40 protein-coding genes and 4 pseudogenes (1 of these 44 running past the window's edge) are annotated in these 45,333 nt (G+C 71.2%); 21 read left to right on the top strand and 23 right to left on the bottom strand.

Going from position 1 to position 45,333, the window contains the following annotated elements; genetic code table 11:
• Positions 1-122: helix-turn-helix domain-containing protein (locus AB0L56_RS12400; RefSeq protein ID WP_365422109.1), on the bottom strand; the 122-nt coding region annotated here is incomplete at its 3' end.
• 624 nt (positions 123-746) lie between these two features.
• Between AB0L56_RS12400 and AB0L56_RS12395 the strand changes: the two genes are divergently transcribed.
• Both AB0L56_RS12395 and AB0L56_RS12390 read left to right on the top strand, forming a co-directional pair.
• Positions 747-1,955: a DUF2235 domain-containing protein gene (locus AB0L56_RS12395; RefSeq protein WP_365422071.1), complete on the top strand. Its 1,209-nt coding sequence runs from the start codon at positions 747-749 to the stop codon at positions 1,953-1,955.
• Between the two features lie 54 nt (positions 1,956-2,009).
• A complete protein-coding gene (locus AB0L56_RS12390; RefSeq protein WP_365422069.1) occupies positions 2,010-2,510 on the top strand; it encodes an N-acetyltransferase in 501 nt (166 codons plus the stop codon).
• A 251-nt stretch (positions 2,511-2,761) separates the two neighbouring features.
• Here the strand turns inward: AB0L56_RS12390 and AB0L56_RS12385 are convergent, their stop codons facing one another.
• Both AB0L56_RS12385 and AB0L56_RS12380 read right to left on the bottom strand, forming a co-directional pair.
• Positions 2,762-3,649, bottom strand: coding sequence for an endonuclease/exonuclease/phosphatase family protein (locus AB0L56_RS12385; protein WP_365422066.1), 888 nt, complete (start codon positions 3,647-3,649; stop codon positions 2,762-2,764).
• 172 nt (positions 3,650-3,821) lie between these two features.
• Complete coding sequence (locus AB0L56_RS12380; protein WP_365422063.1) at positions 3,822-4,439, bottom strand: NUDIX domain-containing protein; 618 nt, start codon at positions 4,437-4,439, stop codon at positions 3,822-3,824.
• Positions 4,440-4,701: 262 nt separating this feature from the next.
• Here AB0L56_RS12380 and AB0L56_RS12375 point away from each other — a divergent pair, with 262 nt between their 5' ends.
• The 4 genes and pseudogenes from AB0L56_RS12375 (at position 4,702) to AB0L56_RS12360 (ending at position 7,565) form a co-directional block, all read left to right on the top strand.
• Entirely contained in the window at positions 4,702-5,220 is a 519-nt protein-coding gene (locus tag AB0L56_RS12375) for a lytic polysaccharide monooxygenase auxiliary activity family 9 protein (RefSeq protein ID WP_365422060.1), read from the top strand.
• Positions 5,221-5,315: 95 nt separating this feature from the next.
• A complete protein-coding gene (locus AB0L56_RS12370) occupies positions 5,316-6,215 on the top strand; it encodes an NAD-dependent protein deacetylase (protein ID WP_365422057.1) in 900 nt (299 codons plus the stop codon).
• 578 nt (positions 6,216-6,793) lie between these two features.
• Positions 6,794-7,111 (top strand): annotated as a pseudogene (locus tag AB0L56_RS12365) (hypothetical protein); the annotation flags it as partial.
• 151 nt (positions 7,112-7,262) lie between these two features.
• Positions 7,263-7,565, top strand: a complete 303-nt coding sequence (locus tag AB0L56_RS12360; protein WP_365422112.1) for a hypothetical protein — start codon at positions 7,263-7,265, stop codon at positions 7,563-7,565.
• A 46-nt stretch (positions 7,566-7,611) separates the two neighbouring features.
• Here AB0L56_RS12360 and AB0L56_RS12355 read toward each other — a convergent pair whose 3' ends face one another.
• Positions 7,612-7,983, bottom strand: a complete 372-nt coding sequence (locus AB0L56_RS12355) for a helix-turn-helix domain-containing protein (RefSeq protein ID WP_365422054.1) — start codon at positions 7,981-7,983, stop codon at positions 7,612-7,614.
• A 79-nt stretch (positions 7,984-8,062) separates the two neighbouring features.
• Between AB0L56_RS12355 and AB0L56_RS12350 the strand changes: the two genes are divergently transcribed.
• From AB0L56_RS12350 to AB0L56_RS12335, 4 genes are all read left to right on the top strand, one after another.
• Positions 8,063-8,473: a RidA family protein gene (locus AB0L56_RS12350; protein WP_365422051.1), complete on the top strand. Its 411-nt coding sequence runs from the start codon at positions 8,063-8,065 to the stop codon at positions 8,471-8,473.
• A gap of 295 nt (positions 8,474-8,768) precedes the next feature.
• Positions 8,769-9,101: a hypothetical protein gene (locus AB0L56_RS12345; RefSeq protein WP_365422048.1), complete on the top strand. Its 333-nt coding sequence runs from the start codon at positions 8,769-8,771 to the stop codon at positions 9,099-9,101.
• 74 nt (positions 9,102-9,175) lie between these two features.
• Positions 9,176-10,393, top strand: coding sequence for a SpoIIE family protein phosphatase (locus tag AB0L56_RS12340; protein ID WP_365422045.1), 1,218 nt, complete (start codon positions 9,176-9,178; stop codon positions 10,391-10,393).
• Between the two features lie 245 nt (positions 10,394-10,638).
• Positions 10,639-11,361 (top strand): trypsin-like serine protease, encoded by a 723-nt coding sequence (locus AB0L56_RS12335; protein WP_361025524.1) that lies wholly within the window; start codon positions 10,639-10,641, stop codon positions 11,359-11,361.
• Positions 11,362-11,451: 90 nt separating this feature from the next.
• Here AB0L56_RS12335 and AB0L56_RS12330 read toward each other — a convergent pair.
• A pseudogene (locus AB0L56_RS12330) lies at positions 11,452-11,862 on the bottom strand (RICIN domain-containing protein); the annotation flags it as partial.
• A 101-nt stretch (positions 11,863-11,963) separates the two neighbouring features.
• Here AB0L56_RS12330 and AB0L56_RS12325 point away from each other — a divergent pair.
• Positions 11,964-13,880, top strand: a complete 1,917-nt coding sequence (locus AB0L56_RS12325; RefSeq protein WP_365422041.1) for an AMP-binding protein — start codon at positions 11,964-11,966, stop codon at positions 13,878-13,880.
• A 23-nt stretch (positions 13,881-13,903) separates the two neighbouring features.
• On the opposite strand, the gene AB0L56_RS12320 is transcribed toward AB0L56_RS12325, so the two are convergent.
• The 5 genes from AB0L56_RS12320 to ppk2 all read right to left on the bottom strand — a co-directional run bounded on the left by AB0L56_RS12320 (position 13,904) and on the right by ppk2 (position 19,419).
• Complete coding sequence (locus AB0L56_RS12320) at positions 13,904-14,476, bottom strand: GNAT family N-acetyltransferase (RefSeq protein WP_361025518.1); 573 nt, start codon at positions 14,474-14,476, stop codon at positions 13,904-13,906.
• A 43-nt stretch (positions 14,477-14,519) separates the two neighbouring features.
• Complete coding sequence (locus AB0L56_RS12315; RefSeq protein ID WP_365422038.1) at positions 14,520-15,773, bottom strand: cysteine desulfurase-like protein; 1,254 nt, start codon at positions 15,771-15,773, stop codon at positions 14,520-14,522.
• 43 nt (positions 15,774-15,816) lie between these two features.
• Entirely contained in the window at positions 15,817-16,914 is a 1,098-nt protein-coding gene (locus tag AB0L56_RS12310) for an AI-2E family transporter (RefSeq protein WP_361025512.1), read from the bottom strand.
• A gap of 121 nt (positions 16,915-17,035) precedes the next feature.
• Positions 17,036-18,241 carry a glycoside hydrolase family 64 protein gene (locus AB0L56_RS12305; RefSeq protein WP_365422035.1) on the bottom strand — a complete coding sequence of 402 codons (1,206 nt, stop codon included), beginning with the start codon at positions 18,239-18,241 and terminating at the stop codon, positions 17,036-17,038.
• 206 nt (positions 18,242-18,447) lie between these two features.
• Entirely contained in the window at positions 18,448-19,419 is a 972-nt protein-coding gene (ppk2, locus tag AB0L56_RS12300; protein WP_365422107.1) for a polyphosphate kinase 2, read from the bottom strand.
• Between the two features lie 251 nt (positions 19,420-19,670).
• Here ppk2 and AB0L56_RS12295 point away from each other — a divergent pair, with 251 nt between their 5' ends.
• Positions 19,671-20,465, top strand: coding sequence for an SDR family oxidoreductase (locus AB0L56_RS12295; protein ID WP_365422032.1), 795 nt, complete (start codon positions 19,671-19,673; stop codon positions 20,463-20,465).
• Between the two features lie 49 nt (positions 20,466-20,514).
• Here the strand turns inward: AB0L56_RS12295 and AB0L56_RS12290 are convergent, their stop codons facing one another.
• The 5 genes from AB0L56_RS12290 to AB0L56_RS12270 form a co-directional block, all read right to left on the bottom strand.
• Positions 20,515-21,978, bottom strand: coding sequence for a cellulase family glycosylhydrolase (locus AB0L56_RS12290; protein ID WP_365422029.1), 1,464 nt, complete (start codon positions 21,976-21,978; stop codon positions 20,515-20,517).
• Positions 21,979-22,096: 118 nt separating this feature from the next.
• A complete protein-coding gene (locus AB0L56_RS12285) occupies positions 22,097-22,864 on the bottom strand; it encodes a sulfite exporter TauE/SafE family protein (protein ID WP_365422026.1) in 768 nt (255 codons plus the stop codon).
• 183 nt (positions 22,865-23,047) lie between these two features.
• Positions 23,048-24,667 carry a DEAD/DEAH box helicase gene (locus AB0L56_RS12280; protein WP_365422023.1) on the bottom strand — a complete coding sequence of 540 codons (1,620 nt, stop codon included), beginning with the start codon at positions 24,665-24,667 and terminating at the stop codon, positions 23,048-23,050.
• 416 nt (positions 24,668-25,083) lie between these two features.
• Complete coding sequence (locus AB0L56_RS12275) at positions 25,084-25,872, bottom strand: SAM-dependent methyltransferase (protein ID WP_365422020.1); 789 nt, start codon at positions 25,870-25,872, stop codon at positions 25,084-25,086.
• A 163-nt stretch (positions 25,873-26,035) separates the two neighbouring features.
• Positions 26,036-27,655 carry a fucose isomerase gene (locus AB0L56_RS12270; RefSeq protein WP_365422017.1) on the bottom strand — a complete coding sequence of 540 codons (1,620 nt, stop codon included), beginning with the start codon at positions 27,653-27,655 and terminating at the stop codon, positions 26,036-26,038.
• A gap of 53 nt (positions 27,656-27,708) precedes the next feature.
• On the opposite strand from AB0L56_RS12270, the gene AB0L56_RS12265 reads away from it, so the two are divergent.
• Entirely contained in the window at positions 27,709-28,572 is an 864-nt protein-coding gene (locus AB0L56_RS12265) for a carbohydrate ABC transporter permease (RefSeq protein WP_365422014.1), read from the top strand.
• Positions 28,573-28,635: 63 nt separating this feature from the next.
• Here the strand turns inward: AB0L56_RS12265 and AB0L56_RS12260 are convergent, their stop codons facing one another.
• Positions 28,636-29,649 carry a LacI family DNA-binding transcriptional regulator gene (locus tag AB0L56_RS12260; protein WP_365422011.1) on the bottom strand — a complete coding sequence of 338 codons (1,014 nt, stop codon included), beginning with the start codon at positions 29,647-29,649 and terminating at the stop codon, positions 28,636-28,638.
• Between the two features lie 190 nt (positions 29,650-29,839).
• Between AB0L56_RS12260 and AB0L56_RS12255 the strand changes: the two genes are divergently transcribed.
• On the top strand, positions 29,840-30,292 hold the full coding sequence (locus AB0L56_RS12255; RefSeq protein ID WP_365422009.1) for a phospholipase: 453 nt from the start codon (positions 29,840-29,842) through the stop codon (positions 30,290-30,292).
• A gap of 93 nt (positions 30,293-30,385) precedes the next feature.
• On the opposite strand, the gene AB0L56_RS12250 is transcribed toward AB0L56_RS12255, so the two are convergent.
• Positions 30,386-30,610 carry a hypothetical protein gene (locus AB0L56_RS12250; RefSeq protein WP_365422006.1) on the bottom strand — a complete coding sequence of 75 codons (225 nt, stop codon included), beginning with the start codon at positions 30,608-30,610 and terminating at the stop codon, positions 30,386-30,388.
• A gap of 47 nt (positions 30,611-30,657) precedes the next feature.
• The gene (gene msrA, locus AB0L56_RS12245) at positions 30,658-31,170 is read right to left on the bottom strand and encodes a peptide-methionine (S)-S-oxide reductase MsrA (RefSeq protein ID WP_361025486.1); all 513 of its coding nucleotides are present in this window, start codon (positions 31,168-31,170) and stop codon (positions 30,658-30,660) included.
• 117 nt (positions 31,171-31,287) lie between these two features.
• On the opposite strand from msrA, the gene AB0L56_RS12240 reads away from it, so the two are divergent.
• A complete protein-coding gene (locus AB0L56_RS12240; RefSeq protein ID WP_365422003.1) occupies positions 31,288-32,232 on the top strand; it encodes a phosphotransferase in 945 nt (314 codons plus the stop codon).
• A gap of 131 nt (positions 32,233-32,363) precedes the next feature.
• Here AB0L56_RS12240 and AB0L56_RS12235 read toward each other — a convergent pair whose 3' ends face one another.
• From AB0L56_RS12235 to AB0L56_RS12220, 4 genes and pseudogenes are all read right to left on the bottom strand, one after another.
• Positions 32,364-32,807: an ATP-binding protein gene (locus AB0L56_RS12235; protein WP_361025480.1), complete on the bottom strand. Its 444-nt coding sequence runs from the start codon at positions 32,805-32,807 to the stop codon at positions 32,364-32,366.
• A gap of 90 nt (positions 32,808-32,897) precedes the next feature.
• Positions 32,898-33,833 (bottom strand): annotated as a pseudogene (locus tag AB0L56_RS12230) (prolyl oligopeptidase family serine peptidase); the annotation flags it as partial.
• Between the two features lie 111 nt (positions 33,834-33,944).
• Positions 33,945-34,283, bottom strand: a pseudogene (locus tag AB0L56_RS12225) (asparagine synthase-related protein); the annotation flags it as partial.
• 7 nt (positions 34,284-34,290) lie between these two features.
• A complete protein-coding gene (locus AB0L56_RS12220) occupies positions 34,291-35,493 on the bottom strand; it encodes a glutamate--cysteine ligase (RefSeq protein ID WP_365421999.1) in 1,203 nt (400 codons plus the stop codon).
• Positions 35,494-35,956: 463 nt separating this feature from the next.
• Here AB0L56_RS12220 and htpG point away from each other — a divergent pair, with 463 nt between their 5' ends.
• Positions 35,957-37,855, top strand: a complete 1,899-nt coding sequence (htpG, locus tag AB0L56_RS12215; protein ID WP_365421996.1) for a molecular chaperone HtpG — start codon at positions 35,957-35,959, stop codon at positions 37,853-37,855.
• 23 nt (positions 37,856-37,878) lie between these two features.
• Here the strand turns inward: htpG and AB0L56_RS12210 are convergent, their stop codons facing one another.
• Positions 37,879-38,409: a DUF2269 domain-containing protein gene (locus AB0L56_RS12210; RefSeq protein WP_361025469.1), complete on the bottom strand. Its 531-nt coding sequence runs from the start codon at positions 38,407-38,409 to the stop codon at positions 37,879-37,881.
• Between the two features lie 379 nt (positions 38,410-38,788).
• On the opposite strand from AB0L56_RS12210, the gene AB0L56_RS12205 reads away from it, so the two are divergent.
• From AB0L56_RS12205 to mgrA, 5 genes are all read left to right on the top strand, one after another.
• A complete protein-coding gene (locus tag AB0L56_RS12205) occupies positions 38,789-40,099 on the top strand; it encodes a cation:proton antiporter (RefSeq protein WP_365421993.1) in 1,311 nt (436 codons plus the stop codon).
• A gap of 1,001 nt (positions 40,100-41,100) precedes the next feature.
• Entirely contained in the window at positions 41,101-42,027 is a 927-nt protein-coding gene (locus AB0L56_RS12200; protein WP_365421990.1) for a hypothetical protein, read from the top strand.
• Between the two features lie 171 nt (positions 42,028-42,198).
• Positions 42,199-43,374 carry a S1 family peptidase gene (locus AB0L56_RS12195; protein ID WP_365421987.1) on the top strand — a complete coding sequence of 392 codons (1,176 nt, stop codon included), beginning with the start codon at positions 42,199-42,201 and terminating at the stop codon, positions 43,372-43,374.
• 164 nt (positions 43,375-43,538) lie between these two features.
• Positions 43,539-44,861, top strand: a complete 1,323-nt coding sequence (locus AB0L56_RS12190; RefSeq protein WP_361025458.1) for a lipase family protein — start codon at positions 43,539-43,541, stop codon at positions 44,859-44,861.
• A gap of 341 nt (positions 44,862-45,202) precedes the next feature.
• Positions 45,203-45,333: the 5' portion of an L-glyceraldehyde 3-phosphate reductase gene (gene mgrA / locus AB0L56_RS12185; RefSeq protein ID WP_365421984.1), read on the top strand. The gene runs 913 nt beyond the window's last position; 131 of the gene's 1,044 nt are visible here — the first part of the coding sequence; the start codon lies at positions 45,203-45,205; its stop codon lies beyond the right edge, outside the window.

Below are 45,333 nucleotides of genomic sequence, written 5' to 3'. Positions count from 1 at the left end.
CGCTCCTCCAGCGCCTTGTTGTAGACGAGGCGGACGCAGCCGAACGTGCGGGACAGCTCGGCTGCCTGCTCGTCCGTGGGGTAGAAGCGGTACTTGAAAGCCCGCTTGACCTGCTGCGTCACGCCTCACACAGTATCAGATTCCGTGTGAGCGCCGGGTGTCGGCCGGTGGCCGCAGATGCCGAGTCGCCCTGGCGGCGATTCGCCTTTCCCTGCCCCGCTCCGCGGGAGCTTCGTTTCTCCCCCGCAAGCGGGAGGTACCCCCACCCCGGCCTGAAGGCCGGGGTATCCACGAAGGAGGCCCGATGATGTCCTCGGCCGTCGACCAGTCACCGGTCAGCCGCAGGCCGTGGTTGTACACGGAGCCGGCGAAATCCTCGTACAGCTGGGCGAACGCCTCGCGGTCGCCTTCGCGCACACGGCGCCGTAGCTCGTTGTCTGAGTCCCTCACACTTCGTTCTCTCCGTGACACCGGAGGCGTTCCGGTGATCCACGTCACGCGGTGCGGGTTACCGGAGGGCCGCGCGCCCCGGACGCCAGGCCCCCCTGCCGGGTCCGTCCGGAGGCGTTCCGGCACCCTCTCACGCGGTCGTGGATCGGACGCACACGGCCGACCTCGTCAGGACGAGCACCGCCGCGATGGTGAACAGGAAGATCGTCGACACCCCGTTGGCGCGGCGTGCCGGCGGGTGCGACGCTGGAAGTGGTGCTGTGAGCCGACTCCGTTCTCGCCAGGAGGGATGGGTCATGGCCAAGCGTCTGGTCGTCTGCTGCGACGGTACCTGGAACTTCGCGGACCAGCCGAGCAAGACCAACGTCGCGAAGATCGCCCTGTCCGTGCGTCCGGGAACCGTCGCCGGGAAGGAACAGCGCGTCTACTACCACAGCGGTGTCGGTACCCACCGGTGGGAACGTCTGCGCGGCGGGGCGTTCGGGGTGGGGCTGTCCCGGAACGTCCTGGACGCCTACCGGTTCCTCGTCGAGACGTACGAGCCCGACGACGACCTGTTCCTCTTCGGTTTCAGCCGCGGTGCGTACACCGCCCGAAGCCTGGCCGGGCTGGTGCGCAACAGCGGCATTCTGCGCAGGGACCACGCCGACCGGATCCCGGAGGCGTGGGCTCTCTACCGTGACCGGATGGAGCAGCCGAACGGCGCGGCCGCCACGTTGTTCCGCCGCTCCTACGCACGCGAATCGGAGATCGGGTTCATCGGGGTGTGGGACACCGTCGGTGCCCTGGGCATCCCCGTTCCGGGCGCGGTCCGGCTGCAGCCGGCGGCGCGGCGGTTCAACCGCCGCTGGGCGTTCCACGACACCGAGCTGAGCAGTTGGGTGAGCGCGGCCTTCCACGCCCTGGCCGTGGACGAGCAGCGTTCGGCGTTCCGACCGGCGCTGTGGCACCAGCAGCCGGGCGCCGACACGCAGGGCCAGGAGCTGAAGCAGGTGTGGTTCGCCGGGGTGCACTGCGATGTGGGGGGTGGCTATGCGCAGACGGGGCTGTCCGACATCACGCTGCTGTGGATGGTCGACCAGGCCCGCCGGCACGGGCTGAAGTTCGACGCCGGTGTGCTCGGCCCGGAGGGGCCCCGGGTGATGATGCCTCAGGAACGTGTCGACTTCCGCGTGCGGCCGGACGGTTCGGGCCCGGTCCATGCCTCGCGGAAGGGCATGTACCGGCTGTCCCCGCCGCTGCACCGGCCTCTCGGGGAGGCGGTGAACGACAAGGGTGAACCCGACGGGAACGAGTATTTGGCCGTGCCCGCCAAGGAACGCCGTGACCGGGACACCGGTTACCGGCCGCCGGGGCTGGAGCGCTACCTGGGCAGGCAGGACCGGGTCCGGCTGGAGCCCGTGCTGCTGCCGGGCATCTCCGCGAGCCTGCCGCCCCTGCCCCCGGCCGCGTCCGGCCCGGAAGCGGCGGCCGATGAGCACGACCGGCTCCACCGGGCCCGATGAGGCCGCGGCAAATGCCTTTGCGCAGCGTTCTGCCGCCATGGTTGGCTCGCGCTCATGACCTGGCTGCCCCGTGACTTCGTCCATCCCCTCCACGTCGGCGTACCCGGCGGCGGAGGCCACCGGCTGCGCCCGATCAGCGGTGCGGACGCACCGCTGGACTACCCGGCGGTGATGGGTTCGCGGGAGCGGCTGTTCTCGATCTTCGGCCCCGCGTGGGGCTGGCCGTCGGCGACGATGTCGTACGACGCGAATCTGGCCGATCTCGAGCGGCATGCCGCGGAGATCGAGGCCCACCAGTCGTTCAACTACACCGTCGAGAACGCGGACCGCACCGCCCTGCGCGGATGTGTCTATATCGACCCCCCGGAGAAGCAGGGGGCCGACGCCGAGATCTCATGGTGGGTGGTCGACGAGGAGGTGGGCGGCGCGCTCGAGCGGGCGCTGGACGCTTTCGTTCCGCGCTGGATCGCCGAGGACTGGCCCTTCGAGCGCCCGCGCTTCATCGGCCGGGACGTGACCTGGGACGAGTGGATGAAGCTGCCGGACCTGCGGTGACTCCACCGCCGGGCTGCCTGCGAGTCGCGACGTGCGCGGCACGGGGGAACAATGGGCCGTGGTTCCATCGCCGAGACAGAGCCGAGACAGAGGAGACGCGGATGTCCTCGAAGAGGCGCCGGAAGAAGAAGGCGCGCCGCAAGCACGGGGCGAACCACGGGAAGCGTCCGCAGTCCTGATCCATGCCGCACCGGCGTCAGCGGACGTCGTAGGCCGTTTCCTGGCCGGCGTCCGGCCCGGTGAACCTCAATTCACCCCTCGTGACCGACGTCCGTCGCCGCTTCCTGCTGCCGTTCCGGCGCCGGGGCCAGGTCGAGGTCCGTGTGCAGCGGATGGTGGTCCGAGTAGGGCGTGGGCTGCACGTGGTGCTTCAGCGGGCTGATGCCCCGCAGGAAGACGTAGTCGAACTTGCTCTGCCAGTCGGTGGTGGGCAGGCAGGTGCCGGTGGGTGAGGGGCGGCACTCGGGGTCCGTGTCGCCGGCCAGTGCCCACATCGGGGTGAGCTCGGGGGAATCCGGCACGGCGTTGAAGTCGCCGAGAACGATGGCACGGTCGTGCCGGGCGACCTCCTCGGCGAGTGCGGCGATCTGGTCCGTGCGGTATGTCTCCTGGCGGCGTTGCGCCAGGTGCGTGTTGAACACCCGGATCTCCTGGCCGTCCACGGTGGTGGTGACCGCCATGTATCCGCGGTCCTCGGAGCCCCCGTCCCGGTACTCGACGTTGACGCGGTCCTTCATCGGCGCGGCCGACAGGATCGCCTGGCCGTACCCTCCGGGGTTCCACGGCAGTCCCCCGCAGCGGCCCCAGTTCTTGAGCACCGTCCCGTACTGGACGTGGTAGACCAGCCCGTAGAGGTTCTCCAGATGGTTCCGGATCCGCGCGACATCACGCGCGCAGGCTTCCTGCAGGCCGATGACCTGGGGCGCGTAGGAGGCGATCTCGGCTGCCCGGTCGGCGTTGCTGGTCCCGCAGGGGTTGCAGATGTTCCAGGTCATGACCCGGTTGGGTACGACGTCCCTGACGGCGTCGGCGGGCAGTGGCCTGGCGAGGGGGACGCCGCCCGGTGCACTGGGGCCGAGGACCATCATGCAGGTCACGATCACCGCGCCCGCGAGCAACCGAGGGCCCCTTCCGAACACCGTCGCCTCCCCGTTGTCGATACCTGTGGCGGATGACGTCTCTCGGCATGAGGTTAAGTGACAGTCGTTGACGGCAGCATGTGTTTCCCCGTGAGGGAGTGCGTAGGTCCTGACGTCGGGGAGGGGGTGACACCGCCGTCACCCGGTGCGCTTCTGATATCGCCCGGTCCGCTCATCGCTGCCCGCCGGTCCGGGTGTGTTGCAGCTTTTGGGTGAAGCGGTGCATATGGGGGTCGAGCGACTCGGCGGGCTCCTCGAGCACCTCCTCGGCGGTGAGCCAGCGGATGGCGGCGAACTCACGTTCGTCGTAGGAGGTGACGGTGCGCGCGTCGGCGTCGAGGAGGTACCAGAGCGAGACGTCGGTGTGCGGGCCCTCTCCCCGGGTCCGGGTGACGGTGAGGAAGAACGGGTGTTCGCCGGTGATCGGTGACGCCACGGCTTCGAGGTCGAGTTCCTCACGGCATTCGCGGACCACGGCCGCCCAAGGGTGCTCGTCCGGCTCGACATGTCCGCCGGGTGGCAGCCAGAGGCCCGCCTTGCGGTGCGCGACCAGGAGCAACTGTCCGCGCCCGTGGTCGAGGACGACGAAGTAGCTCACCAGATGCGTCGCCGGTACGTCCGGCTTGCGCACGCGGTAGAGCGGTGCCCCGCCGGTGACCCACTGGGTGGCGGTCTCCACATGGGTGCGTTCCAGGGCGTCCCACGGCTCGATGGCTCTGATCGTCTCCAGCAGGCACGAACGGGGTGACGGGCAGTCAGGAGCGGCGGGCGGGCGCGTTGTTGAGGTCATCCGTGCATCCTCGCAGGCCCCTCGGACTCAGCCTTGACACGTTCATGGTCGTCGCTTGTATGGTCTAGGCCAACAGAACTCGCCGCTCCGCTTCGGGAGTTGATCCTTCGCGGGCCCCGACCGTTTCCCCGCGAGGACGGTGAGTGCGCGCCACCTTCGCGCCTCCTGGCCCCCACCCACGAGCGGTCGCCCCGTCGCCTGCGGTCTCCCCCACTGATGACCACATGCGCCCCGGGGACGATCCGATGTGAAGGAGTTCCCCATGCGTACCAGCAAGAAGAAGGCCGCGCTGATCGGCGCGGCTCTCGCCCCCGTCGTCGCCGTCGGCCTCCCTGCCTCGTCGGCGAGCGCACACGGCTACATCTCCGATCCGCCCAGCCGCCAGGCGCAGTGCGCCGCGGGCACCGTGCCCTGCGGGGACATCACCTACGAACCGCAGAGCGTCGAAGGGCCCAAGGGCCTGACCAGCTGCAGCGGCGGCAACAGCCGTTTCGCCGAACTGAACGACGACAGCAAGGGCTGGACCGTCACCCCGGTTCCGAAGAACGCGACCTTCTCCTGGCGGCTCACCGCCCGGCACGCGACGAGCGCCTGGGAGTACTACGTCGGCGGTCAGCGGATCGCGCGGTTCGACGACGGCGGGGCCAAGCCCGGCGAGGTGGTGAACCACCGGGTCGACTTCGGAGGTCTCACCGGACGGCAGAAGGTCCTCGCCGTGTGGAACGTCGCGGACACCACCAACGCATTCTACGCCTGCATCGACGTCAACGTGGGCGGCTGAGCACCGGACGGGGCCGGTTCCGGGAGCGAGCGGTTCGTTCCCGGGGCCGTGGCCGGTCCCGCACCGGCCCCCGACCGGTTTCGTACCCTTGCGCTATGCGCATGCGCCCCACCTTGAGCTGGACCCCTGTCGGGGACCTGCCGCCCGCTACCACCGACACGGCGCCGGTCGCCGATGCGCTGCGCGCCGGGGGCGTGCTGGTGCTCAGCGGGGCGGGCATCTCCACGGAGTCGGGCATCCCCGACTACCGCGGCGAGGGCGGGAGCCTCAGCCGGCACACCCCGATGACGTACCAGGAGTTCACCGCGAGCGTCGGAGCCCGGCGCCGGTACTGGGCGCGCAGTCATCTGGGCTGGCGCACCTTCGGCCGCGCCCTGCCCAACGCCGGGCACCGGGCCGTGGCGGCGTTCGGACGGCACGGTCTGCTCTCGGGGGTGATCACCCAGAACGTCGACGGTCTGCACCGGGCCGCCGGCAGCGAGGGCGTCGTGGAGCTCCACGGCGGGCTGGACCGGGTGGTCTGCCTCTCCTGCGGCACGTTCAGCCCGCGCGGCGAACTCGCGGCCCGGCTGGAGGAGGCCAACCCCGGCTTCGATCCCGTGGCCGCGGGCGTCAACCCGGACGGCGACGCCGATCTCACCGACGAGCAGGTGGCCGGCTTCCGCGTGCTGCCCTGCACGCTGTGCGGGGGCATCCTCAAACCCGACGTGGTGTTCTTCGGGGAGAACGTTCCGCCCCAGCGGGTGGAGCACTGCCGCACCCTGGTCCGTGCGGCGTCCTCGCTGCTGGTCCTGGGCTCCTCGCTGACGGTGATGTCGGGACTGCGCTTTGTCCGCCAGACCGCTGAGGCCGGCACTCCGGTGCTGATCGTCAACCTGGCCCCCACTCGTGGCGACCGGCACGCCCTCACCCGGGTCGCGCTCCCGCTGGGATCGGCCCTGACCACCGTGGCCGACGGGCTGGGGGTGTCCGTCGACGGCAGGACGGCGGCTTGAGGGGAGGGAATCGGGGCGCTTGTGCGAGGATCGTCGGCGGAAACCAGGCCGGCCGGTGATCCTCCTCGGGGGCGGGGCGAGTGGACGACGACGAGATACGCGCATGCTTCGACGGCCGGGCCCGCGTCGTGCTCCGGCCGGGCCGGTACAGCGCGTCCGTGCAGCGCCTGGCCGACGAGGTGGCCCACGCGCTCGGATACCGGTACGTCGAGACAATCAGGCACTGGCCCACGGGATTCTCGCTGGTCTACGAGCGCGACGACGGCCCTCAGGCACGTGACCGCAACCGGCTGACCATTGCCCGGCTGCGCGCGGGTGGCCCGGTGCTGCCGGAGATCGAGCCGCCTCCGCCGCCGCCACCGGGCCCTCCGCCGCCCGCACCGTCAGGTGCTCCCCGGCCGCCGCGCCGACCCCCCGCGGAGCCACCGCCGCCGCCACCCGTCGCACCGGCTGCCCGCCGAATACCGCCGATGCCGCCCTGTCCCCCGCCCCCGGCTCCCCCTCCCCCGGCTCCGCCTCACTCGGCACGTCAATGATCGTTTCCGGCCAACAACGATGGTCGAGAAGTGCCGCCCCAGATGCGTAGGCTGCGAGGCGCACGGCGTCTGTCGGTCCTCAACGCCTGGAGTACGTCGGTGGAGTCACCCACGCCTCTCCCCGAGACGCTGCGTCGCCTCGATCTGGAAGGCGTTGAAGGACATCCCCGCACCCAGCGCCGTCCGCGCTCCCCTGCCCTGGTGGCGGACTCCCCCGGCGGTGCTGCTGCCGGACGGAAGACGGTCCTGTACGACGCCATCCTGGCGCTGACCCCCTACTGCGACCCGGACGTACGGGAGGCGGCCCTGCGCGCCGCGCTGCGCAGCGGGGACGACGAGGCCCGGGCGGCCGTCACGGCGGAGGCGGCGATGATCCTCGTCGCCCGGGAGAGGCAGCGCACCGAGGTGATCCCCAGCCGCGCGAGCCACTGCGGTGTCTCGCCTACGCCAGTCGCTTCTACCGCGCCCCCGTGTCCCGGCTCCCGGATTCGCGCGGCGTGCTTGACACAGCGTGGACGCTCGCCGTGGGACGGACATCCACTACGTAACGACCAAGGGCAGGACCCCGACCGACGCCGACCGTCTGCTGCACCGCTATGTCAGCCGGCTGTCGCGCACCGCGACCGGCTCTTTCCACGCCGCCACCGCCCTGACCGACGTACTGGCTCTGCAGGCGGCGCCCACCTCCCTGGTCAGGCCCGGTATGGTGCTGACCGCACTCGTCGGGCCGCTGCGCCCGGAGCCCGACGGCCGCCCGTTCACACCGGGCGAGTTGAGACTCCTGCGGGACCTTGAGGAAGCGACCGGCGAGTAATCGGCGGCCGGCGCCGCGGCCTGACCGGCCCGCGGGTTCCGGGCGCTCATTCGGCATCGAAGGCGCGACGCGCGCGCTCGACCTCGGGCATGTGCGCCGTGACCCACTCCAGGAGCACCTCGATCGGGTGCCGCATGGTCTTGCCCAGAGGTGTGATGCGGTACTCGACGGCGACGGGGCGGGAGCTCAGGAGCACGCGCTCGACGATGCCGTTGCGCTCCAGCCGGCGCAGTGTCGCCGTGAGGGACTTCTGGGTCACCGCGGGGATGGCGCGGCGCAGGTCGTTGAACCGGCAGGGCCGTTCGCAAAGTTCGTTGAGAACGCTCAGCGACCACTTGTCCAGCACCTGGTCGAGGAATTCCCGGTGCGGGTGCTCGATCCTGAGTTGGCCGTCGTGGCTGTCCGCGGTATCCGGCACGATACGTGGTCTCCTTGAAGTGTCCTTCGTCCACCAGGTAGCAAAGGTATACCTGGTTGGCCCGAGTGAGGAGACCCCGATGTCCGTTCGTCGTTTCACGCCCGAGGGCATGCCGCAGCCCACCCCGTACGCGCATGTCGCCGTCGGCACCGGCACGCGTCACGTGCATGTCAGCGGCCAGGTCGCCCGGTCGGCGGACGGAGCTCCCGTCGCCCCGGGCGACCTCGCCGGGCAGGTCGCCCACGCGCTGCGGAACACCGCGCGGGGCCTGGCCGGCGCGGGTGCGTCGTTCGACGACGTGCTGCGGCTGACGTTCTACGTCACGGACTGGACGCCCGAGAAGATCGGCGCGTTCATGACCGGGGTCGAACAGGTCGCGGAGGAGACCGGGCTGCCGATGCCCCTTCCGCCCTCCTCGCTGATCGGGGTCGACCACCTCTTCGAGCCCGATGTCCTGGTCGAGGTGGAGGCGACCGCCCTCCTGGACTGAGCCCGCCCTCGTATTTACCTTCTCTTTGCAACCCGCGCCGGTGCTGCCTCGTCTCTCCGCACGATCCATCACCCAGCCCGCCCGGTCACCGTGCGGGCGGACCTCGGGCCGGAGACCGCGGGCCGCTCGGCGGCGCGGCGGCGCGGCAGGGCGGCGGCGCGGCAGGGCGGCGGCGCGGCGGCGCGGCAGGGCGGTGCACGTACCGTCCTGCCTGGTTCCGGCAACGTGGTGGGGCACAAGGCTGCCGACCTGCGGACCGGCGTGGCCCGGTGGAACTGCCTATGGTCGCGTCTGTGTGCCGGGAATTCCGGGCGGCGTCCGGTTCGTCCGTCCGGAGGACTGGTGGACGCACGACGAAAAGGCCGCGTCGTGTGTCTTAGCGGCGCACACCGCCCCGCCGTCCGTCCCCGGATACCCGCCCATGCCGCACCTGCACGAGTCCCATGAGCCCTCTCCCCCGATACAGGAGCTGATCGACGAGGTGGTCGTCCGCTTCGACGCCTACGCCCGGGCCCGGGCGGCGCGCGACAGCCTCTTCCCGACGGTGCGGGCAACCCCGCGCGGGGAGCAGCAGGCTTTCGACGCCCTCCAGGCCGCCGTCGTACGCCTGCGCAACAGGCTGGGCTGAGCGGTCGGCCCGGGACCCGCCGCGTGGTCGAATACTGGGAGCAGGAGGGTCTGCGGACGGACTGGGGAGCGCACGTGAGCACACCGCGGGTCGACTACCGGGCGTTGTTCGCCGCGACGCCCACCCCCTGTCTGGTGCTGGCGCCGGATCTGGTGATCGTCGAGGCCAACGACGCGTACCTGGAGGTCACCGGACGGACGAGGGACGAGCTCGTGGGCCGGTACGTCTTCGAGGCCCACCCGGACAATCCCTCGGACGCGTCCGCCAACGGCGTCCGCAACCTGGCTGCCTCGCTCGACCGCGTGCTGAGCTCCAAGGAGCCGGACACGATGGCCGTGCAGAGGTACGACCTTGCCGTCGCCGGGCGCCCCGAAGCGTTCGAGACGAGGTGGTGGTCCCCCGTGAACACGCCCGTCCTGGGACCCGACGGCGAGGTCCGGTGGATCATCCACCGGGTGGAGGATCTGACGGAGTTCATGCAGTCCCGTCCGTTGCGCGGCGAACCGGGACTGGAGGCCGAGCTGTTCACCCGGGCGCAGGACCTCCAGGTGCTCAACGAGGAGTTGCGCGGCGCGCATGCGTGGGAACGCCGTACCGCGCTGACCCTGCAGGACGCCATGCTGCACTCGCCCGACCTTGCCGGTCATCCCGAGATCGCCGTGCGCTACATGCCCGCCACCCGGTCGCTCAACGTCTGCGGCGATTGGTACGACGTGGTCGATCTCGCCGACGAGAAGTTCACCATCGCGGTCGGCGACGTGGTGGGCCACGGTCTGGAGGCCGCCGCCGTGATGGGGATGCTCCACAGCGCCCTGTCCGCGGCCGTCCACGCCATCCCGGAACCCGGCAAGGCCATGGACGTCCTCAGCGGGTACGCCCGTACGTTCGAGGGTGCGCTGGCGACGACGGCGGCCAAGGCCGTGGTCGACCGCCGCAGCCGCCGGATCACCTACACCTGCGCCGGCCATCTCCCGCCCGTCCTTGTCAGCACCGACGGCAGTGCCGTACTGCTCGACCAGGCGACCGATCCGCCGCTGGGCGTCCTGACCGACCAGGGGCCGCGGCCCCAGGCGACGGTGCCGTTCACGCCGGGCGACACCCTCGTGCTGTACACCGACGGTCTGGTCGAACGCCGTGGCGAGAGCATCGACACGGGACTGCGCCGGCTCACCGATGCCGTGTCCGAGCACGCCCGGATGGGCCCCGACGACTTGGCCGACACCCTGCTCACCCGTCTCGGTGTGGCCGACGGCGGGACCGACGACATCGCCCTGATCGTCGTACGGCTCTGACGCGGGGGCTGTGACGAGGGGGGTCTTCGCCAGGTGACACCGGGACCGCCTCCGCCCCACCGTCGGGGATAGCTCCGCGCTATCGCCAGATGTGAGTACCGCCGTTCAACGATTCTCCGGGATTCTGGGCCGAGCCCACCCCGAACTCACCTGTCACACAGGTGAGTTCGTCAGGGCGCGGCCCATGGGGCCGTCAACCCCCACACCCGCACGCCCCTTGGGCGTGTCCGAGGAATCGAGGAACCTTGCGCATATCACGGCTCTTCCCCGCTCTCACCGCGGCAGCGGTGACCGTCCTCGCGCTTCTCGCCCCCAACGCCGCCGCGGCCGAGGCCCCGGCGCCTCCCGTCACCAAGGCTCCCCAGCCCATCATCGGCGGCGGGTACGCCAACAGCGGCCCGTGGGCAGCCCGGTTGTTCTCCAACGGCAGAGAGACCTGTTCGGCGACCATCATCGCCCCGACCTGGATCCTCACGGCCAAGCACTGTGTCACCGGCGGCGGACTGTCGTTCCGCATCGGCAGCCTGGACCAGCACAGCGGCGGCACCGTCGCCAACGGCGTGCAGACCTACACCCACGGCGCGGACCTGGCGCTCGTCCGTCTCGACCGGTCCGTGTCGGCGACCTACGCCCGGCTCGGCCAGCCCGGCTCGGTGTGGGTCGGCCAGAGCGTGCAGGTGTACGGCTGGGGCGCCACCTCGCAGTGCGGGTCCGAGGCCAACTGCCAGTCCCGTTATCTGAAGGTCGCCAACGTCACGGTGACAGGCGGGTGCGGCGACGCCTACGGCGGTTCGGCCATCTGCGCCCGGCGCGGCGACGGCATCACCGCGGGCGGTGACTCGGGCGGTCCGATGATGGCCAACGGCGTCCAGGTCGGTGTCGCCTCCACCAGCGACCGCCAGACGACCACGGCGTACACCAACGTGACGGCGTACCGCTCCTGGATCCAGTCGGTCGCGGGCGTCTGAACCGCGCACGCCGGTCCCCAGGCCACCGGGCCCCTCACCTCGACATGGTGGGGGGCCTTTCGCCATAACGCTTCCCCTGCTGTTACCGCGTCACACGAAGCGCCACAGATGGTCGGCCGTGCCGTTGTCGTCGAACTGGACAACCTGGGCGCTGTTGGATGTGGACATGCCGTCGACGCCGAGCACCTTGCCGCTGTGCTTGTTCCGGATGCGATGCCAGCCGTCCCCGTTGTCCACCAGCGTCCAGAGGTGGTCAGCGGTGCCGTTGTCCTCGTACTGCACGACACGCGCACTGTTCGCGGTGGACATCTGGTCGACGCCCAGCACCTTGCCGCTGTGGCCATTGCGGATCAGGTACCAGCCCTCGCCCCGGTCCAGCAACTGCCAGGCGTGGTCGCCCGTGCCGGTGTTGTCGTACTGGACCACGCGTGCGCTGTTCTCGGTGCACATGTTGTCGACCGCGAGCACCTTGCCGCTGTGTCTGTTCTCGATCCGGCGGAACCACCCCATTGACTGATCCTTACGCACGGGTAAGTTGACTCTCGAGTAAGTAAGTACGGCAGCAACCAGCACGAGAGCATCAGCCGCGACCGGGAGCCGTCATGGGCGTACGCAAGGATCTGAAACGGGCGAAACGACGCACCGATCTGGCCGAGCGGACCAGAGTCGAGACCGTCAGGGACGAACGCGGCGTCGTCCGTGAGGCCCGTACGGCGGCCCTTGCCGCGCGGCCGACCACCGGCAGCACCGCCGACATCCCGTTCACCAACGCGGCCGAGGCGCCCGACGCGGTGGTCGTGCGCCGCGAACAGCACGGCACCTGGCACCCGGTCACGGCGGCGGTCTTCGCCGATGAGGTCACCGCCGTCGCCAAGGGGCTGATCGCCGCCGGTCTCGAGCCGGGCGACCGGGTCGCGGTGATGTCCCGCACCCGTTACGAGTGGTCGGTCCTGGACTTCGCGATCTGGTCCGCCGGCGGTCAGAGCGTGCCGGTGTACGCCACCTCCTCCGCCGACCAGGTGGAGTGGATCGTCCGTGACTCGTACGCCCGGTACGTCGTCACGGAGACCGCGGAGAACACCGCCACCGTCCGGGCGGGCACCGCCGATCATGCCGCGCCCCCGCGGCTGTGGGAACTGGACGCGGGCGCCCTCGCCGACCTCACGGCTCTCGGCGAGGGCGTCCCGGACGAGGAGGTCACCAAGCGCCGTACCGCCCTGACCCCCGACGCCGTCGCGACCCTCTGCTACACCTCCGGCACCACCGGGCGGCCGAAGGGCTGCGTCCTCACCCACGCCAACCTGTACGCCGAGGCCGCCAACACCGTCGAGCTGCTGCACCCGATCTTCAAGGAGGTGACGGACCAGGTCGCCTCCACCCTGCTGTTCCTCCCGCTGGCCCACATCCTCGGCCGCACCCTGCAGATCTCCTGTCTGATGGCCCGCATCGAGATCGGCCACTGCCCGAGCATCGCACCCGACGAACTGCGGCCCAAGCTCAAGGCGTTCAGTCCCACGTTCCTGGTGGGCGTTCCCTATCTGTTCGAGAAGATCCACGACACCGGCCGGGCCACCGCCGAGAAGATCGGGCGCGGTGCCTCCTTCGAACGCGCCCACCGCGTCGCGGTCCGTTTCGGCGAGGCCCATCTGAACCGCTTCCTGGGCCGCGGCAAAGGACCCGGCCCGGGGCTGTACGCCGCCTGGGCGCTTTACGACCTGCTGGTCTACCGCCGGGTCCGCAAGGAACTCGGCGGGCGCGTGCGGTACGCCATCAGCGGCGGCTCCCCGCTGGAGCGGGACCTCAGTCTCTTCTTCTACGCGGCCGGAATCATGATCTACGAGGGCTACGGCCTGACCGAGACCACCGCCGCCGCCACCATCGTCCCGCCGCTGGGCCCGCGCCCCGGCACCGTCGGGCCGCCGGTGCCCGGCACCTCGGTGCGGATCGCCGACGACGGGGAGGTGTGCGTCAAGGGCGGCATCGTCTTCGGGGCGTACCACAACAACCCGGCCGCCACGTACGAGGTGCTCGACGACGGCTGGTTCACCACCGGCGACCTCGGCTCCCTCGACGAGGACGGCTATCTCACCATCACCGGCCGTAAGAAGGACATCATCGTCACCTCGGGCGGCAAGAACGTCTCCCCGGCCGTCCTGGAGGACCGGCTGCGCAGCCGTCCGCCCGTCGGCCAGTGCCTGGTCGTCGGCGACAACCGGCCCTTCGTGGCCGCGCTGATCACCCTCGACCCCGAGACGGTCGCCCACTGGCTGGCGGTGCGCAAGCTGCCCGCCGCCACCCCGATGTCCGAGGTCGTGCGCGACCCCAGGATGCGCGCCGACGTGCAGAAGGCCGTGGACTACGCCAACAAGGCCGTCTCCCGCGCGGAGTCCATTCGCGCCTTCACCCTGATCGACGGCGAGTTCACCGAGGAGAACGGGCTGCTCACCCCTTCGCTCAAGGTCAAACGGCGGGCCGCGCAGGACAAGTACGCGGCGGAGATCGAGGCGCTGTACTCCTGACGCCCCCGCTCCCGCGTGCCCGGTCAGCGCAGGTCGCGCCGCATCAGGACGCGGGGGTGGCCGGCCAGTACCGAGGTCGTGTCGGCGGCATGGGTGAAACCGGCCCGCTCGAAGTTCTTCCGCAGCCCGGCGTACGCCATCGTCAGGTCGACGCGTGCGTCCCCGTTGTCGAGGGGGTACCCCTCGACCGCCGGGGCACCGTGGGCGCGGGCGAACTCGACGGCGCCGGCGATGAGGGCGTGCGAGATGCCCTGCTTGCGGTGACCGGGGCGCACACGGATGCACCACAGCGACCAGACCGGCAGGTCGTCGATGTGCGGGATCTTGCGGTTGCGCGCGAAGGAGGTGTCCGCGCGGGGTGCGACCGCGGCCCAGCCGACCGGCTCGTCGCCGTCGTAGGCGAGGACCCCGATGGGTGTACCGGAACGGCACAGCTCGGCCACGTACTCGCCCCTGGCCGGTCCGCGCAGTTCCCTGTTGAGCTTCGACGGGAGACGGTAGCTCAGGCACCAGCAGACGTTCGCCCCGGGCGACTTCGGGCCGAGCACGGCGCGAACGTCCTCGAAGACGGAGGCGGGGCGGACGTCGATGGTCATACGCCCACGATGCCACGCCGCGTGGGCGTCAGGGCAGCCGTCGTCACCCGTCGGCCCGGGCCGTTCGCTCCAGGAACTCCGCCAGGCCCGCCAGGAGGCGGTCGACGTCCCGGTCGTCGCTGTACGGGGCCAGGCCGACGCGGAGTCCGCCGGTGTCCCCGAGACCGAGGTGGCGGGACGCCTCCAGGGCGTAGAAGCTGCCGGAGGGCGCGTGGACGCCCCGGCCGGCGAGGAAGCGGCCGGCGTCCTGGGTGCGGTGGCCCTCGAAGGTGACCAGCAGGGTCGGGGTGCGGCGGGCGGCGCGGGAGTGGACGGTGACCCCGTCGAGGGCCGCCAGGCCCTTCTCCAGCCGGGCCTGGAGCGAGGCCTCGTGCTCCTCGATCAGCTCAAACGCCGTGCCGAGCCGTGCCCTGCGGTCGCCGCCGTCCTGCTGCCCGGCCGGTCCCGCCGGTCCCTCCGGTTCGGCTAGTCCGGCCAGGAAGTCGACGGCCGCGCGGGTGCCCGCGAGGAGTTCGTAGGGCAGCGTGCCGAGCTCGAACCGCTCGGGAACGGCGTCCGTGGAGGGCAGGAGCTTGTCCGGGCGCAGGGTCTCCAGGAGCTCCGGGCGGGCGGCCAGCACCCCGTGGTGCGGGCCGAGGAACTTGTACGGGGAGCAGACGAAGAAGTCCGCGCCGAGCGCCTCGACATCGACCGGGGTGTGCGCTGTGCGGTGCACGCCGTCGACGTACAGCAGGGCGCCGGCCTCGTGCACGATCCGCGCGATCTCGGCCACCGGGGGGATGGTGCCGATCAGGTTCGACGCGGCGGTGACCGCGACGAGCCGGGTGCGTCCGGACAGCTGCGCCCGGATGTGTTCGGCGGTGAGTTCACCGGTGTCCGGGTCGAAGTCCGCGCGGCGGACGGTGGCGCCGGCCCGTTCGGCCGCCTGCACCCAGGGGCGGATGTTGGCGTCGTGGTCCAGCCGCGTGACGACCACTTCGTCGCCGGGTGACCAGCCGACGGCGAGGGTGCGGGCGAAGTCGTAGGTGAGCTGGGTGGCGCTGCGGCCGAAGACGATGCCCTCCGGGCGGGCGCCCAGGAGGTCCGCCATGGCGCGGCGCGCCTCGACGACGAGCGCGTCGGCGTTGCGTTCACCGGGCAGTGCGTCGCCCCGGTTCGACAGCGGACGGGACAGCGCGGCGGCGATCGCCTCGATGACGGGCAGCGGGGTCTGGGTGCCGCCGGGGCCGTCGAAGTGGGCGGTTCCGGCGGCCAGGGCGGGCACCTGGGCGCGCAGGGCGGCGAGGTCGTAGGTCATGGGTGGCTTCCTCTCGGTGCGGAACCGTGGGCGCGGTGTGCGGTCAGGTGGGGGTGCCCCCGGCCTCGGGTTCCCGTGGCGGGTCGGTGAGCTGCTCGCGCAGATAGTTCCAGACCACCGCGATCAGGGCGGCGACGGGTACGGCGAGCAGGCTGCCGACGATGCCGGCCAGGCTGCCGCCCAGGGTGACCGCCAGCAGCACGACCGCCGCGTGCAAGCCGAGCCCGCGGCTCTGGATCATGGGCTGGAACACGTTGCCCTCGAGCTGCTGCACCACGACGATGATCGCCAGCACGAGCAGCGCGTCCGTCAGCCCGTTGGAGACCAGCGCGATCAGTACCGCGACCAGTCCGGCGAACACGGCGCCGATGATGGGCACGAACGCGGACACGAAGGTCAGCACCGCCAGCGGGAGCACCAGCGGGACGCCGAGGATCCACAGGCCCAGGCCGATCAGTACGGCGTCGATCAGGCCGACGAGCGCCTGCGACCGCACGAACGAGCCCAAGGTGAGCCAGCACCGCTCGGCCACGACGGGAACGTCGGTGGCGAGCCGGCCGGGGAGCTGGCGGCTCAGCCAGGGCAGGAAGCGCGGGCCGTCCTTGAGGAAGAAGAACATCAGGAAGAGCGCCAGGACGGCTGTGACCACACCGTTGACGACGGTGCTCACGCCCGTGACGGCGGTGGTGGCGATGGACCCGGCGCTGTCCTTCAGACGGGCGGTCGCGGCGTCCAGGGCCTCCTCGATCTGTGCGTCGTCGATGTTCAGCGGCGGTCCGGCGGCCCAGTCGCGCAGCCTCTCGACGCCTGCGACGACGCCGTCGCCCAGCTCGCGGGACTCCGCCGCGACCGGCACCGCGATCAGTGCCACGGTGCCCGCGGCCACCAGCAGGAACAGCACGGTCACCAGGGAGGCGGCGAGCGCCGGCGGCATGCCGCGCCGGCGCAGCAAGCGGGCCGGGGGCCACGTGAGCGTGGTGAGGAGCAGACCGACCACGAGGGGCCAGACCACCGACCACATCCGGCCCAGTGCCCACACCACGACCACGGCAGCCACCAGGACCAGCAGCAGTTCGACGGAGACGCGCGCCGAAGTGCGCAGTGCGGCACGGGTTCGTCCCGTATTCAGCGTGGCAGACATGCAGGCACCTTAAGGGGCGCGCCCCGGCCATGTGATCACCGGGATCCGGGGCCGTCACCGGTGGCGGCGCCCGTGCCGCGTGGCCGCCACCGGTGCCGTGTCCTCCGCCGTACGGGTGCGGTCAGTTGAACGGGTCGAGCGTCAGGGACGCCTGGCGCGGGTTGCCGTCGTGGACGAGCGACTCGTGGTGACCGACGTCGTCGAAGGCGAAGCCGTAAGCCTTCCCGTCCGCCATGTGCGCGTGGATGATCCGCGAGTAGTGGTTGGTGACGGGGTCCTGGTAGAAGCCGGCCGCGCTGGAGTCGGGCTGGTTGGGGTTGGTGAGGAGCGTCGTGCGGTGGAATGCCGCGCACAGGGTGCGCGAGATCGGTCCGCGCACCTGGTCGTTCGGCGCGTCGAGCTTGCGGTGGCAGCCGAAGATGGAGGAGGCGTCCGGTTTCTGGAAGCTGGTGACGACGGCGCCCGAGCCGTTGGTGAAGTTCATGACGCCGCCGGAGACCCGTCCGAAGTACTTGACGTCGGGCCGGTCACCGAAGGGCGTGACGGTGATTGTGGAGCCGGAGTACTTCTGCCAGACACGGTTGACGTAGTCGTCGAGGATCGACGCCGGCAGGGCGCCCGTCTCCACCCCGTACAGCGGGGACAGAGCGCGCAGCACGGTGCCGTCGGACCGGGTCTGGATCAGGTTGGCCCAGCCTCCCGGCTGTGCCCTCAGGGCGTTGAACACCCCGTTGTAGCCACCGGGCTTGAGCCGCCCGGCGGTCGCCGTGCTGCCGTCGCCCCGCTGCACTCCCACCGAGTAGGGCGCCGAGAACATGTCGACCTGGGTGCTGTTGAGCCACAGGCCGTCGTTGTTGAGCGTGTACTCCGACCAGTTGAACAGGATGTTCCGGTTGGGGTCCGTCGGGTTCTGCACGGCGGGCTGCACCAGTCCGCCGGTGGTCAGCTTGAACACCATCTTCTGCCCATAGGAGAAGTAGATGCGGCCGGAGGACTTCGGGACGCGGATGGTCATGGTCTGCCCCGCGGCCGGGCCCGGTATCGAGGCGTCGGGGGCGGGCGTGGGCGGGTTGCCGCCCGCGGGCCAGGGGTGGAACGTGCCGTTCGCGTCGGCCCAGCCCTGCCGGCCGGTCGACAGCTGGGTGCCGAGGTTGTAGACGTACACCTGGTCGCCGCGGCCCGAGTTGTTGGTGATCGTCATGGGGATGGTGTCGGGGACCGCGGCCTGGGCGGGGGACGGCACTCCGGCGGCGAGCAGCGAGCCGCCGAGCACCGTGGCGATGCTCAGCCCCGCCGCCAGGCACCGGCGTTTGAGTGTGCGCAGCATGCTCCTTCTCCGTTCAACAGTGGCCGGGAAGTGTTCTGAGAGCGCTCTCAGAGCGTCCCGTCCTGGTATGGACCTGTCAATGGTTTGGGAGCTTCTGGTTCCGGATTCACTCAACTCAGCGGCTGTCAGGCCTCGTTGCGCCGCACACCTCCCCGCGCGGAGGTGTGGGGTTTCGGCGAGGTGTCACTGCCGGTGCGGTGGCCGGGTCAGTTTCCCGGGTGGCTGCCGGGTCCGTGGCCGGGGCCTGCCAGGGGGGTCGGTGAGAGGACCTCGGGTTCCTCCCCGGGCTCCAGCAGAGTGTCCGCCGCGCCGACGATCAGCGGGTCCGGCTTGCCCAGCGCCCCGTGGTCCTTGGCCGGGTAGTCGCAGCGGTCGAGGAGGCTGCGCATGGCCTCCAGCCGGCCCCGGCGCTTGTCGTTGTTCTTCACGACCGTCCACGGCGCGTGGGGCGTGTCCGTGGCCCGGAACATCTCGACCTTGGCCTGGGTGTAGTCGTCCCAGAGGTCGAGGGAGGCGAGGTCCATCGGCGACAGTTTCCAGCGCCGCACCGGATCGACCTGGCGGATCGCGAACCGGGTCCGCTGCTCGGCCCGGGAGACGGAAAACCAGAACTTCACCAGCACGATGCCGTCGTCGGTGAGCAGCCGTTCGAACATCGGCGTCTGTTCGAGGAACTTGTGATACTCCTCATCGGTGCAGAAACCCATGACCCGCTCGACTCCGGCGCGGTTGTACCAGGAGCGGTCGAAGAAGACGATCTCGCCGCGGCCGGGCAGATGGCCGACGTAGCGCTGGAAGTACCACTGCCCGGCCTCGCGCTCGGTCGGCTTCTCCAGGGCCACGACGCGGGCGCCGCGGGGGTTCAGCCGTTCCGTGAACCGCTGGATGGTGCCACCCTTGCCCGCCGCGTCCCTCCCCTCGCAGACGACCACGATCCGCTGACCGGTGTCCTTCACCCACCGCTGCATCTTCAGCAGCTCGATCTGCAGGACACGCTTGGTCCGCTCGTACTCCCCCCGGCGGATCTTCCGGTCGTAGGGGTGGTTCTCCCGCCAGGTCTCGATCGGGTTGCCGTCCCCGTCGAGGAGCACGGGCCGCTCCGGACGCCGGTCGTCCACCTCCAGGCCATGGAGCAGATCGTTTCCGGTCGTGTCCGATGGCGCCGCGTCGGCTTCCATACCGCCTCGCGGCGTGTCCGAGTGCTCGGCCGTCACGTGGTCTCCCGTCTCGATGTGCGCTGCGCTCTGCCGTCAGGGTGCCGTCTGCCCCGCGGAGCCGTGTCCTAGCAGAATCGTATGCCTCCCGGGGGATTTGCGGTGTTTCGACCAGTAAATTCCAGGGCAACGGCGGGCCCGGACGGGTACCGTGCCGCGGGCAACCGGTTCGCGGGCGCGCGGCCCGACGCATCCAGGCAGAGGGGACGCACGACGTGCAGATCGATCTGAAGGGCCGTACAGCGCTGGTCACCGGTTCCACCCAGGGCATCGGTGCGGCGATCGTGACCGGGCTCGCGCGGTCGGGCGCCCGGGTCGCCGTGAACGGGCGCTCCGCCGACCGTGTACGGGAGGCCGGCGCCGCCGTCGAGCGGGAGGTGCCCGGCGCCGATGTGGTGCCGGTCGCCGCGGACGTGACCACCGAGGCCGGCGCGGAGAAGGTCGCCGAGACGCTGTCGCGGGTTGACATCCTCGTCAACAACCTCGGTATCTTCGGCGCCGCCGACCCGCTGGAGATCACCGATGCGGAGTGGCGCCGCTACTTCGAGGTCAACGTCCTGGCCGCCGTCCGGCTGACGCGGCTGTTCCTGCCGGGGATGACCGAGCGCGGCTGGGGGCGCGTGCAGTACATCGCCAGCGACTCGGCGATCGTCACGCCCGCCGAGATGATCCACTACGGGATGTCCAAGACCGCGCTGCTCGCCGTGAGCCGGGGGTTCGCCAAGCAGGCCGCCGGCACGGGGGTGACGGTGAACTCGGTCGTCGCCGGGCCCACCCACACCCGCGGGGTGGAGGACTTCGTCTACGAACTGGTGGACCGGGACCTCCCCTGGGACGAGGCGCAGCGCGTCTTCATGCGCGAGCACCGCCCGCAGTCGCTGCTGCAGCGGCTGATCGAGCCGGAGGAGATCGCCAACATGGTCGTCTACCTCAGTTCCGACCAGGCCTCCGCCACGACCGGAGGGGCGCTGCGGGTGGACGGAGGCTACGTCGACTCGATCCTGCCCTGAGGAGCACGAGCGGGTCCGCCGGCGGGCGGGGCGTGCGCCGCGTGACGCCTCAGTCGGTGGCGAAGCTGTCCGGGGTCCTGATGCGGTCGCGGATCCAGACGCCGGCGGGCTTCAGCGAGGACGTGCCGATCCAGGGGCCGTTGTCCGCGCAGGTGCCGGGGTGGAAGACGGCGCCGGAACGGTGGTCGTCGGAGAAGTTCCAGTTGACCCAGCTGATCTTCTTGTCCGCCATCAGGTCCAGGTAGCGCTGGGACATGCCGAAGTCGTTGGCGCCTTCACCGGCGTAGTTCTGCGTGCCGAACTCGGTGACGAACAGGGGGATGCGGTCCGCGGCGCGCGCGAGGGCCGCCAGGTACGCGCCCCGGTGCGAGCCGGCGTAGAAGTGGAAGGTGTACATGATGTTGGAGGCGTTGACCGGGTTGTTCACGACCTCCGACTCGTCGGCCCCCGCCGAGACGCCGAGCGAGGACCAGGCGCGGGTGCCGACCAGGACGGGGGCGTCGGCGTCGATGTCGCGGATCACCGGGATGATCCGCTCCGCGTAGCTCTTGATCCGCGACCAGCTCACGCCGTTGGGCTCGTTCGCGATCTCGTAGAGGATGTTCTCGCGGCCCTTGTTGCGCTGGGCGATGTCGGTGAAGAACTTCCGCGCATGGTGCAGGTTGGCCATCGGGTCGCCGGGGTCGAGGATGTGCCAGTCCACGATCACGTACATGCCACGCTCGCTCGCCTGCTCGATCAGGGAGTCGGCCAGGGCGGTGAAGTGCGCGGGATCGGTCTCGTAGCCGCCCTCCTGCACATAGGTGGAGACGCGCAGGACGTCCGCCCTCCAGTCCTCGGCCAGGGCGTCGAGCGATCCGTCGGTCAGGCACTGGGGGTACCACTGGGTGCCGTGGGTGCTCATGCCGCGCAGCTGCACCGGGTTGCCGTGCTCGTTGCAGAGCTTGGTGCCGCACACCTCGAGCTGTCCGTTGACGTCCACCGGGGTGCCGGACGCCGATGGGTCGGTGGGCGGGTCGGTCGGTGCGGTGGGGCCTCCTTCGCAGGGCAGGCCGTTGATGGTGCAGTTCTTGGGCAGTCCGGTGCCGACGGCGATGAAGCCGAAGCCCTGCCGACCGCCGGGGGCGACGGTGGCGTTGTAGGAGACGTTGGTGAAGCGGAAGTGCTGTCCCTGCTGAGTCTTGGTGGCGGACCAGTGGCTGCGGACCGTCGTTCCGGCGGGCAGGTCGAACTCGACGGTCCAGCCGTCCGCCGGGATGTCGCCGCCGTTGGTGATCGATACGTCGACGAGGTATCCCGTGTGCCACGCCGTCGTACGGGTGATCTGTGCCGTGAGCCGGGCGTCCGCCGCTCGGGTCCGCGCGGTGACGGCGTCCGCGCCGTCGGGTGCGGGCGGGGCGGGCGCGGCGGGTGCCGCGGGGGCGGTGGTCAGGGTGAGGAGGAGGGCACTGGCGAGGGCCGCGGCGGCTGCGGCGGCCGCGGCTGGGCGTAGCTGGAGACGTGCCGGTGTCATGGGGGGCTCCGTCCCGGGAACCTGATTAGGAAAGTTTCCTAACTTGAAGGAACCAGAACCGGCCTTGCACTGCAAGGTGCACGACAAGCATCCCGGGCGGCGCCTACGACCGGCCCGGTCAGCGGAGCAGCAACTGGACGAGGGCGACGGATCCGATTACCACGATGAGGGAACGCAGCACCACGGGGCTGAACCTGCGGCCCGTCATGGCCCCGAGCTGGCCGCCCAGGGCGGAGCCCGCCGCGATGAGCGCGACGGCCGTCCAGTCGAATTCGGCGACGAAGAGGAAGAAGGTCGCGGCGACCGTGTTGACGATCGCGACGAGCACGTTCTTGACGGCGTTGAGGCGTTGCAGGGGCTCGTCGAGGACCAGGCCCATCAGCGACATGTAGATGATGCCCTGGGCGGCGGCGAAGTAGCCGCCGTAGACACTGGCCAGGGTGAGGCCGGTGAACAGCGGCCATCCGCCGTCCCGCCGGGCGGGGCGTCCCTGCGGCCGGCGACGGTCGCGCATCTTCCTGCTGATCAAGGGCTGCAGTGCGACGAGGACCAAGGCGAGCCCCACCAGGATCGGCACGATGGTTTCGAACGCCTCTACGGGCAGGGTCAGCAGAAGCGTGGCGCCGGCGATCCCGCCCAGGGCCGAGCCGACGCCGAGCCGGCGAACGCGGCGGGCCTGGCCGGCCAGCTCGCGCCGGTAGCCGATGGCTCCGCTGATGGCGCCGGGGATCAGGCCGAGGGCGTTGGAGACCGTCGCGGTGAGGGGTGACAGGCCGGTCGCGAGCAGGACGGGGAAGGTGACCAGGGTTCCCGAACCGACGACCGCGTTGATGGCACCCGCGCCGACGCCCGCCGCGAAGACGCCGAGCATCTCCACCGGCGTCATGCCGCGGCTCCGGTCGCGTCATCGCCGCCCGGGGACGCGGAAGGGCGGCCGGGAGCAGGGGAAACGTTCATGGGAGGACGCTAGCCCGTGGACCCTTCGGCGGTTGCCGAAGGGTCCACGTCCTGCGTCCTGCTCGTTCCCGTCACGCCGCTGTGCGGGCGGTGAGGAGCCGCGATGCCGTGCCTAGGCGGCGCGGTCCGTCGCGGGCTTCGACCGAGGCCTGCGGCGCGGTGCCTCACCGGAGCGCCGCACCTCCGGGGAGCGGTCCTGTGCGGGCCGCTCCCCGGAGGTGCGGCCGCGCTGTGCGGTACCGCCCTCCGCGGTGGAGGTCTGCGCGTCGCGCCCCTGCTTCGCGCGGCCCCGGGAGTTGCGGCCCCGGCCACGGGACGAGGAGGCGGCACGACGGGGGCGTTCCACGACCGGCGCCGCGATGACCACCGGAACGCCCGAGGGGGCCTGGGCGCCCGTGATGCGGCTCAGCTCCGCGTCACCCGACCGCACCTCGGTGATGCGCGGGGTGATGCCCGCCTGTGCCATCAGCCGGCTGATGTCGCGCCGCTGGTCGCGGGTCACCAGGGTGATGACGCTGCCGGACTCGCCGGCGCGGGCGGTGCGTCCGCCGCGGTGCAGATAGTCCTTGGGGTCGCTGGGCGGATCGACGTTGACGACCAGGTCGAGATTGTCGACGTGGATGCCCCGCGCCGCGACGTTCGTCGCGACCAGCACCGTCACCGCCCCGTCCTTGAACTGGGTGAGGGTCCGGGTGCGCTGGGGCTGCGACTTGCCGCCGTGCAGGGCCGCCGCGCGCACGCCGTTGTTCAGCAGGTGCTTGGTCAGCCGGTCCACCGCGTGCTTGGTGTCCAGGAACATGATCACCCGGCCGTCCCGCGCCGCGATCTCGGTCGTCGTACGACGCTTGTCCGTGTCGTCGATGTGGAGCACGTGGTGTTCCATCGTCGTGACCGCGCCGGCGGACGGGTCGACGGAGTGGACCACGGGGTCGGTGAGGTAGCGCCGTACGAGCTGGTCGACGTTTCGGTCGAGCGTGGCCGAGAAAAGCAGCCGCTGTCCGTCGGCCCGCACCTGGTCCAGCAGCTTGGTGACCTGCGGCAGGAAGCCCATGTCGGCCATCTGGTCGGCCTCGTCGAGGACGGTCACGGTGACCTCGTCCAGGACGCAGTCCCCACGGTCGATGAGATCCTTGAGCCGCCCGGGCGTCGCGACGACGACCTCCGCGCCGGCCCGCAGGGCACTGGCCTGCTTGCCGATGGACAGCCCGCCGACCACGGTCGCCAGCCGCAGCCGCACCGAGCGGGCGTACGGCGTCAGCGCGTCGGTGACCTGGCCTGCCAGCTCGCGGGTGGGAACGAGAACGAGGGCGAGCGGACGCCGGGGCTCGGCGCGACGGCCCGCGGTGCGGGCCAGCAGCGCCAGGCCGAAGGCGAGGGTCTTGCCCGAACCGGTACGGCCCCGGCCGAGCACATCACGGCCGGCCAGGGAGTTCGGCAGGGTGGCCGCCTGGATGGGGAACGGTACGGTGACGCCTTCCCGGCCGAGGGTGGCCAGGATCTCCCCCGGCAGGGCGAGTTCGTCGAAGGCCTCCACGACGGGAAGCGCGGGGGTGGTGGTCACCGGGAGGGCGAACTCCCCCGTCACCGGGGTGCGGCGGCTCGCGGAGCCCTTGGAACGCCGCGGCGCACCGACGCGATCGGCTGGGGCGCCCCTGCGGCCACCGCCCTTAGCGATTCCCTGAGCGCCGGAGCGGACGCGGGCCGTTCGATTGTTGGCGCGTGCCTGTGTCAAGTGGAACCTTCCTTGATGTGGCACGTATCAAGGAATGTCCGCCGCAGTGGTACAACGCAGGGAATTGCAAGAACGAGCCGGAAAATGAAGTGGTCACGTCGGCTGTGCCGCCCGGTTCACCCGGTTCATGAGACGAGACCCCTGAGAAAACAACGAACCGGAGCCCGCACCGTCTGGTGCCGACCCCAGTTGCGACGTAGACGTCGGTATGGCGTAGGGGCGGTTCTGCCGACCCTGCGGCTTTTTCGATTACCACGGCTACAACCGAGATCGACAGTAGCACGGCGCGATCGGGCCCGTACAGGTGGTCGTGTGTGGGCTGCGCCGCGCCCGCGGTCGGGAGCAGGGGGCTGCGTCCCAGGACCGCGGGCGCCCGTTGGGTCGGCCGTTCGGTGGGGGTGGTGGCGCGGGCGTTGTCAGCCCAGACGGGCCACCCCGGCGTAGATGGCGCTCTCCTCGGGCTCCGGCGCGGGAGTCGACCGGAACCACTCCGTTGCCGTCACCAGACCGGGCTCGACCAGGTCCAGGCCCTCGAAGAAGCGGGCGACGCCCTCGCGGGTGCGGAAACCCAGGCGGATGCCCGCCCTGGCGTACTCGGCGGTGACCTGCTCGGCCAGCTCCGGCAGACGGTCGGACGAGGCGTGCGACAGCACCAGGTAGCTTCCGGACGGGAGCGCGGAGAGCAGCTCGCCGACGATGCCGTGGGCATCCTGGTCGTCAGGGATGAAGTGCATGAGCGCGATCAGGGACAGGGCGATCGGGCGGTCGAAGTCGAGCACCCTGCGCGCGTGCTCGATGATCTCCCCGGGGCGGCGGACATCGGCCTGGATGTAGTCGGTGACGCCTTCCGGGCTGCTGACCAGCAGCGCCTCGGCGTGCCGCAGCACGATCGGGTCGTTGTCCGTGTAGACGACCTTCGCGTGGGGGACCACGCCCTGGACGATCTGGTGCAGGTTCGGCTCGGTGGGGATGCCCGTGCCTATGTCGAGGAACTGGTCGATGCCCTGGCCCGCGAGCCAGGCCGCGGCCCGGTTCATGAACTGACGGTTCTGCCGGGCCCCGATGTGCGCCTCGCGCGGCAGCTTCTCCCCCACCGCCTCGTCCACCGGATAGTTGTCCTTGCCGCCCAGCAACCAGTCGTAGACCCGTGCCGGATGCGCCTTGCTGGTGTCGATCTGCGGAGGTTCGGGGGTGTTCACCGACATGAGGGGCTCCGTCCCACGGCTGGTTCACGGTCGCTGTTGATCATCAGTCTCGCACATCAACTCGCTTCGGATGGGGCGTATTTGCTCGGGACCGGCGGATGCGCTCGTGGGGATTCGTTCGGTGGTCCGCCCGCCGCGGTTACGGGCGGCGGGCGGACGTGTATTACAGCGGCACGTCTCCGCACAGGTGGGCCTCGACGCCCAGTTCGGCGAAGAGCGCGGCCTTGGCGCGCAGTGCCTTGTCGGCGGTTTCCGCGTCGGGGGCGTAGGCGACGTTGAGGTGGTTGGCGCGGTGGCGGGCCATGAACTGGTCGCGGGTGACGCCGTGCAGGACCGCGTGCATGATCGGCCACTGGTGGTTGGTGGCGTCGAGCCTGCGCCGCGTCTCCTCCTCCGGCAGCTCGACGGCGCTCGCCCGGCCGAGGTCGACGTGGAGCCGGCCGTCCATCAGGAACACGCGCGACCAGACGATTTCGCCGGGCTTGGAGACACCGCTGAGGGTGCCGCCGCCGAGGGGGAAGAACATCGGGGGCTGGCGCATGCTGTACGACTTGTCGTAGCCGCCGTTGTGGGAGGCGGGCACCGAGCCGGAGATCTCGAAGACCCAGACGAACCGGCCCTCGTACTCCTCGCCCCAGCGGATGTCGTGCAGCGTGGTGGCCGGGTCCAGGCCCATCGCCGTCCAGATCCGGTTGGTGACGAGGGAGTCGACGGCGACGCCCTCGTCGACCTCGTTGAAGTGCGGCAGGGGCGCGCCCGGGTACAACTCCCGGGCGCCGTCGCGGCTGCGTACGGGCGGACGCTGCGCGTTGTTCAGCAGGCCCTCGGCGAGATCGCTGGCCGGGACGGTGTCCGTCAGACCCTGCTGGTACTGGATGCCGACCGCGTCGAGCCCGAAGTCGTCGGAGATGCGCAGCGCGGCTATGTACATCTTGAACTGGCTGAGCAGCTGGGCGTCGGTGAGTTCGGTGGCCTCGTCGGTGCCGGTGTGGAACGTCATACCGACGTCGTCCAGCCAGGCGCGGACGGCTTGGGCCTCGTCGTCGGAGACCTTGTTCATCTCGGCGACGAGGGCGCTCTGCGAGAGGCGTTCCTTGTAGATGCCGAGGGGGTTGAGGAGTTCGTCGTCGATGATGGCGTTGTACATGCCCATGCAGCCCTCGTCGAAGACGCCGATGATCGCCTTCTCCTCGCGGAGTTGCCGGGCGAGGGCGGTGCCGAGTTCGGTCTCCGCGTCCTTCGGCAGCGGCGGGAGGGGGCGTACGTGGCTGCTGTCGTGGGTGAGTTCGCCCGTCTCCAGCCAGGTGCGCAGTCCGTCGCGGGCCCAGGTGTCGGTGAAGTCGGGGCTCCACAGGACCGAGTAGTCGCGGCCGGCCTTGGTGAGGCTGCCGGCCAGGTTCAGCAGGCCGACCAGGCCCGGGAATTCGCCGCTCCAGTTGGCGACGACCAGGATCGGGCCCTCGTGGTCGCGCAGGCCGGCGAGGACGTGGTGGCTGTACTGCCAGACGGCCTCCACGACGATCAGCGGGGCGTTCCTGGGCAGGGTCTTGAAGACCTCGATGCCGGCGCGCTGGCTGTCGATGAAGCCGTGGCCCTTGGACTCGTCGACGGGGTGGCCGCGGCGGACCGTCCAGCCGAGGTCGGCGAGGGCGGCCGCGAGGTCGTTCTCCAGCTTCTCCTGGGTTGGCCAGCAGGTGGTGTTGGCGGCGGGGCGGAGGTCGCCGCTGGCCACGGTGTAGACGGTGTTCGGCCCGGCGGCCGGCGGATTCCTGGTGCTGATCATGGTCGTCGTCTCCGCGGTCATCTTCAAGTTCACCAGGGGCGGGAGGTTCGACGATGGCGAGTGACACCATGGCGACTCAGGTCACCACCACACCGGCCGGCCGGCGCGGTCCGTTCTCCTCCCGCACGGGACTGACGGTTCTCGCCGTCGTCGTGACACTGATCAGCGTCCTGCCCGTGCTGTGGATGCTCACGTCGTCCTTCAAGACGCGGGAGACCGTCACCGACGGCAAGCTGATCCCCACGGACTTCACCTTCGACAACTTCGTGTACGTCTTCACGGAGGTGCCGTTCGCCCGTTATCTGTGGAACAGCTTCTTCATCTCCGCGGTGATCACCGTGGTGGCGCTGTTCTTCCACTCGATGGCCGCATACGCGCTGGCCCGGCTCCGCTTCCCGGGCCGCGACAAGCTGTTCGGCGCGATCTTCGCGACCCTCCTGGTGACGGCGCCCGTGGTGCTGATCCCGCTGTTCCTGGTCGTGCGCGAGCTCGGCATGCTGGACAGCTACGCCGGTCTGATCATCCCGTCGATCTTCAACGCCTTCGGCATCTTCCTGCTGCGCCAGTTCTATCTGGGGCTGCCGAAGGAACTCGAGGAGGCCGCGGTGATCGACGGCTGCGGTCACTGGCAGGTGTACTGGAGCATCGTGCTGCCGATGTCCCGGCCGATCCTCTCGGCACTGGCCATCTTCTTCTTCCTGGCCAACTGGAACGCCTTCGTCTGGCCCCTGGTCGTCACCAGCGACCAGGACCTGACGGTGGTCCAGCTCGGCATCGCCTCGTTCCAGTCGCAGTACAGCTCCAACTGGAACTACATCCTGGCGGCGGCGACGATCGCCGCGCTCCCGATGCTGATCCTGTTCTTCATCTTCCAGCGGCAGATCGTGGAGTCCGTCAAGACGTCCGGGCTGAAGTAGTCCCGGTAGTACACGTGAGCGCCGCCCCGGTCAAGGACCGGGGCGGCGCCGTTTGTGCAGGGGTCAGACTCCGCGCGGGCCGGCCGTGCTCTCCCGGATCTGCAGGGTGGTGCGCAGCACCACCGTCTGGAGCGGGGAGGTGTTGTTGCCCTCCATGCGCTGGAGAAGCAGTTCGGCGGCGGTGCGGCCGAGTTCGTAGGAGGGCAGTTCTACGGCGGTCAGGGAGGGCCGGACCAGGGAGGCCCAGGGGACGTCGCCGAAGGACAGGACGCCGACGTCCGGCGGCGTGCGGCCGACCTCCCCGAGAGCGTCCAGGACACCGATGGTCATGAGGTTGTTGGCGACGAACACCGCGTCCGGCGGTTCGGGCAGGGCCAGCAGTTCGCGCATCGCGGTGCGGCCGCCGTCGACCCGGAAGTCGGCGTGCCGGACATACGTCTCCCCGGACGCGACGGTGTCATCGGGTGCGGAGTTCAGCGCGGCGCGGTAGCCCGCCAGACGCTCTTCGGAGGTCGAGGCGCCGGCGGGGCCGGTGATGCAGGCGATCCTGCGGTAGCCGGCCTGGAGCAGATGGCGCGTGGCCACCTCGCCGCCGTGCCGGTCGTCCACGCTCACGGCGTCCACCTCGGCGTCGCGGGGCCGCCGGTCGACCGCGACCACGGGCACCTTCCGTGCGGTCAGCGGTCCGAGGTCCGTCTCCTCCCGGGAGGCCGCCGCCACGATCACGCCGGCCATCTGCTCACCGAGGGCGACCTCGAGGTAGCGCCGCTCCTTGTCGGTGTCCTCGTCCGAGTTGCACAGGACGACCGACAGGCTGGTGCGCTGGGCGGCGTCCTCAACCCCCCGGGCGAGGGAGGTGAAGAACGGGTTCTCGATGTCCGGGATGATCAGGGCGATCACGCTGGACCGCTGCTTGCGCAGCGACCGGGCGACCCGGTTGGGCGCGAAGCCGAGCGCCGCGGCCGCCTCCTGTACGGACTGGACGCGTGCCGGTGTGACATTGCCGCCGTTGAAGACGCGCGAGACCGTGGCCGGGGATACTCCCGCGGCTCGCGCCACGTCATGGATCGTCACCACCTGTGTACGCACCTTTCACCGTGTAGGACTCCACTCTACCTTGCGCCTGAAAAGGATTTCATCCCTCAACCGGCGGCTCCGGGCCGGGTTGAGCGCGGTAGTTGCGGTGTAAACCACCCACGCCGATGGGCATGTACTTGTCATGAACCTGCGGCCCGGTGGTCGGGCCGCAGTCTCGTGGAGGTGTGGGATGCACCGAAGACTCGCCACCGCACTCGCCGCCCCGACTCTGGCCCTCGTCAGTGTCCTGGGTACCGCCACCGCCGCCGACGCCGTACCCGCCGACAAGCCCCAGGTCCTGGCGAGCTGGACGCAGACCAGCTCGTCGAGCCACAACTCCTGGGTCGCCGCCCGGGCCAACCAATCGGCCTGGGCCGCCTACCAGTTCGACTGGTCCACCGACTACTGCTCCTCGTCCCCCGACAACCCGTTCGGTTTCCCGTTCTCGACCGCTTGCGCCCGCCATGACTTCGGCTACCGCAACTACAAGGCCGCGGGCTCCTTCAGCGCCAACAAGGGACGGCTCGACAGCGCCTTCTACGAAGACCTCAAACGCGTCTGCGCCGGCTACGGCGGGGCCACGAAGACCGCCTGCAACAGCACCGCGTGGACGTACTACCAGGCGGTCAAGGCCCTCGGCTGAACCCTTCAACGAGGGGTGATCGGGTCGCGGCCGACGGTGCGCACGACCCCGATCGCTTCCCCTGAGGGTGACGGCATCCGTCCCGCGCCGGAGTCAGAACAACTGCCCCTGCTCGGCAGGGGCGTTCCGGCGCGGGGCGCGGCGCGGGCCGGGGCGACGTGCCGGGGTCTCCTCGCCGAACAGCGGCTCGGTGCCGTACTCGTCCGGCTCGGCCGGCACCACGACGGGACCGGTGCCCACGTTGAGGCACAGCGGGGCCTCGCAGTCGAAGTCCCCGGGCGTCATGTCCGTCCAGTCGCGTTCCCGACGCTCACTCACCGACGCTCCGCTCCCCGTCCATCCGGCCAGGTTATCGCGGGCGGTTGTCAGGCCTGGGCGCGCTTGGGCAGCCGCCAGCCGGGGCGGACGAAGTGGCAGGTGTAGCCGTCCGGGTAGCGCTGGAGGTAGTCCTGGTGCTCCGGCTCCGCCTCCCAGAAGGGCCCGGCCGGCGCGACCTCGGTCACCACCTCGCCCGGCCACAGCCCGGACGCGTTGACATCGGCGATCGTGTCCTCGGCGATGCGCTTCTGCTCGTCGTCGAGGTAAAAGATCGCGGAGCGGTAGCTCATGCCGATGTCGTTGCCCTGCCGGTTCCTCGTGGTCGGGTCGTGGATCTGGAAGAAGTACTCCAGGATCGTGCGGTAGTCGGTGACGGCCGGGTCGTAGGTGATCTCGATCGACTCGGCGTGGGTGCCGTGGTTGCGGTAGGTGGCGTTGGGCACGTCACCGCCGCTGTACCCGACCCGCGTCGTCAGCACGCCCGGGAACGTGCGGATGAGCTCCTGCATGCCCCAGAAACAGCCGCCCGCGAGCAGCGCCCTCTCCTCGGTCCTCGTCATCTCGTCTCGCCCTTCTCCCAGATGTCCTGCGACGTTCTTCAGTGAGAACCCCGCCGCGCACACCATTGTTCCGGCCGCGCCCGCACCGGCGGACGGCGGGCTGGCTAATCTGCCCGCATGCTGAGCGACACGCGGACCTGGGTGGAGAAGCAACTGTCGGCGGGCGAGCGCATCGAGGAGGTGGTGCCGCTGCGCGGGGGCTGGACTTCGCAGATACGCCGGCTGGATATCCGCGGGCCCGGGAAGCGGCGTTCGCTGGTGCTGCGCTCGTTCGTCGAGCCGTTCTTCGTGCGGCATGCGGAGGGGCTGCTGGGCCGGGAGGCGGCGGTGCTGTCCCTGCTCGGGGGGACCGATGTGCCCGCCGCCGCGCTTGTCGCGGTGGACGCGACGGCGCGGCACTGCGACCACCCCTCCCTGCTGATGTCCCTGCTGTCCGGGACGGTCCGGGTGGATGACGAGGGCGCCGGGGAACGTGCCGAACTGCTCGCCCGCCAGCTGCTGCGGGTCCACCGCGTCGAGGTCACCGCGCGGACCCGGCCCCGCGCCTACCAGGCGTGGACCGCTCCCGAGCGGGTGCGCCCGCCCGAGGACACCCGGCGGCCGGAACTGTGGCGGCACGCCGTCGACGTCATCCGCCGGGAGCCGCCGGACCACCGGGCGTGCTTCCTGCACCGGGACTTCCACCCCGGCAACGTGCTCTTCGCCGACGATGGCACGGACGGCGGCACCGGGCTCCGGATCAGCGGGGTCGTCGACTGGGTGGAGACCTCCTGGGGGCCCGCTGATCTGGACGTGGCCCACTGCGCCACGGCCCTCGCGCTGCTGCACGGGGTCGCCGAGGGGATGGCCTTCGCCGACCGTTATGTCGCGGCGGGCGGGAGCACGGCCGAGGATCCCGCAGCGCACCTCTACTGGCGGCTGCTCGATGCCCTGGCCTACGCCCCGGACGCGGAGAAGTTCGCCGTCCCCTGGCGGGAGCTGGGCCGCACCGATCTCACGGCCCCGGTCCTCGCGGGCCGACTGGAGGAGTACGTCGGGACCCTTCTCGAGCGGTACGGCTGAGGACGCCAAGTGTCGTGGCCGGTTTCCCTGGCTGCCTCCGCCCGGGGGTGCGACAAGGTCATCCGGACGGAACAGCTGCTGCGGGACGGCGGCGGGGCGGGCGGTGAGGGCGGTCAGCCGCGCCGCGGGGCTCAGGCGAAGAGGGAGATGCGGGCCGTGATGCTCTTGCCGGCCGGCTCCTGCCGTACGTCCAGGGCCTGGGCGACGGCCATGACAATCTCGAGTCCGTGCTGGCCGACCCGGCCGGGATCCGCGTCCCGGGGCATCGGCGCCGCGGGGTTGCCGTCGTGGACGATGACCTCGACGGCGTCGTCGGCGAGCCGCAGGTCCAGCCCGACGGGGCCCGGCGCGTACTTCCGGGCGTTGGTGACCAGTTCGCTGACCACGAGCTGGGTGACCTCCACGGCGCGCGTGGACACCGGCAGGCCGTCCTCCGCCCGCACCCGGCTCAGGAACGCGGCCGCGAGGTGGCGTGCCTGCGCGATCCAGGCACCCTCGTCGTCCAGGGCGTAGGACGCCCGCCGCCCCAGTGCCCCTGGCACCGCGTCCCCTTCGCCGACAGCTCCTGGTTCCATCCGGTCCGCCTTCACTCACCGATCACACCGCGCGACTACCCGCATCGCTCCCCCGCACGCCACTGAAGTGTGACAGGTACCTCCGACACCTCAGCCGGCCAGGTGCCGCTCCATCCAGTCGGCAGCGGTCCGGCGGAACAGACGGCGGTTGTCGGCGCGGCGGAAGTCGTGGCCCTCGTGGCGCAGCAGCAGCAGTTCGGCCTCCACCCCGCGTTCCCCGGCGGCCCGGACGAACTGCTCGGACTCGCCCGGGGCACGTTGGTGTCGTGCTCCCCGTGCACGGCGAGGATCGGGGCCCGCAGCGCGTCGACGCGGCTCATCGGCGACAGTTCCCGCAGCAGTTCCCGGTCGTGTTCCGGGTGCCCGTACTTGTGGGCGGCGGACTGCGCGATCCAGGGTTCGGTGCCGGCGAAGAAGGTGGCGAAGTCCGATATGCCGCACACCGCGACACCGGTGCGGAACAGGTCGAGGTGCCACACCAGCGACGCCATCACCAGATAGCCGCCGTAGGAGCGGCCCATCACGGCGATCCGCCGGGTCCGCCAGGCCGCGCACCATCACGTGCGCGGCGCAGTCCGCGACGTCGTTGATCGCGCCGAAGCGTCCCCTGCCCAGGTCCGCGTCGCGGAAGGTGCGCCCGTACCCGGACGATCCGCGGACGTCGGGCGCGAACACATCCAGTCCCCTGCCGAGGAGTTCGAGGTAGAGCGGTTCGAGCACCGGGCGTTCCTGTTCCCCGGGGCCGCCGTGCAGGTGCAGGACGCAGGGTGCCGGTTCGCCGGGCGAGCGGCCCGGGGCCCGGTAGTACCAGCCGCCGAGGGTGAGTCCGTCGCGGGCCACGGGGCTCATGGGCATAGGTCGCACGGGTGTGCGGCCCGTCCGGAGGATGTCCTCGTCGCCTGAGGACCAGGGGGTGCGCAGGGGTTGTCCGTGCGGCAGCCACCACACGCCGGGGTAACGCTGTGATCCGGACAGGGCGACCACGGGGGCGTCGGGGTCGGCGGTGGGGGCGATGCGCGTGACCACTGTGGACGGCCGGGGGCGGCACGTCGTACGGCGTGGAGGTGTCGGCGAGCGGCAGCGGCTCCGGGGAGGGCAGCTCCCGGGTGGCGGCGTCGGTCCGGGTCTCCATGCCGGTCAGCGGATCCCGTGTGTCTGCAGCCAGGTCTCCAGCAGCGCCATCTGCCACAGGGTGTTCGCTCCTCGACTGGTGCGGTGGGCGTTGGGTGCGTCGAGCAGTGCGGCGACGCGGTCCTCGCGGAAGACGCCGCGGGCCCTGGCCTCTGGGGCGGCCAGGGTCTCGCGGACGCGCTGGAGGACGGGCCCGGCCATGTGCTTGATCGCCGGGACGGGGAAGTAGCCCTTGGGCCGGTCGACGACCTGGCGCGGCAGGACCCGGCGGGCGGCGGCCTTGAGGACGCCCTTGCCGCCGTCCGTGAGCTTCAGCTCGGGCGGGCAGGCGGCGGCCAGTTCGACGTCCGGGTCAGCCGGGCGTGCCCGGTGTCGTGGCCGAGGGGACGTGGGCCGGGGTCGGGGCCTCGGCCGCACCGGGCGGGTCTGACGGATGTCGGTGACGGCGGCGGGCGGTGCTGGGGGCGAGGCGGTCGCCGCGGGTCTCGGCGGCCAGCATGTCGATGCCGGCGAGCAGGTCCTCGTCCCGTGCGGACCGGCGGAGCCGGTGTGCGGCGCTGCCCGTCGCGAGGGCCTCGTCGAGAAGCGTGCGCACGGTGGTGAAGTCGCCGTGTGCCTCCAGGGCGGGGCGCAGCCGGTGCAGCATGCCGCGCAGCACCGTGGGTGCCGGGGTGCCGCGGCGGGTGGCCGGGTCGACGAGCCGGCCCTCGAGGCCCGAGCGCGCGGCGCGCCAGCTGGCGGCGCGCAGCCACTCGTGGTGTCCGTCGCATTCCGGCTCCGCCCCGCGCTCCAGGCGGTCGAGGGCGTCGCGCACCAGCGCCCGGAACAGTCCGGCGACCAGCACCACGGTCTCGGCGCGCGGGCAGGCGTCGCAGATACGCAGTTCGAGCGTGCGCTGGTGTGCTGACGGCCGTACGTCGTGGTAGAGCATCCCGGCGTCGGTGATGACGCCGGAGTCGATCAGCTCCGCCATGGCGGCGTCGTACGCGGCGGCGCTCCGGTAGCAGCCGACGGGGCCCGCGGTCGGCCACCGCTGCCAGAGCATGGTGCGCCAGCTGGCGTACCCGGTGTCGGCTCCGAGCCAGAAGGGGGAACTGGCCGTCAGGGCCAGCAGGGGCGGCAGCCAGGGCGAGACCAGGCACATGGCGCGTACGGCGGTGTCCCGGTCGGGTACGTCGACGTGCACCTGGGCGCTGCAGATGAGCTGCTCGTCGGCCACCCGGCGGTAGTCGTCGGCCATGCGCCGGAAGCGGGGGTCGGCGGTGACCTGGTGGGAGGTGACGTGGGCCAGCGGAACGGTGCCGGCGGCGACGACGGCCAGGCCGAGGGAGGAGGCGACCGCGTCCAGCCGGCGGCGGGTCCGGGACAGGTCCGCGAAGAGGGCCTCCAGCGTGTCGTGGACCCGGCTGTTGCTCTCCACGGCCGACTGCTGCAGTTCACGGCGGAAGCCCGGTCCGCCGAGCCTGTCGAGCAGCGTGCCGGCGCGTGGCACGAGCCGTCCGCTCTCCACGTCCACGATATGGAACTCTTCCTCTGCTCCAATGCGCTCCGTCACCGCTGGTCCCCTTGCCCTCGCCGTGTGCCGTACCGCCGGGGCCCGGGGGCAGCGACGGTAATTCGGCCCATTCCGGGTGCCCAGCATGAGGTGAGGGCATTCGGGCTCGGAAGTCACTCCGGCCGCGTCGCGGGTGCGCCGCCGGTCCTGGCGGTTGTTCTTCAGTACGTCGGCGGCCGCGGCCTGGACGGTGAAGTCACGGGAGAGCAGTTTGAGCGCCTTCGTACGGGAGACGGCGCCGGCCAGTGGAACGCCTCCTCATCTCCGGCGTCGAGCCGAGCCTCCGCGCTCTGACGACGGTCTGCCGGGAGCTCGGCCCGTTCTGGACGCGGCCGCCACCGGAGCCGTCCGCGCACGTCCGAAAGGTGCCTCCGGTGCCACCGATGGGTGACGCTCTCTCATTTTCACTAGAGTGGGCCGGTCAGTATCCGGCTCTCACGGACCAATGAGGTAATCGCGAACCATGCCGACCGAAACGTTTGAGTTTCAGGTAGAGGCCCGTCAGCTGCTCCAGCTGATGATCCACTCGGTCTACTCGAACAAGGACGTCTTCCTCCGTGAGCTCGTCTCCAACGCCTCCGACGCGCTAGACAAGCTACGTCTGGCCGCGCTGCGGGACGACACGCTCGACGCCGACGTCTCCGACCTGCACATCGAGCTGGAAATCGACAAGGACGCCCGGACCCTCACCGTGCGGGACAACGGCATCGGCATGTCGTACGACGAGGTGGGCCGGCTCATCGGCACGATCGCCAACTCGGGCACCGCGGAGTTCCTGCGCGAGCTGAGGGAGGCCCAGGACACGGCCGGGGCCGAGGGGCTGATCGGCCAGTTCGGCGTCGGTTTCTACTCGGGCTTCATGGTCGCGGACGAGGTCACCCTGCTGACCCGGCACGCGGGCGAGCGGCAGGGCACCCGCTGGACGTCGCGCGGGGAGGGCACGTACACCCTGGAAACGGTCGACGACGCTCCGCAGGGCACTTCGGTCACGCTGCACCTCAAGCCGGCCGACCCCGACAACCAGCTGCACGACTACACCTCGGTGTGGAAGCTCAAGGAGATCGTCAAGCGCTACTCGGACTTCATCACCTGGCCGATCCGGCTGGTCGGTGAGACGAAGGACGACGGCGAGGCCGCGGAGCCGGAGACGCTGAACTCGATGAAGGCGCTCTGGGCGCGTTCCCGCGACGAGGTGTCCGAGGAGGAGTACCACGAGCTGTACAAGCACATCGGCCACGACTGGCGCGCACCGCTGGAGACCATCCAGTTGCAGGCCGAGGGCACCTTCGAGTACCAGGCCCTGCTGTTCCTCCCGTCGCACGCCCCGCACGACCTGTTCCAGCAGAACTACCGGCACGGGCTGCAGCTCTATGTGAAGCGTGTCTTCATCATGGAGGACTGCGAGGCGCTGCTGCCGTCGTATCTGCGCTTCGTCAAGGGTGTTGTCGACGCGCAGGACCTCTCGCTGAACGTGTCGCGCGAGATCCTCCAGCAGGACCGGCACATCCGGATGATGCAGCGCCGGCTGACCAAGAAGGTGCTGGCGTCGGTGAAGAGCATGATGACCGACGACGCCGAGCGGTACGCCACGTTCTGGCGGGAGTTCGGCGCCGTGCTGAAGGAGGGGCTGGTCACCGACGCCGACAACCGTGACGCCCTGCTCGCGGTGACGTCGTTCGCGTCCACGCGCGAGGACGACGGGACGGTCACGCTGGCGCAGTACGTGGAGCGGATGCCGGACGGCCAGGACGACATCTACTACATCACCGGTGAGTCGCGCGAGAGCATCGACAGCTCCCCGCACATGGAGGCGTTCCGGGAGCGGGGCATCGAGGTGCTGCTGCTCACCGACCCGGTCGACGAGGTGTGGGTCGACGCGGTGGGCGAGTACGAGGGCAAGCGGCTGCGGTCGATCGCCAAGGGCGAGATCGACCTTGATGCCCGTGAGGACGACCGGAGCGAGGAGGACCGGGAGGCGCAGGCCGAGGCGTACGCGGGTCTGCTGGGCTGGATGCGGGAGCGCCTGGAGGAGGACGTCAAGGAGGTGCGTCTGTCGACGCGGCTGACGGTGTCCCCGGCGTGCCTGGTGGCCGACGCGAACGCTCTCACGCCGGCGCTGGAGAACATGTACCGGGCTATGGGCCAGGAGGTGCCGCGCGCCAAGCGGATCCTCGAACTCAACCCGGATCACGCGCTGGTGAAGGGCCTCAACGAGGCGTACGGGGAGCGCGAGGACCGCTCGGAGCTCACCGACACCGCCGAACTGCTGTACTCGCTGGCCGTGCTGGCGGAGGGCGGCCGGCCGAAGGACCCGGCGCGCTTCGTCCGGCTGATGGCGGACCGGCTGGAGCGCACCCTGTGAGGTGACCGCGCGCCCGCCCGTGTTCAGACGCGGGCGGGCTCGTCGGGAGCCGGCCGCCGGGCGGCCGCCCGCAGGCGCCGGCCTCTGCGGGTGAGACCCCAGGGCTTGACGACCGAGATCACCGTCATGAAGACATAGGCGGTGAGGGAGACGACCGGCCCGATGAGGACGTCGCCGCCGTCGGGCAGGGCGTGCCCGGCGGACGCGGCCTCCGCGGCCGCGCTCACTCCCGGCCGCAGCGCGAACGCCGTGGCGGTGGTCGTGGCCAGGGTCAGCCAGAACTTCGTCCAGACCCAGCGGTGCCTGGCCAGACCCCAGGGCGTGCCGAGGGACAGCATGAGCCCGCTGAGGAGCGTCAGGAAGGCGATCGGCAGCAGGAGCCGGTCGGCGAAGAGCTTCATGGCCCGCACGGACGCCTCCACCATGGCCGGGTCTCCGGTGGTGTTCGCGGTGATGCCGAGTGCGAGCAGCCCGACCGTGAGTCCGAGCCAGCCGGCAGAGGCGACGACATGGGTGACAAGGTGGGCCCGGCGTGCGGGGCGGCTGAGTTTCACGCGACCCACGGTGCCGGGCCCGGGCGGCGCGGGCATCTGACGGCGGGAGCAACCCGGCGTACTGACGTCGGCGTACGTCGCGGGGGTCAGCGGTCGCGCAGCCGGCCCGCCTGTGCCACGGTGTGCCGGGCCGCGCCGGCCGGGGTGGCGGGATGACCGCGCACGAAGCGGCGTGCGGCCAGGGCGGGCTCCCGGGCCGTCCGGTACGCGGCCGGGCCCGCCCCGGCCGCACCACGGCCGCCTCTTGGACGGGCAGTTCGGAGCGCACTCGGTCCGCACCGGCCGCAGCGTTCCACGGGAGCCCCCTCCCTCACCGAGGAGTGAGCTTTTCGGCCGAACGGGCCGCTTGCCGACGGCCGGGTCCGGGCACATGTGAGCGGTGACTTCCCCTGACCTGATCTACACCCTGCTTGGTGCCGGCGCCCTCCTCGCGGCCGTGCTGCCACGCCTGTTGGCCGGGGTACCTCTGTCGCTGCCCCTGGTGTTCCTGGTCTGCGGAGTGATCCTCCAGCTGCTGCAGTTGCCGATGCCCGAGCTGGATCCCGTGTCGGACCGGGCCTGGGTGGAGCATGTCACCGAGATCTGTGTGGTCACCTCCCTCATGGGTGCCGGACTCGCCCTGAACCGGCCCTTCGGCTGGCGCAGCTGGCGGGCCACCTGGCGGCAGCTGGGCGTCACCATGCCGCTGACGATGGCCGCGGTGGGCTTCCTCGCCTGGGGTGTGCTGGGCTGGGCGCCGGCTTCGGCCCTGCTGGTGGCGGCGGTGCTGGCGCCGACCGATCCGGTGCTCGCCTCGGAGGTGCGGGTGGGCGCGCCCACGGATTCCGAGCACGACGAGGACGAGGTGCGCTTCACGCTGACCAGCGAGGCCGGGCTGAACGACGGGCTGGCCTTTCCCTTCGTCCTGGCCGCCGTCGCGCTCGCGGCCGCGGCGGGCGGGCGGGTGACGGGCGGCGGGATCGCCCACTGGGCCCTGGTGGACCTGCTGTACAAGTGCGCGGTGGGCGTGGCCGCCGGGCTCGCGGTCGGCGCGCTGCTGGGCTGGCTGTTCTTCCGTGCGGGGTGGCGGGCGATGCGGCTGTCCGAGCACCGGGAGGGTTTCGTCGCCATCGGCGCCACGTTCCTCGCCTACGGGGTGACCGAACTGCTGCACGGCTACGGTTTCGTCGCGGTGTTCGTCACCGCCTGCCGGATCCGCGCGGCGGAGCGGGCGCACGGCTTCCACATGGTGCTGCACGACTTCGTGGAGCAAGTGGAGCGGCTGCTGACCGCCGCCCTGCTGTTCCTGCTCGGCGTGTTCGTCGCCCAGGGCGGGCTGGGGCCGCTGACCTGGCAGGGTGCATTGGTGGGGTTGCTGTTGCTGTTCGTGATCCGGCCGCTGGCCGGGTGGGTCGCCCAGCTCCGTACGCCCGCCGGTCCCCGGGAGCGCCTGGTGATCGCCTTCTTCGGGATCCGCGGCATCGGCTCGCTGTTCTATCTGGCCCACGCGCTCGGCTCTCCCGGTTTCGACGTCCCGGCCCGCCAGTTGTGGGCGGTGGTGACCTTCACGGTGCTGGCGTCCGTCGTCCTGCACGGGGTGACCGCCACCCCCGTCATCTCCCGCCTCGACCGGCTGCGCCGGCGCAAAGCCCGGTCGGGCCGCGCGGGAACGGACCCGGGCGAGGACGAGGTGGCGGGCGAACGGCTGTAAGGGCGTCGTCCGGCCCGGCGGGGGCGGGTCCCGCCCGACGAGGGCAGCCGTCCGGCCCAGCCAGCCCGACGAGGGGCAGCCGCCCCGCCCAACGAGGGGTCCCCCCGGCGGGAGCGGCGCCTCGGCCCGACGGGAGCCGTGCCTGGGCCCGGCGGGAGCAGTGCGTCGGCCCGGCGGGAAGCCGCCCGGCGGGGGCGGCGGTCCCGCCCGGCGAGGGCAGCCGTCCGGCCCGGCGGGGGCGGCCGTCCCGCCCAACGAGGGGTCCCCCGGCGGAAGCAGCCCCTCGGCCCGGCGGGAATCCCGTCAGCCGGAGCGGCCGTCCGCCCAGCGGGGACGGCCGTCCGGCCCAACGAGGGCAGCGGTCCGGCCAGGCGGGAGCAGCGCCTCGGCGCGGGCGGAGGGTCCCGCCCAGCGGGAGCGGCGGTCCCGCCCGGCGAGGGCAGCCGTCCGGACCAGCGGGGGCGGCCGTCCCGCCCAACGGGGGCGGCCGTGCGGCCCGGCGAGGGCAGCCGTCCGGACCAGCGGGGGCGGCGGTCCCGGCCGAACGGGGCGGCGCTTCGGGCGGCCGGGCCGACGGCGCGCCCCCCAACATGAGCGGAGCCGACCCACCGGCCGCCCTGACCGGAGCGCCCCCGCCGTTCGGGGTGAGCGCCTACTGCGAGCCACTGGGACGGCCCCGCCGGCCCACCGAACCGACCGCCCGCCTGACCCTGGAAACCGTGCCCTCGCCGGACAGCCCACCCGGGCCGGCCGCCGCGCGACCCACCGAACCACCCGGCGCACGACCCACCTAGCCACCGGATCTGCGGTCACCCGCCAGCGAGCCCCGAACACAGCCCACCGAGCCACCTGGTGCACGGTCCGTCCGGTTACCGGGTCCGCGGCGCAGCCGGGCCACCGGGTTCTGCACGCACGCTCCGCCAGGGCATCGGACAGTTCTCGCGGTGCGCGCGCGGCGTTCCGATGTGCGCGGTCGTTCCGTTCGGTGGAGTCTGGGGATCATGCCGCGGAAGGATGCGCAGAAGGATGCACGGGACGGCGGGGGCGACGACGTGGAGGCCGTCCTCGACGAGCTCTACGCGCTGCCGCCGTCCGAGTTCGTCGCCCGGCGTGAGGAACGGGCCGCGGCCGCGAGGAAGGCAGGGCGGGCCGGTGACGCGCGCCGTATCCACGCCGCCCGCCGCCCCACCCTCGCGGCCTGGGCGGCGAATCTACTTCGGCGTTCCCGGCCCGAGGAGGCGGAGCAGTTCCTGGAGCTGGGACGGGCGTTGCGCGAGGCGCAGGCCACCCTGGATCCGAGCGGGATGAAGGAGTTGTCGGCCCAGCGGCGGCGCATCGTCTCCGAGCTGTCCCGGGAGGCGGCCAACCTGGCCCGGGAGGCCGGACATCCGTTGTCGGACACGGTCCAGCGGGACGTGGAGACGACCCTGCACGCCGTGCTCGCCGATCCGGAAGCGGCCGATGCGTGGGCCGCGGGCCGGGTGGCGAGCACGCTCACCCCGCCCTCGGGTTTCCCCGCGGACACGGCCGCCGCGGCGGAACCGGCGGGGAAGGAGTCCCGCACCGAGGACGAACTGGCGCAACGGCGCGCGGAGCGCCAGGAGCGCCAGGAGCGCCAGGAGCGGCTGGCCCGGGCGCGGGAGGCGGCGCGGGTGGCCGAGGAGCTGCTGCGTGACCGGCGTGCAGAGCAGGAGGAGGCCGACGCCTCGCTTCGGCAGGCGCGGGAACGACGCGACGAGGCCGAGGAACGGGTGTCCGCCCTGGAGCAGCAACTGCGGGAGGAGCGCGCCGAGTTGGAGCGGACAGAGCGGCAGCAGCAGGAGGCGGAGAAGCGGCACTGGGCCGCCGCGGACGCGGTGGGCAAGGCCCAGCAGGCAGCGGAGGAAGCCGTGCGGGAGGCGGAGCAGGCGGGGAAGCGGGCACGCTGATCGGGGCACGTGGCCGGGGCACGGCAGAGTCGCGCTGCTCGAAATGAGCCGTGTATTGGCATAGACCTGACACCAACGGCTCGCTAAGCTCTGCTCGACTCGCCTCGAGAGCGCTCTCACAGTGCGGTTGTTCCACCCCCACCTTGCTGGAACGACGAAGGGCAACCTTCCATGAGACGCACCGGACTCACGCGTGCCTGCGTGGCCGCCCTGTTCATGATCGGCAGCTGGGCCGCGGCCGGCACCCTGCCCGCCTCGGCGCAGAACGCACCCGACTCCCCCGCCACCCGTGCCGCCGACTCCGCCCCCGCCTCCACCGCCCTGCTGGACGCCATGCAGCGGGACTTCGGCCTGACCCTCGCCGAGGCGCAGGGCCGGCTGGCCGCCGAACGCGCGGCGACCGAGCTCGCACCCGAGGCGCGCAGAACGGCCGGAACCGCCTACGGCGGTGCCTGGTTCGACGCCAGGAGCGAGAAACTGACCGTCGCCGTCACCGACGACGCCGACCTCTCGACGGTCCGCGCCCTGCGCGCGTCCGGCGCCGCCGTCCGCACCGTCGAGCACAGCGCCAAGGAGCTCGACGCGGCCAAGTCCCGTATCGACCGGCTCGACGCGCCGTCGGGCGTCAACAGCTGGTCCGTGGACCCGATAGCCAACTCGGTCGTCGTAAACGTCGTGGACGCCCAGCGAGCAGACAACGATGTCCGCAGGTTCGTGGCCAAGGCCCGCGCGGCCGGCCCCGTCACCGTGCGCACCGTGGCGGGCCAGGCCGGGACCTTCGCCGCCGGGACCGTCGGCGGCGACCCCTACTACACCGGCAACGTCCGCTGCTCCATAGGCTTCTCGGTGCACGGCGGCTTCGTCACCGCCGGGCACTGCGGCGGGGTCGGACAGCAGGTCAGAGGCTGGGACGGCTCGTACATCGGGAACTTCCAGGGCTCCTCGTTCCCGGGCAACGACTACGCCTGGGTCAACGTGGGCAGCGGCTGGTGGACGGTGCCGGTGGTGCTCGGCTGGGGCACGGTGCCGGATCAGCTGGTGCGCGGGTCGGTGGAGGCGCCGGTCGGTGCCTCGATCTGCCGCTCCGGGTCCACGACCCACTGGCACTGCGGCAGAGTCCTGGCCAAGAACGAGACCGTCAACTACAGCCAGGGCGCGGTCCATCAGATGACGAAGACGAGCGTCTGCGCCGAAGGCGGCGACTCGGGCGGCTCGTTCATCAGCGGCGACCAGGCCCAGGGCGTCACCTCCGGAGGCTGGGGCAACTGCTCCGGCGGAGGCGAGACCTGGTTCCAGCCGGTCAACGAGATCCTCAACCGCTACGGGCTGACCCTGCACACGGCCTGACGAACCGGCCACCCATCAGCGGGCCCCGCCGGACGACCGGCGGGGCTTGCTCCTGCGCGCACCAGCGAAAGTTACCGTGCCGTAACTTACTCGTGGGTTACCAGCGGTAATTGAGCGCTGTTAGTTTCACGTTTCACCTTCCGGAGCAGAGCGAGGAGTGAGCCGTGAGCCGTATCAGCAGCGTGCTGACCACCATGGTCGCCACGACCGCCTGTATGTGCGTGGCCGCGCCGCCCGCCGCCGCGACCGACCCCGTCGTCTCGCGGGGCGTCACCATCCCCGCCTTCTACACACCGCCCGCCGAACTGCCCACGGGCAACGGCGTACTGGTCCGACACGAGCCACTGCGTCTCGGGCTGAGCCTGCCCGGCCTGGGCGGCCGCACCCTGCCGGGAACCGCGACCCGTCTGATGTACACCTCCACGGACTCCGCCGGGCAGCCGGTGGCCGTCACCGGCGCCTACATCGAGCCCTCCGCCCGCTGGAAGGGCGCCGGCCCCCGTCCCCTGGTGGTGGTCGGTTCCGGAACCATGGGCCAGGGCGACCAGTGCGCAACCTCGCTCGCCCTCCAGCACCCTCTGACCCTCAACAGCCGTACGGTTTCCTTGGGTTACGAGACGCTGGCGATCTACCGGCTGCTCGCCACGGGGGCAGCGGTCGTCGTCACCGACTACGTGGGCCTCGGCTCCACGGACCGGCTCCACACCTACGTCAACCGCGTCGACGAGGGGCACGCCATGCTGGACGCCGCCCGCGTCGCGCGCTCCGTGCCGGGAGCGTCCGTCACGGACACCTCCCGCGTGGCCATGTACGGGTACAGCCAGGGCGGCGGGGCCAGCGCCTCGGCGGCCGAACTCCACCGTACCTACGCACCCGACGTACCCCTCGTGGGCACCTACAGCGGGGCGCCACCGGCCGATCTGACGGAGGTCATGAAGGGCGTCGACGGGAGCGCCCTGGCCGGCGCGCTCGCCTGGTCGATCAACGGCTTCGCGCAGGCCGAGCCCGAGCTGCGCAAAGTCGTCGACGAGAACGTCAACGCCACCGGACGCGCCGCGCTGAAGGACATCTCCACGACCTGCGTCGGGGACGCGATCCTCGGCTACGCCTTCACCAAGAGCACCAAGTGGACGTCGAGCGGGAAGTCCGTCGCCGCGATCATCGCCGAAGAACCCACCGCCCAGGCCGTTCTCGACAAGCAGCGCCTCGGCACGATGAAGCCCACCGGACCGGTCCGGCTGGTCACCGGTGTCCAGGACGACATCGTCCCGCACGAGCAGGCGCGCCGGCTGGCCGCCGACTGGTGCGCCAAGGGCGGCGACGTGACGTACAAGGCCGTATGGCTGCCCAATCTGGGCAAGAAGCTCGCCACCAACCACCTGGCGCCGTTCCTGGTCGACCAGAGCGACGCGGTGAAGTGGCTGACCGACCGGCTCCGGGGCAGGCCGACAGGCTCCAACTGTTGGGCCGTGCCCACCCGGCGCTGAGCCGCGGGCAACGCGGAGAGCCCCGTCCCGACGGATCGGGGCTCGTGACAGAGCGCCGGGCAGGCCTTGCACCTGCATCTCCCCGCAGGAAGCGGGGCGTCTTTCCTTGGACCACCAACGCACGGCCGGACTTGGGGAGTTCCCCTCGCCTCGACGTGGAACCACCGTAGCGGTGACGGCCTCATTTGTCACATCGGTCAGATGGGTACGCCGGTGAGGGCTCCCTCGAAGTTCTTCCCCACCTGGGGATCGGTTGGACTTCGGGATCACGCGGAGGCACTGTGGGCAAGGATCAACACCATCCCACGGGACCCAACACTCGCACCACCGGAGATCACCCGATGAACCACATCGCCCATCCCGAGCGCTACGACGGCACCATGCGCTACCGGCGCACCGGCCGCTCCGGGCTCGACCTTCCCCTGCTGTCCCTGGGGTACTGGCACAACTTCGGCGACGACCGGCCCTTCGA

The sequence above is a fragment of the Streptomyces sp. NPDC052079 genome, from assembly GCF_040680275.1.
GTDB lineage: Bacteria > Actinomycetota > Actinomycetes > Streptomycetales > Streptomycetaceae > Streptomyces.
The sequence above is the reverse complement of the archived record's forward strand: the minus strand, read 5'-3'. Positions and strand labels throughout refer to the sequence as shown.

Coding starts and splice junctions, on each gene's coding strand:
- AB0L56_RS12395 (WP_365422071.1), top strand. CDS start 747: ATGGCCAAGCGTCTGGTCGTCTGCTGCGACGGTACCTGGAACTTCGCG.
- AB0L56_RS12390 (WP_365422069.1), top strand. CDS start 2,010: ATGACCTGGCTGCCCCGTGACTTCGTCCATCCCCTCCACGTCGGCGTA.
- AB0L56_RS12380 (WP_365422063.1), bottom strand. CDS start 4,439: ATGACCTCAACAACGCGCCCGCCCGCCGCTCCTGACTGCCCGTCACCC.
- AB0L56_RS12375 (WP_365422060.1), top strand. CDS start 4,702: ATGCGTACCAGCAAGAAGAAGGCCGCGCTGATCGGCGCGGCTCTCGCC.
- AB0L56_RS12370 (WP_365422057.1), top strand. CDS start 5,316: ATGCGCATGCGCCCCACCTTGAGCTGGACCCCTGTCGGGGACCTGCCG.
- AB0L56_RS12350 (WP_365422051.1), top strand. CDS start 8,063: ATGTCCGTTCGTCGTTTCACGCCCGAGGGCATGCCGCAGCCCACCCCG.
- AB0L56_RS12325 (WP_365422041.1), top strand. CDS start 11,964: ATGGGCGTACGCAAGGATCTGAAACGGGCGAAACGACGCACCGATCTG.
- AB0L56_RS12320 (WP_361025518.1), bottom strand. CDS start 14,476: ATGACCATCGACGTCCGCCCCGCCTCCGTCTTCGAGGACGTTCGCGCC.
- AB0L56_RS12315 (WP_365422038.1), bottom strand. CDS start 15,773: ATGACCTACGACCTCGCCGCCCTGCGCGCCCAGGTGCCCGCCCTGGCC.
- AB0L56_RS12310 (WP_361025512.1), bottom strand. CDS start 16,914: ATGTCTGCCACGCTGAATACGGGACGAACCCGTGCCGCACTGCGCACT.
- AB0L56_RS12305 (WP_365422035.1), bottom strand. CDS start 18,241: ATGCTGCGCACACTCAAACGCCGGTGCCTGGCGGCGGGGCTGAGCATC.
- ppk2 (WP_365422107.1), bottom strand. CDS start 19,419: ATGGAAGCCGACGCGGCGCCATCGGACACGACCGGAAACGATCTGCTC.
- AB0L56_RS12290 (WP_365422029.1), bottom strand. CDS start 21,978: ATGACACCGGCACGTCTCCAGCTACGCCCAGCCGCGGCCGCCGCAGCC.
- AB0L56_RS12285 (WP_365422026.1), bottom strand. CDS start 22,864: ATGACGCCGGTGGAGATGCTCGGCGTCTTCGCGGCGGGCGTCGGCGCG.
- AB0L56_RS12275 (WP_365422020.1), bottom strand. CDS start 25,872: ATGTCGGTGAACACCCCCGAACCTCCGCAGATCGACACCAGCAAGGCG.
- AB0L56_RS12270 (WP_365422017.1), bottom strand. CDS start 27,655: ATGATCAGCACCAGGAATCCGCCGGCCGCCGGGCCGAACACCGTCTAC.
- AB0L56_RS12265 (WP_365422014.1), top strand. CDS start 27,709: ATGGCGAGTGACACCATGGCGACTCAGGTCACCACCACACCGGCCGGC.
- AB0L56_RS12255 (WP_365422009.1), top strand. CDS start 29,840: ATGCACCGAAGACTCGCCACCGCACTCGCCGCCCCGACTCTGGCCCTC.
- msrA (WP_361025486.1), bottom strand. CDS start 31,170: ATGACGAGGACCGAGGAGAGGGCGCTGCTCGCGGGCGGCTGTTTCTGG.
- AB0L56_RS12240 (WP_365422003.1), top strand. CDS start 31,288: ATGCTGAGCGACACGCGGACCTGGGTGGAGAAGCAACTGTCGGCGGGC.
- AB0L56_RS12235 (WP_361025480.1), bottom strand. CDS start 32,807: ATGGAACCAGGAGCTGTCGGCGAAGGGGACGCGGTGCCAGGGGCACTG.
- htpG (WP_365421996.1), top strand. CDS start 35,957: ATGCCGACCGAAACGTTTGAGTTTCAGGTAGAGGCCCGTCAGCTGCTC.
- AB0L56_RS12200 (WP_365421990.1), top strand. CDS start 41,101: ATGCCGCGGAAGGATGCGCAGAAGGATGCACGGGACGGCGGGGGCGAC.
- AB0L56_RS12195 (WP_365421987.1), top strand. CDS start 42,199: ATGAGACGCACCGGACTCACGCGTGCCTGCGTGGCCGCCCTGTTCATG.